The following is a 56,978-nucleotide window of genomic DNA, read 5'->3' as shown; positions in this document are numbered from 1 at the left end:
CCTCAATATTGCTGTCAGACAAGTCAAGGACGGTGTCAAGATCGCGAAGAATCTCGGCATCTTCAGGCACGGATCCCCGCTCATAGAGTTTGTGCACGATGGTGCTCGCTGCGTAGTCGCGCGCTAAGGTTCCCTCGCCCAGAGAGATCGAGTTATCCGGTTTGAATGAACGATCGGTCAGCTCGCTGCTGGCCAATGCTCTCACCCGTGAGGCGGTCGCCTCAAGCTGCTTAAGCATGTGTTCTTTCCCGGATCTTCTTAACTCTTGGGTACCCTGCGCCACAGTCACGTAGACGCCGGACATGTCCTCTCGAAAGAGGAGTACTGGATATACGCCGCTCTGTGTCGACGAGGTGATCCGCGTATCCAGTAGTGCAATCCAAGGCGCGGCAGCCCAGTTGCCCTGTCCAGCCGAATATTTCGCCTTCACGTTAGGACGGGCCAATAGTGGACCGCTTTGTGCAATGTGCTGTTCGAGTGATCGAAGCGTGGCGATGACGGGGTGCGAACCGCCGAACTTTTCGAGCCGCGCGTCGCTGTACTCAGTCATGAAATGTTCGAGAAGGCCCTGGAGGACCGAATCGCCTGGATTTGTTCGCAGGACGACATCAAACCCGGCTGGCTGGTACGCACCGCGCAGCTGAACGCCACCGTTGAAGTCGGTGTTCTTCAGCGTGCCCTCGTTGGGATGGTCGAAGCCGTACGCGACCCCGGCAATGGCTTTCGGGTCGTACTCGCGCCCATCCACTACCAGTGCATATGCCGTTGCGCGACCAAACCCATGCTTGCTGAGAAACGCGTCTCGACCGAGTTCGTCGTACTCAGCAATCGCACGTTCGATTGCATCTCGCGACAGAACGCCAAGAGCCATTATATTGATTCCATGCGACGCATGGGCACAATCTTATGCACACCCCATGGATTTTTCGTCGGCCCGCGCCATCGGGTCGTCGCCTATCGGTCGCGTGGCCATCTCGTTCCTGTCTACGAGAAGAGTGGTTCGCCATCGAGATTGGGGACGAAGGACCTGTTCGCGATACGGCGTTGGGTCACCTTGGGTTCGTGGCCTAGCTCGAGTTCGTTCCCGCCGAGGCGATCTGGTGGTCGAGCAGTGCTCGGGCGCCGGTGCAACTCGTTAACGAGTCTGCCGGGTCCAAGCCGACGATGATTAGGTGTCTATGTCGACGTGTCCGGGCTGCCGTGACGAATAGAACCGGCGGTTCGTTCAAGACTTAGGCCATTGCACCGAACGGCGCCGATATCGTGACGGGGATGTCGGTATCGTCCGGTCGAGGTTAAGTATTGACAGCCCATCCGGTCGGTGATGCTGGCTGGCCACTGCAGCCAAGTAATCCCAGTCGAGATGTGCGCGTCGACTCTGGTGTAAACCTCGACTACCCGCCGTTAATCCCGCGATGCGGGAACCTATCAGCTAGATGGCATTTCGGCGCCGTTGCGTCCGTGAAAGTGTGATGATTGAGTGCGGAAAACAATAGTCATACTTTCGCCATTCGATCGAACGTCGAGGACAACTCATCTGGAAGGATGACGTGGACGCCCTGATCCCTCGCATAGCTTAGATGCCGATCGTCAAGTACGTGTCGACCCACCACAAGAAGCGACCGATCGACTTCATTATTATTCACTGCCTCCGTCAGACGCTGAATGCGCTGCTTGAAGGCGTCAAATGTGGGGCGATTCAGCCATGAAGCAGTTATGATGCCGAGGCGAACGTTATTGCTGAGATTTAAAATGATGTCGATATGAGGATTCGTTGTTGAAACAGTAATCGTCCCGTGGCGTTGGGCTTCAGTGAGTGCAAGATTCTCGAGGGCAGCCGACTCGATCGTGCGAAGGGCTCGCACGAGCTCACTGAAGAGCCAGGTCACGGCGGTAGCGCCCTCTGCGGTGAGTTCGGAGCCGAACCGCGAAGCCGAGCCTTGACTCGTGTAGATTAAAATCGGATAGTCCCTGTCCGGGAAACGTTGACGGACTTCTCGTAACAGGTGCTGGCCGGCAGGGACGGGCCCCGCGTTTTCGTGTTCGCGCTTGAGGTCGGTAATGATTGCGTCCACCCCCGAATCATTGTTGTCCAACAGTTCCAACGCCTCTTTGTTTGAATTCGCCAATACCACCTCGAATAACTCGCTCAGGCTAGCTATTTCAAACTCGTTGTTTTCGTGATGGTCATCTATCCAGAGAATCTTCTGAACTTGGTGGACGGCGGTGTGGTGTTGAATCAAGCTGGACTGCAATGCGTTAGTTTCGAACGCGCCATCGCCACGATTTGATGAGTCGGCGATTTCGTCAAATAATTGGCGAATGGCCGCCTGCTGCAGCTTCAGGACATCGATTGTTTCCTGAAGGCTAGTGACCGCGGTTTCCTTCCATTCGGCTTTCGCGCCGCCCAGCTCGAGGGCCTTCAGTTGGGGCACGAACGGAGCAATTAGAATGATGGCTATCAGGGCGACGCTCGTGGTATCGACCTGCGGGCGTGCAGGTTCGAAAAAAGTGTGGACCACGAGTGCTGTTGTTGCGACGGCAATCACCACGCATATCGTGACCCACACCCGGGCTCCATCCTTGCGAGCAGTGGCCTGAGCGCGGTCTAATCCGGCCAGTGCTTGCTCTGCCCGAGCTAGTGCATCGCGTGGGGAGTTCGTAGTTCGCGTGTCGATGGATTCGTTCTGGTCCATGCCGAGGCGTCTCTCTTGGGTTTAGTGTTCCGGAGTTCGCTGGGCGTTTGCCTTGCGGTCGTGTTAGGGCATTCGTTGTTCAGTGTAGATTTGACCTCGCAGTCGCGCTCTCGAATTGGTCTGGCGCCTTGACTCTTCGAAGTACACCAACGTGTGGGGCATGAATATGACCAGCACGAACCTGCACGGTTGGCCGTTCCTGCTCGAAGCCCGCAAAAACAACGGCGCCTAGATCGTTGTCTAGATCCGATGCGTACCCGCGCTGTGCGACAAGCGGATTGGCATATCGCCATCAAACCCGGCACCGACGGTGCCCTCGCGATGGGTTTGATCAATGAAATTATCACTCAGGGACTCCCCCGACGCGGACTACGTCGAGAAGCACATACCGTCGGCCAGTACGGCAATGCTGCGGACAAGCGGGTCGCCCAAGGTGAGCAGTTCGTGTTCATCGGCCCGGCCGATGCTGTGGAGCGGGGTATGAGGCCGGGGACATCGTCCGGGTCTTCAACGACCGGGGTGTGTTCCAGGGGCCGGCCGCGATGGAACCGAATCTGATGCCGGGATTGGTGTTGGCCAACGTCGGGCATTGTCAGAACAAGTGCTCCGGATCGACGGGGAATTCAGTTACCGCAGATCGGCATTCAACTCTGGGCAATGCCGGGGTGAACTCCGACAACCTCGTCGACGTGGAGAAGGCCGACTTGCCGGCGGTGGCGGGTCTGAGACACGCAACCACGGACTACGGCGAGGGCACTCCGACCTCGTCGCAGATCGGTCCGGTGATGTACCCCTGCTCGCAGCCGTGCTGGGTTTGGATCTCCCCACTGGCCGGTTCCTCGCCACACGCAGTGCCACACCGCTCGAAACCACTGATCACACCATCGCCATTTTGGTCCTGATCTGCCAGTCGGCAGTACGTAGGTGTCACACGATGGTTCGTACCCGGTGGTTCCGTCTGAGTAGATGGCAGTGCCGGACTGATACAGAGGTCGCCGCACACGAAAGTGACGACTTCTGGCGGAGTTTCAACCGGCGGCGGGATCGGCGTCGCGGCGCTCGCCGACGACGGGCCGGGCGAGACCGCTGTGGAGGAGATAGGTGCACTGGTCGCCTCACTCGATACGACCGACGAGCTGTCCGTCTCCCGAGTCTTGTGCGGTCGAACTGCAACCAATGGCCAGCAGGGCGCAGCCGGTTAGGACGCCGGCCAGGCGTAGGGGAGAGCGCATCATCGTCAGCATTCGCGAGGCCCACGGATCTTCATGGCCGAGAGGGGCGTTGTGGTCCTCGGTAATGAGGCCCTGCACATGGGGCCGATCATGCACCCTGGCGGCCAGCAGTGCGCAGCCCGAGGACGTAGGGAGCGGGTGCGACGGCGGGATTGGATGATTCCACGTTGTCACCGTGTCCCTGGGCTCTGTGACGACAGCCGTGCCGGGCTTCAATCCCACTAACTGTGGTGCGGTAGGAAGTGTATTCATTGCCATTCACTTCTTCTAGCGTGCGATATCCAGGCTCCGTGGCCGCCGAGGCCAGACGGCACGTGGGGCGAGGTCCCGTCCTATCCGAGCGGGCCTGCTGCTGCAGCTGGGACTCGCCACAAGTCCCACCGAACACGCGATGCTCGCTAACCGCAACCTTTGGGGGTGCGTAATTACCCGGACACCGCGTCCGTGAAAATGGTCCCCCTGCAATTCGCACCTGGTAATTTCCGCAGAATGGCCCCCACCGTCGCACGCCTGCCCCACCTGCTCCTGAGCGTCCTAGCGATGGTGACTCTCGCCGCGGTGAGCATGTTCGCCGGTGCGGGAGGTGCCGGCGCGGCCCCGGTGCCGGCGTTCTACCAGCCGCCCACCGATGTCTCGGCTACCCCGGGAAGCATTCTTCGGTCTGAACCCTCATCACTGGCGTTCAGTATTCCCACCGGCGGCGGCGCCTTTCCCGCCACTGGCACCCGCATCATGTACGCCAGCACCGACGTCAATGGTGCACCGATCGCCGTCACCGGCACCTACTTTGAGCCGGCCATTGCGTGGGCCAAGCCTGGTCCGCGTCCGATCATCAGCATGGCCGTCGGTACCCACGGTCAAGGCGATCAGTGTGCACCGTCGCGCCTGTTCAACTCCGTCATTCACTACGGCGGTGGACTCGACGTGATGGTGCAGTACGAGATTGCTGCGATCTATGCGGCGGTCGCTCAGGGCATCCCGGTGGTCGTCACCGACTATCAAGGTCTGGGCACCCCTGCCGTGCACGGATACCTCAACCGCGTGGGCCAGGCCCACGCGGTGCTCGACGCGGCCCGCGCGGCTATCGACCTGAAATCCCTCCCGGGTAACACTCCAGTCGGGATGTGGGGCTACTCGCAGGGCGGGGGAGCGGTCGCCGGAGCCGCCGAACTGCAAGGCCAGTACGCGCCCGAGCTCAACGTCAGCGGAACCTACGCCGGCGCACCGCCCGTGGACCCGCTGAAGACCCTGGCGCTCGCCGAAGGTGGAATCCTCACCGGCGCTGTCGGATACGCGCTCAACGGCATCTACGCCGACTATCCCGAGGCCCGTCCTGAACTCGACCGGGTGCTCAACAAAGCGGGCAAGTCGCTGCTGCGTGAGACTGCGAACCAGTGTGTACCGGAAACGCTTGCGCGGTACGCCTTCCAACGGACGAGTGCGTGGACGAGCAGTGGCCGTCCCCTGGGTGAGGTGGCCACTGCCAGCCCGGTCCTCAAGCCGATCTTCGACCAGCAGCGCATCGGTACCCTGACTCCCGAAGCGCCGATTCTCATCGTGGCATCCAACAGTGACGACGTGGTGCCGTGGAGTAGCTCGCGCGAGGTCGCCCGCGAATGGTGCGGTCGGGGGGCGACGGTGCAGTTCACCACCTTCCCGCTGCCACAAATACTTCCGGGAACCGCAGCAGCACACGGTATCCCGGAATTCTTCGGTATCCCGACCGCGCTTGGTTGGATGATCGACCGGTTCACGGGGGTGCCCCAGTCGCGGTGTGTCATCGCATGACCACGGTCACCTCACGGCCAATCACTGAGAGCTACGAATGATCACTTAGTCTTTTGCGGAGGGATTCTTCTCCCTGGAGTTGCCGTCGTTGCCCTGCTCGGCGGTGAAAGCGCCCTTTGGGTCAATCGCGATGTGCAGGTTCTGGGACTTAGCATTTCCAAACTTCACATTCGTGAAAGCTGATTCGACATTCTTGCTCCAAGCTCCATGAATTTGACGACATCTTCGAGTTCGATGCTGCCGTTCTTCAGCTGATCTTCGTATCGGACCAATACGTAGTGCATGAAGTTTGCTGCCATCAAACGTTTTTGATAACGCGTTGCCTGGTCGAGGGCGGCCCTGCCGAGGCTCAGGACGCCAAAGATCAGGGAAGCCACGACAACTGCAAAGGCGGTGCCGCGAAAGAGTTCGAAGACGGCGACCAGTGGGTTGTCGGGATTTTCGATGATTTTTTGTACGCCGGTGTCTGTCAATCCAGGAAGGATCCACAGTGCCCAGCCGATGAAGACACCACCGATCGCGAAGATTGCTACGGCCGCGTAGCGGAGCCACCTGATCGCACTGCCCAGGGTTGTGAGTACCTTTTCGTAACTCCCTATGCCATCGGTCCTGTCACGCGCTAGGGCTATCTGGGCGGCGCTGGTTACATCATCGTCAAGAACGGTCATTGCAGAAGTTTTGCATATAACTCTCCGAGATGGACATCCAAAGGTGTTGGCTAACTTAGTGTTTCTAGGTAATTCGCTCCGGGAAGATTGGTGAATCTACTCGGTCGTCAACGCGGGTTGCTGTGTTCGCAGCGTGTCGACGTATCGCGATGCGTGGGCGTTGGCACCGCAAGGATGGACGGTAGGGAAGAACGCCTTCGTGTCACACATCGTGCCCGACCAGCTCGGAACTGGCGCAGTCGGGTGTCAGGATCGTAATGGTCCATGACTCTGGCCGTGATGCCTACGCTTCGGGCCATGTTCGTTGCCGCCCAAGATGTTCGGCGAAGTGCGGGTGATCCTTCTGCTGTAGTCAGCCCTTCAAGCGCGGGCGACAGCGAATTCCCTGTCGCCCGCGCCGAGCCAAGCGTGCGCTCGCATCGTATTCAGCAGTCGCCGGTTTCACCGATCTTGACGACCGACAGAACCGCCTCACCTTCGGTGATGGGGGTTCCGGCCTCGGGTGTCTGGCCTACCACGACCCAGTTGCTGTCGATGACCTGTCGGCGTCCTTCGCCTGTGGCATCGCTGCTGCGAGAGTAGAAGACGCCGTTCTCCTGAATGAGGTCCTGTGCATCTTGAAGGTTCATGCACATCACGGCAGGCATAATGCCGCCGGTGGCGGCCGCAGACGTGGTCTCTGGAGCGACCGGGGCGACTGCGCGCGTTGATGTCGGTGCAGGGGCGACTGTGGTCGTGGTGGGTTCAACGGTGACGGTGCTCGGTGGGACCGTCACCGTTGCAGCGGACGAGCTTGCTGCAGTCGTGGAGGCGTCTTTCTCCTCTTCGCCACCGCCGGCAACAGCGGCGATGACGAAAAGTACGACGACTGCGGCGATGCCGCCAAAGATCCACGGCTTCTTGGACTTCTTCGGCGTTTGGCCGGATGGATTGCCGTCACCCGGGGTGGCCCATGAGGGCTGTTCGGAGTTCGAACCGTTGAATGGAGGTGGGGGAGGTGGTGTCACGAGATCCGTTCTTTCTGTTGTTGATACCGAGTGCATCGGACAGTGATCCGCTTCGAGGAAGCGGTGGATACGACTCGGAAGGACAGTCAACGTCTCCGGACGCCGAGGCATGACGGCCATGGTGAGACGATGTGGTGAGAGCCCTTCGGGCACATCGGGGGTGGAACTAGCCCGGCACGTTTCGCGGAACGTTCAAAGGCGTCAGCTGGTTATAGTAGCGGCAACCGAAAGCGTTACAGATATTCGGGAATCATATTGGGCTGTAACGGATCACCCGAAAATTCATCTGAACATATGATTGCGGTGCGCGGCATGCAGGCGGCCTGAATCCGATTGGCCGGCAGTGCTGTCTGATGAGCTGGGGGATTACAGCGCGGGCTTCATCGCATTCAATACGCTCAGCGAGCTGCTGCACCACGGATCGCGTCAGCAAGGCCGGCGTACCTGACTTCGACAGGCTTGACACGGGCCCGAAGACTGTTGATGGTGACTGATTTCTGTTCGCCCAACGCGCTGTTGATCGCTGAGGTCGGGGAGACGAGAAACGTCCACTGGTCTAGGTCGAGTGGATCGGCGCGGTCCCGGTCAGTCGTCCCGAAAACGCAGAAGACGTAGACATCTGCTTCGCGACGGCGTGCCTCGGAGTACGAGTTCGTTTCGGCGAACCATGCCGTTGCGGGGCTGACGCTGAACGAGATCGCGGACGGCGACATTTGTTTCCAAGATTGAAGATAGGCAGCGGACTTCACCTCGACACGCAAACCGTCCGCGGTCACGAGATCGTAGGCATCCCATTCGCGTCGGACATCGCCGTCGACACACCCCAGTGCCATCCCCACGATGTACTCCGCGAGTACTCCGCGTGTGGTGTTGCTGAGCAGATCCGACGTGGACCACTCCCAGAAGTCATGGATCGCTCCAGGTGACGGGCTTCCTCGATGAATGAACAGGGCATCGGGCCGCCGGCGACGTGCACGCTGGTACTCGCCGGTGAATGCTTGGGCTCGTTCGTTCACCGCCCGAGCATAGGGCGTCTGGACCACACACCGCGTGACAATATCGGGCCACAGGGCGTCAATCGCCCGATCGTGAGGGCATACAGTTCTCGTGCATTGGTGACTGGTCGACAGCTGGGGGGACTGATGAGGCGCTGGGCAAGTTACGCGTGCGCGACGGTGGTGGCGTGTGTGTTGTCGAGTTGTGCTGCAGCGCAGGTTGAGGTGTTTGAAGAATCTGACGCCTCTGCGGACCGAATCGCCGAGATCAGGCAGCGGCTCGGGGGGCTGCCACCGCTAGAACAGGTGGCCCTGGAGTTCGAGGCACTCTCATGGCGGATCGCCGAAGCGGTGAACAACGTAGTGCCTGAGCTGTATTGGGACGAGCGGCAGAGCGTCGGGAAGTTGGCGTGTCCTGGTGAGCTGAGCGAAACCGGCGGATTCACGGTGACGACGACAATGCTGGTCTCGTCGACGCCGATTCCGCCTGAGAAGTGGACGCCGGCTCTGGCTGTGGTGCAAGCGGCGGCGGCCGAGTTGGGTCTGACAAGATCAACGATCCGACAGGATCAGCTGAAGTCACACGATGTGGTCTTCTACGGTTCCGACGGTGCGTCGCTCACATTCGGTAGTCGGAAAGCTGCACTCATCTCGCTGACCACGCCGTGCCGACTCGAGGATGCTCGCAATGGCTGAACGCGGAGGTTTCTCAATGCGGTTGTTCCGAGTGCGCTAGCACCTCGAAGTGGTGCCATAACCGGGTCAAGCCAGGCGCTACGGGGAATGCGTCGTACTACTCAGAACCGCGATGACCACCCCGGCGATGGTCAGCACCCCGACGACGGTCGCCATGATCCATGCCAGCCGACGACGATGTCGCCTGGCGGCGTTGATGCTGACGCCGATGCTGATCAAAATCGCCATGGAGTACAACGAGATCCCGAGGGTCAGTGCTTCGGGGGAGATGTCCAGGGCGATGGCGCGTTCGGTCACGTGAACCAGTAGAGCATTCGCGCTGTGCCGGTCTCCGGGCTAGTGGTCAATGCGCGGCGTCGGCCTTCTTGCGCTTGGGGATCACGTGCATGATCGCCACGATGATCGCGCCGACGATCAGACCGAACACTGCTGACACCGTGGTGCCAGCGATCCAGGAGAGCACTCCACCGAACCCTCCGTGGACGAGGTGTCCGAACCAGTGCTCGAGGTCGTGAAGTTGATCGGCGGGCCAGTGGAACCCGGCTTCGCCGATGTTGATCAGCAGGATGTGTCCGCCGACCCACAACATCGCTGCGATGCCGACGACCGTCAGAACGCTCATCAGTTTCGGCATGGCCGTCACCAGGCCGCGGCCGACACGTTGGCTCAGCGTCGACTTGCGCCCTGCCAGCGCCAGACCGACGTCGTCCATCTTCACGATCAGCGCCACGACGCCGTAGACGAGCGCGGTGATGAGGAACGCGACGGCGATGAGGACCAGCAGACGGGTCACGAACGGTTCGTCTTCCACCGACGACAGCGAGAGCACCATGATCTCGGCCGACAGGATCAGGTCGGTGCGGATCGCGCCGTTGACCATCGTCTTCTCGAACTCGGGGCCACGCTCGGTGGGCTCGTCGGCGTCACCGGAGTGGCCGGTGATCGCCTCGTAGACCTTTTCGGCGCCCTCGTAGGACAGGAACAGGCCGCCGGCGATCAGCAGATACGGCAGAGCTCCGGGGAGGAACTGGCTCAGCAGCATGGCCACCGGCAGGATGATCAGGAGCTTGTTGCGGATCGATCCGAGCGCGATCTTGCCGACGATGGGCAGTTCGCGGGCAGGGGAGAATCCGTGCACGTAGCGGGGCGTGACAGCAGTGTCGTCGACAACCACGCCTGCTGCCTTGACACTGGCCTTGCCTGCTGCCGCTGCGACATCGTCGAGGGACGCCGCGGCAACCTTCGTGATCGCTGCGATGTCATCCAGCAGTGCGACGAGTCCGCCGGCCACGGGAACCTCCTAGTTCGACGGTGTGCATCCACCCGAAGGATACGTCGTCGGCGGCCTGCAGCCGATTCGTGCCAGACCAACGTGGCCGATGCCGGTTTCTGGACCAGTCCTGGCTCTGGATCACAACGTTGTCCAACATGGCGAGGCGACCCGCTGGTCCTCGTGAACTGCTTCGGGCGGCGACATCATCGATGGGTGTCCGGCCCGACGGTGATTTCCACGCGTTCGCATTACAGGACCGGTCCACTATTCGTGGGACTGTTTTCTGTATGCCGTTGTGCCAGCGGTAATTCGGTAGCAGAAATACTTGCACTAACTAATTGAAAAAGGACAATCCTGGCGCGCAGATTTCGAATCTGTGCGTCAGAATGTCGGGATGCGTTCTTATGGCCGGGGGAACCGGTGACGGCCCGCCGAGTGTTACAGGTGGCGGTGATTGACGACCATGAGTCCGTGGTGGAGGGATTGCGGACGATCATCGAGGAGGGCGAGGACATGGCCTTCGTTGCCGGTGCAGAGACGGTGGATCAGTTGTTGCAGTCCACCTCGGACATCGGACTGGTGATCCTCGACCTCCGCTTGTCCGACGGTTCGTCGCCCCATTCGAATGTGACCCGGCTACGCGAAGCCGACATCGAAGCGCTTGTCTACACCTCCGGCGATGAACCGTTTCTGGTGCGGGAAGCTGCCTCCGCGGGTGTCCTCGGGGTGATCCGCAAGTCTGCTCGTAAGGCCGAGATCCAGGACGCGATCCGAACTGCTGGAGCGGGAAGACAAGTGGCGTCGGTGGATTGGGCGGCCGCACTCGACTCGGATCCCGGCTTTGTTGACCTCTCACCGCGGTTGCGGCAGGTGCTGGAGTTGTATGCGTCGGGAGAACCGACGGCGCGGGTGGCGAAAGAAACCGGTTTGTCGCCGGAAACCGTCAGCGACTACGTCGACCGCATCCGCCGCAAGTACCGCGACGCGGGACGGCCCGCACCCACCAAAACCGACCTGTACAAACGAGCGATTGAGGACGGATGGCTACCGATTCCGCGACGTTTCCGGCGATAGCCGCGGCGATCGGGGACGAAGCCAAAACCGCCGGACACCGTATCCTGCAACAATTCTCACTGTTCGTCGGTGGAGGCTACCTCTTCTACCTCGTCCTGGTGATCCCCAACATCGGGCAGTCCACGGAAGTGATGGCCGGGTGGTGGACGGTCTCGGCACTCGTGTTGATCTTCGGGACCGGGCTCGTCATGGGAGCCGTTGCGATGCGAAGCAGTATCCCGGCGCTGCGCAGGACCGCATCGGTCGCAGCGATCGGTTACGTGGCGGCCCTGGCACTCTGGCCGCTGGGTTGGGACGGGATGCTCCTGGCCAGCGAAAGAGGCATGTGGTTCTCGCAATTCAGTGGGCTTCCGGCCATCGTCGCTGCTGCGGCGTGGCGGGCGCGGTGGGCGTTTGCCTATCTGGCCGGGGTCACCGTGGTGGTCCAGCTGATCAATCACGAGGTCCGAGCGCCTGAGTTCAATGGGCCGGTGATCCCCGAGATCGCCTGGGCGTTCGCGTTTTGCTTGATCCCGTTCTCGGCCGCGGTGATGGGCATCCGGACCGCGGGGATCCTTGATGCAACGCGTGAGTCGGCGTACGCGGCGGCAGCGGAAGCCGCTGCGACACAAGCGAGAACACTGGAACGAACGCGTTTTGACGCACTGACCCACGACGGTGTGATGTCGACGTTGCTCGCCGCCGCGCGCCAGGGCGCCTCGCAGCGCCTCGCCGTTCAGGCCAAACGCACCCTGGCCGACATGGACGGATTTCACACACAACCGACCGACGACGACGTTCTCTTGGTCAATGCGGCAGTTGCTCAATTGCGCGGCGCGGTCGTCGATGCGGATCCGACCGTCGCAGCTGACGTCACGAGAAGCGATGACGCACAGTCTTATCCGGTGAATGTGGTGCTGACCATCGCCGCAGCCACCACCGAGGCCGTGCGCAACAGCGTCACCCACGCCGGACCGGCGGCGACGCGAAGTGTGGTCGCCCGCTTCGAGCCCGACTCGATCCGGGTGGACGTGTGCGACGACGGCGTCGGATTCGATTTGCGTGCGGTCGCGCCACAACGATTGGGTCTTGCGGTGAGTATTCGTGGGCGGCTGTCCGTTCTGGACGGTGGAAGCGCCACAGTCGACTCGAAACCTGGCCACGGAACCCGGATCGGCATCAGCTGGACGCGGTCACAGTGATCACCCGGGCACGATCAGCGGCTCCGCGGGATATCACCGCGATCCTGGGGATGCACACGCCGGCAGCCAAAGGTGTTGTGGCGGTGTACATCGTGGCCATCACCATCGTGGCCGCCGCGACCCGGCAGGGGATCAGTTCTTTGTGGCCGGTGGCCGTGGGACTGGTGATCCTGGCGGCAGGCACCATCGCGCTGATCACCGTGCCGGGCGACCCACTGCCCGTGCCCGCGACCTGGGCGCTGGCCGCGGCCGGACCGATCGCGTCCGCGCTGATGCTGTGGGTGATGCCGGTTCCGCTCGAGGTGCCGCTACAGGGGTGGACGCACGGGGCGGGCACAACGATTCTGTGTTTCATGTCGGTACGCGGACGCTGGATCAGCGCATGGTGGGGATTGCTCGCCATGGCAGTGGTCTACGGACTGTGGGGTGCGTTCACCGACCAGGGATTCCTGTTCGGAGTCGGGATGGTGGTCATCGACGGTGGGCCCCTGGCGATGGCGACCCTGCTCTCGTTTACGTTGCGGCCCAATGGAAAGGCCGTCTTTGCGTTGCGTGATGCCGCCACTGCGCGGATCGCCGCGCTGTCGGCCGCACGTGCGGCGACCGAAGAACGAGACGCCCGTCTGCGGCAGCTCGATGAGATGGCCAGGCCCCTTTTGGAGCGCATCGCGACCGCCGAAGAGTTCAGTCCGCACGAGGCGGCAACCTATGAGCTGGTCGAGGCGAACCTGCGTGACCGCCTCCGAGCGCCCGCGCTGACAACCCCCGAAATCGATGCGGCCGCGCGGCTGGCCCGGGCCCGCGGCGTGGAGGTGATCCTCATCGACGATCACGGGATGGACGCGACACCGGCCGCCATCAGTGAACTACTTCGCGGACGGATCATCGACACACTCCGGGACGCACACGACGGCGACATCTGCGTGCGGATCCTGCCCCCAGACCGGCCCGCGCTGGCGTCGATCTATGTTCATGACCGCGCCGGAACCCGCCGCATCACCTTCGACCATGCCGGGACCGAAGTTCAGACGTAGCGAGAAGCGATGTCATCAACGGGTTTTCGATGCCCCGATTTGTAGGGCCCCCTAGTCGGGGGACCCCGCAAGATCCGTCTGGTGCTCCCACGTCGGCAGCACTAATTTCGAGTACACATCGCCGGTCAATCCGCGGCCGGCGACCAGAAGATCGGAAACACCGTGCACACGATGGAAGCTGTCGTACCTGTGACCAGACCGTCCCTGAGCGCCCGCGAGATCGAGGTTCTGCGGACGTGGCTCGTCTGCAACACCAAAGATGCAGCCGCGCGCAGCCTGTTCATCTCCGGCTCCACGGTCAACACCCACATCACGCGGATCCGCGACAAGTACGACGCAGCAGGCCGCCCAGCGGTCACCAAGGCGGTCCTGCTCGCACGTGCCCTGCAAGACGGTTACATCACCGTCGACGAGTTGTGAGCCGGGTCAGCCCTTGGTGACGTTCACTTCTTTGACCGGGTTCGCGATCTGCTGGGTCTTCTTGTACAGCCAGGCGATGACAGCGACGAAGACGACAACGCCCAGGATCTCGGCCCAGCTGGTGAAGCTGTCCCCGACAACCGCCAGCGGACTCTCGTCACCGGTGGCCGCGACGATGCCGGCGAACACGACGCCGAACAGGCTTTCGCCGACGATCAAGCCGGTGGCCAGGAGCACGCCCATCCGCTTCTTGCGTTCGACGTTGCCGCCGCTCCGAACGGCCCACCGGTTGTAGAAGGTGCCGATGATGGCGCCGACCGGGATGATCAGGGTCAACGCGATCGGCAGGTACATGCCCATTCCGACGGCCAGCGGCGGCAGGCTCAACTTGGAGGTCGACCGCGAGAGGATCTCGTCGACGATGATGACGCCGACGCCGATCAGGGCGCCGAGACCGATGAGGTTCCAGTCGAGGTCGCCGCCGAACACGCCTTCGGCCAGCGATGAGATCAACGCGGCCTGCGGGGCGGCGAGTGCGTCGTCACCGGCGCCGGGGGCACCGGCGAAACCGAACGCGGTGTTCATGAGCCCGAGGATCGGCGGAATGACCGCCGATCCGAACAGGACGCCGATGATCAGCGCGACCTGCTGCTTCCACGGCGTCGCGCCGACGAGTTGACCCGTTTTGAGGTCCTGCAGGTTGTCGTTGGAGATGGTTGCGACACCGAACACCACTGCGGTCACGAACAGGGTGAAGGCGATCAGCGCGGTGTTCTGCGCGTCGTCGGCGTCGCCGTAAACCATCTTGATGAGCAGTGCGGCAAGGATGGCGACCAGGATTCCGACACCCGAGATCGGGCTGTTCGACGAGCCGATGAGTCCGGCCATGTATCCACAGACCGCCGCGACCACCAGGCCGATGACGAAGACGAAGATGATGCTGACGGAGATGATGCCGGTGGCGGTCCCATGCAGTGCGGTGTTGTGGACAAAGTCCCAGAGCAGCAAGCCGATCGGGATCAGGGCCACCAGGATCACGATCGCAACCATGGTGATCGGGATGTCCTGCTCGGTCAGATCGACCTTGTCGCCCTTACGCCGCGCCCGGGCCGAGACCAACGAGTTCTGGATGCCTCGCAGGATCGGGCCAATGATCTTGAGCAGCGTCCAGATCGCTGCGATGGCGATGGCGCCTGCACCGACAAACCGAACGTCGGAGGAGAAGATGCTGCTGACCCCGTCGAGCAGCGACTCACCGGCAGGGAGTTCGCCGTTGGTCTGAATGGGGAGCAGGATGCCGAACGAGATGACCAGACCGACGAGCATGGCGATACCGACGGTGAGTCCCACCAGGTGACCTACGCCGATCAGGGCCAACGACAGGCTCGCGCCCCACATGGTGCCACCGGCGCCGACCTTGATCGCACCGGCCAGAGAGTTGCTGAGCACCTTCAGTGCCGCCAGCAGCGAGAATCCCGCGGCCGCGACCGAGCCCATGATGATGATCCGCATACCGCCGCGGTTTTCCTCGGCGCCCGCGTTGGTGTCTCCGACCTTCAACACCTCGGCGGCGGCCACACCCTCGGGGTAGGGCAGATCAGATCCCGTCACCAGTGCTCGTCGCAGTGGGATGGAATACATGACGCCGAGAATGCCGCCGATCGCACACAACGCCACGGTGATCCAGTAGGGAAATCCGGTCCACCAGCCGACCATGATGAGGCCGGGCAACACGAAGATGATGGCCGAGAGCGTGCCCGCTGCCGACGCAATCGTCTGGACGATGTTGTTCTCGACCACGGTGTGGTTGGCGAAGTTGCGCAGGATGCTCATCGAGATGACTGCGGCCGGGATGGCGGTGGCGAACGTGAGGCCGACCTTCAAGCCGAGGTAGACATTCGCGGCTGTGAATACGAGAGTGATCAGACCACCGAGGATGATCCCTCGCAGCGTCAGCTCGCGCAGACCGGACGACTTCGTACGCGTTGCCGTCACATCATCTGTGGACATTTGCGGCTACCCCTCACACCAAATGGGTTCATTGATCGATCACCGTCGCGATCCGACGGTCCTCGTTGACTTTGACACTCTATGTGTCAAACGTTATGTCTGATCAGTGCACCCCGCGTTCACGGTCGCGGATGTATTTCAGCTCACATCGTGAGCGGGTGTCTCACTTATTGACCGCCGTCGCGGCCCCGATCGTGGGTGGAGCTGCATCGGAGATGCCCTAGGAGTTCGTGGACCACGTCGCTCGCGGATTGGACCACTGGAAATCTGGCTGCAGCAGTTCGATCGATTCGCGACCGAGCCACATCGGGGTATTCGGTGGCTGCGTCGAATACAGGCCTCGCGCGGCGGCGGCGGTCCGCTCGTATTGGCTCGGCCAGTCAATCGAAGCCGCCAACGCGTCGATCCTTTGTTGTCCGCGTGCGAGCGCACTGTGGACATGGACCGGCGCCGGGAGAAGGTTCGACTTGGCTCCGTTGCATCTCGGGCAGGCAAGAACGAGGTTGGCGAGGCCGTCGATGCCCACACGCGACCAGGGGAGTACATGGTCGACATGTGCTCCGGTGCCCATACCGCCGCGGCAGTAGAAGCACTGCGCACCATATTCCCGATACAGCACGCCTCGAGCGCGGTCCAGTGAGATCCGGTCGATGCCGAAGAGGTGTCCGGCAAGATCCGGGGTGTCGTCCTGGAGGAATGGGTTCAGCCGTCGAACATCGTCCACCCAGGCGATCTGCAGGGCAGGTTTCAACAGTGCAGACAGTCGAGCCAACGCGTGCCCGACACCGGGGAAGAGCCGAATGATGTTGCCCTGCTGTGCAATGGCTGCGGCGGACACCTTGTCGTGCATCCAACTGTCGTCATAGAGAAAACAGGTGTGCTCCGGATCCTTCGTGACCCGCTGCAGTCGATGCAGCGGCTGTTGCACCAGGGTGAGTTTCACTACTTCGCGTGTCGACGAATAGAGCTCTGGCGCACGGCGGCTGGCGACCTCCACCGCTATCTCGAAACGCGGTGGCGAGGTGGCGAGCTTGAGCGCGCGCACTGCGTTGGGGATTCGCGCGGTCGGGTTGGTCGACTGCCTCAGATAGTGACCGTCGAGTTCTCGGACTTGCCGCCAATAGAGCGCGATGACCCGGTCGGCGAGGTCGTCGAGATCAACATCCAATGCTGCGTTCGGGTCGACGGGGGTGTTCTCGACGGCATGGTCGAGCAACGCCAGCAGGGTCGCGAGCTTGTAGGTCGCGACGCGGCGACCTTCCTCGAGCACGTTCATGAGTTGCTGGCCAAGTGCGAGTGGATCACGGGCATCGAGGTTGTGCACGGTGCAACGGTATCCGGCTTGTCGGTGCCCGGCGATACGGTGCGCGCACGAGTCGCCCATGGGGATGGGCGATGGCAACAAGGGGGAAATTATGACTGTAGGGGTGGAATTTCGTGTCGGTGCGCTCGCGAGCGCGTGTGAACGAGACTTGGGAGACCCAGCGCAGTGGATCGCGCCGCGCGTCTATCCGAAAGCGTTGGCGCTGTGCATCATTGATGCGATCTATTCGACGGGGGCGCGGCATGTGACCGTTGAGAACATCGTCGAGCGGTACGGCATCTACCGCGCCGCACAGGGTGGTGACATCACGCAGGACGGAGCGCCCGAGTTACTCAAGACTTTTCGCGAGTTGGGTGACGCGTCGGAGTGGGCATCAACGATCGGTAATCGGAGGCCGACGTCGTCGACGCCCGGTGCGCCGCTGAAAGCGCAGGCGGTCAACGATGTTGCGAGCCGGCTTGTCGATCTCGGAATCGATACTGCGGCCGACTTGCGCGACGTGGCCGATTCCGATGCCCTCGACGCGGTCAAGAAATCGTGGCTCGCGGTGCCGGGACAACGATCGGGTGTCACGTGGGCGAATGTGTTGACGCTCGCCGGTGTCTCCGCCGTCAAGGTCGATCGCGCAATCGTCGGTTATGTTGCGCGCGTCTTGGATCTTCCCGTTGATGAAGTGACTCCCGCCATGGCGGGCGAGATCATCAGTAATGTTGCAGCACAGAAGCATTGGAAAGTTGGCCACACGGAGCATGCGATCTGGCGGCTGGGGTCCAAGCGCCCGGTACGCGAACCCGTCCTGCCGGTGGCCACTGAGTAGCGGGTGCATCTCACGCGCCGGGCGGTTCTTCGGGACCGTCCGGTGTGTGGCGGGGAGGCTGGCATCCCAAACTCGATGAGCGGCTGAGTTGGTGTTCGGGCCAGAAGGGAGGGCTGAATCCCGATGCGGGAACCTTAAAGTGACACTTTCCAATTCAAATAGTTAGGTTGGCGAGGGATCGGGCGCGGGTGCTGACCGATCTGCAAATGCAAGGCGGACAGCACCTTTCATCCATATTTTTTGCGTTGCTAACGATGACACCAGTTCTGGGGCCAACGGAACGGCTGGCTGGAAGTTGTCGGACCGTGCCATTAGTTTCATGGGAGACAGGCAGTCAATCCGTCGGCTGCCGACCGAATGATCGGATCGAAGATGTTCACGATGAATCAGGCCACAGTCGAGATAGTAGCCAGGCCGAGCTTGAGTGCGCGGGAGATTGAAGTCCTTCGTGCGTGGCTTTTGTGCGACTCCAAGGACGTTGCTGCCCGCACGCTGTTCATCTCCTCGGCGACCGTGAACACCCACATCGCTCGCATCCGTGACAAATACGATGCTGTCGGTCGGTCGGCGGCATCGAAGACGTCGCTGTTGGCCCGCGCACTTCAGGACGGTCTCATCACGGTTGAGGAGCTCTGACCGAGACTCGTACGACTCCCTGGCGGGTCGGGCAAAACGCGACCACATCGGCCTCCGCAGGCTGGCGAAGGACTACACGCCTCGCCGGACCCCACGGGGCCGATGTTGGCAGCTCGATTGATGGCTACTCATCCTCGGACGAGGTGCCGCTCTCCAGGATGCTCACGATGGAGTAGAGCGAGAAACAGATCGCGCCCAATCCGGTGAGCACACGAGGGGCGATGAACAGGTTCGAGTTGTCCACCGCTCCTTGGAAGACGAAGGCGGCGAGGAACAAGCAGCACAGGGCGGTGAGGACGGGAATGAGGGGTACGCGGTTGGCGAGGCTGAACGTCCGTCGCCACACCAGGGCCAACAGGGCGACCTTGCTGAGGATGCTGAAGCAGACGAGTCCCAGCCCGATCAGCAAGAAACCTGGCGTCAGGTAGTACTCCTTGCTGTTCATGCCGAGGACAACAATTCCCCAGACGACACCCAGTGACCCCATGGCGATCACCAGCCAAGGCCAGACGGTCCGTTCCTTCGGCTGATAGGTGTTCTGTACCTGCCGAACGATGCTGAGTACCAAGCCGATCAGGCTCGTGCAGATCATCGCCAGGCCGGCGACGACGTGACCGACCGTGAACCGTCCCGGGGTCGTGGTCTGCACCAAATTGATGATCGCGAACACCCACGCGGTGATGGCCAACGCCATCGGGATCAGCGACAACACCAGCACCGATGCCCCTCCAAACGCCGCGGCGGGCGGGTGCTTGTCATTCTCCGGTTGACTCGAATTCTGCGGGATGAGCGAGAACTTGGTGGATGCGGTCGCGACCGTCGCAACACATCCACTGATCAGCCCGAGGCCGAAGACGACGTGTCCGGCGATATACTCCTTGCCCTGTCCTTCCGCCTCGGCAAAGATGATGATGCCGTAGACGGACGTTCCGATCGCCACGAGGAATCCGAGCGTCGGATAGAAGATCTTGTCGATGATGGTGAAGCGGCCGATCAACTGCCGGATAATCGTGGCGGCGGTACAAAAAAGGCAGATGCAGATCGCAGCGAGGAAAGTGACCACCCGGCCGGCGACGAAGTTGCCCGGCGCGTCCCCATCCGTCCAGATGAAGATGCCGTAGCCGATACACACCCCCGCCATGGCCAACGGGATCGCACGAAAGACGACACTCATCCAGTAATTCATGCCACTCACGACCTCGTAGCGTTGCCGGTAATCACACCGTTAGGAGTGATGCTCGATACTTCTGAGGTGGGCATCTGGGGTGGAGCGGTGGTCCATGAGCCCGTATTTGCAGTAAACCACGGCAGGAAAGAGCGTCGAGCCGTTTCGCGTCAACGGGCGAGGAGCGGGCGGATTCCCGGATACGCAGATGCTTTCGTGTCAGGAATTCCGGTTCAGAGATTGTCCCTGTTTTGGTATATGTCCGGAATGCCGTCGTGGTCGTCGTCGCGCTCTTCTTCTTCCTGAATCCTGCGGTAGTGCCGGTTTCGGGCTCGCAGCAGAACCGATGCGATCAGCGCTGCGCACAGAGATCCGGTCAGCACGCCGATCTTGACGACTTGGTCGCGCTCGGAGCCCAGGCCGAAGGCAAGGTCACCGATGAGTAGGGACACGGTGAATCCGATGCCGGCCAGTATCGAGATGCCGAGGACGTCGATCCAGCGAACGCTGGCGTCGAGGGAGGCCCGCGTGAACGCCGACAGCAGTCGGGTGGTGCCGAAGATACCGATTGCTTTGCCGAAGACGAGACCGAAGATGATGCCGAGGGCGATGGGGTCACTCAACGCATCGGTCAGGCCGTCGAGACCTCCGATCGCGACGCCGGCGGCAAAGAACGCGAAGATCGGGATGGCGATGCCCGCCGAGATGGGCCGGATTCGGTGTTCGAAGTGCTCGGCCAGACCGATTCCGGCTTCCGGGCCGCCGGCCGCCTTGCTCCGGAGAACCGGAACGGTGAACCCGAGCAGAACACCGGCGACCGTGGCGTGGATCCCGGACTCATGGATGAACACCCAGGTCAGGGCGGCCAGCGGAATGAGCAGCCACCAGGATCGGATTCGGCGCTGGACGCAGATGGCGAACAGCACCAGCGGTATCGCGGCGAGCGCGAGGGCGCCGAGGTCGATGTCCTCGCTGTAGAAGACGGCGATCACGGTGATGGCAAGGAGGTCGTCGACCACAGCGAGGGTGAGTAGGAACGTCCGCAGGGCCACCGGTAGATGCGTAGAGATCACTGCCAGGACGGCGACCGCAAACGCGATGTCGGTCGCGGTGGGAATGGCCCAGCCTGCGGTGGCGCCGTCGCCGACGTGGGCGGTGAACGCCACAAAGATGACGGCAGGCACGACCATGCCGCCGACTGCCGCGGCGATCGGAAGGACCGCACGCTTCGGATCGCGGAGGTCCCCGGCAACGAATTCACGTTTGAGTTCAAGGCCGACGACAAAGAAGAAGATCGCGAGCAGTCCATCGGCAGCCCAGGTGGCCAGGGACAAGTCGAGGTGGACGCCCAGTGCGTCCGTGCCGACCTGGAACTCGCTGAGATCGGTGTAGGAATCGGACCACGGCGAATTGGCCCAGATCAGCGCAACCACGGTAGCCACCAGCAGGATTGCGCCACCGATGGTTTCTTTGCGGAGGATGTCGGCGATGCGCGATGACTCAGCCCAAGAGCCGCGGGCAAAGAGTGGCGATGGGGTTTTTCGGTCCTGTGCTGACACGTTGTGTCCTATCCATGGGTCGGCGAAGGGCGACACGTACGAACCATCGATCGACGGTATGAGCACGCGGCCGACCAGACTTCCCGGCACACCGCCGGTAACGTTACCGCCTGGCAAATGGGCATCAGCAGGTGGCGCAGGAATCAGAGGCGGTGGCATCGATCGGCTGCTCACGCGGCAGACTGTTGCCCATGTCTGAGGAAGATCTGAGGCCGGCTGAGTCCGGCAAAGCGGTGACTGATGCCCGGTCACCGCTGTTCGGCTGGTCGCTGGTCGGTAGCAACGAGGTGGTTGCACCGCAGGAACGGCTGTCGTGGCCGCGCACGGTGGGCATCGGATTGCAGCACGTGGTGGCCATGTTCGGTGCGACCTTCCTGGTGCCGGTCCTCACCGGATTCCCGCCGGCGACGACGCTGCTCTTCTCCGGCATCGGCACGATCCTGTTCTTGCTCATCACGCGCAACCAGTTGCCGAGCTACCTCGGTTCGAGTTTTGCGATCATCGCACCGGTACTCGCCGCGACGGCCTCGCATGGTCACGGGTCGGCGCTGGGCGGCATCGTGATGGTGGGCGCGGTACTGATCGTCATCGGCGTGGTGGTGCAATTCGCGGGCACCGGCTGGATCCACGCTTTGATGCCGCCGATCGTGACCGGAACCATCGTCGCGCTGATCGGCCTGAATCTCGCGCCGACCGCCAAGTCGAACTACGAGCAGGATGCGGTTACGGCCACGCTGGTCCTGGTGCTGCTGATCGCCTCGCTGGTGTTGTTCAAGGGCTTGCTCGGACGGCTCGCGATTTTCACCAGTGTCGTCATCGGCTATTTGTTTGCACTGGTTCGCGACAAGGTCGACACCGATCCCATCGGAGCCGCCGATTGGGTTGGCCTGCCCGACTTTCAGCCGCCGACGTTCCATCTGTCCGTGCTGCCGATGTTCTTGCCGGTTGTGTTGGTGCTGGTGGTCGAGAACATCGGGCACGTCAAGTCGATCAACACCATGACCGGCATCAACTACGACCACAAGATCGGTCGGGCGTTGGCCGCCGATGGTATCGCCACGGTCTTGGCGGGTAGCGGTGGCGGTTCTGCCACAACGACTTACGCCGAGAACATCGGTGTCATGGCGGCCACCAAGGTGTACTCGACAGCTGCCTATTGGGTGGCAGGCATCGCCGCCGTGTTGCTGGGTATGTCGCCGAAGGTGGGTGCGGTCATCGCATCGGTTCCGCCGGGTGTCCTCGGTGGTGTGACCACCGCGCTGTACGGCCTCGTCGGAATCCTGGGAGTGCATATCTGGGTGACCAACAAGGTGGACTTCTCCAAGCCCGTCAACCAGTTCACCGCAGCCATCGCACTCGTGATAGCCATCGCTGATTTCTCTTGGACCATCGGCGATTTGAGCTTCGGTGGAATCGCGCTCGGAGCCATTGCGGCATTGCTGATCTACCACGTCATGCGCGTGGTCGGCGGCTGGCGCGGAACAGTTGTGGTGGACAAGGCCGACGTGGAGTAGGGCGGGCGCGCAGTGGCCGACCGTCGGCGGTGCCTTTATCGTCCGGTCAGCCCTGTAGCCCAGCGGATCAGGATGCTTGCCAGGGTTGTTGACCAGCCACCCTGGTCAAGTGGGCGCGGAGGGCGTCAGCAACTATTTCGGGGTTCTCGAGCATCGGAATGTGGCCGACGCCGGAGAGGGTGACCTCTTCGACGTGGTCGGGCAGTTCATCGATCAGTCGCTGCATGCACTTGTTCCGGGTGAGGAAGGTGTCGAACTCGGACAGCATCAACGATGCCGGCGCGGTGACACGACGGATGGCTCGGTCCGTGAGCGGTCCATCGCGGAGATAGGCCAGTTGCATCGGCAGGTAGATGGGACAGCGAGAAACTGCGCGGATCGTGTTCACCGCGTCGTCGGGGACGACCGCAGTCATGTCACGGACGCAGTTTCGGATGATCGGGCGTTGAAAGACCTCGCGAGTTGTCACTCGATCCCCGAACATGCGGGCAGCAGCGGCGAGCGGAAACTGTGCGATGAATACCAAGCCAAGTCGAAACTCGGTGTAGGAAAAGCGTTTCCACCCGCCGCTGGGGTTTATCGCAGCGAGGGATCTCGCGCGGCCGCGGCGTTCGAGTTCGAATCCGATCTCTCCGCCCAGCGAGCTTCCGGCTATATGGCAGGTTTCCCAACCGAGCTTGTCGAGTTCACGTTCCACGCCATCGGCGATCCCGCGGACCCCTACATCGCGCAGTCGCAGCCGAGGTCCGGCCCAGTGTCCTGGCATCGTCATCGCGAGGACGTCGTAGTCACGTGAGAGGTTGTCGACAACGCTGTGCCATGAATGATGGGACAGCGTGTATCCGTGTAGCAGCAGCACGGGCTCACCCGATCCAGCTCGGTTCATAGGTGTCACCAAGCCCCCCTCGCGCCCCTTGACCACTCAGTAGTAGCAAAGTGCTCTGGACGTGTCCAGCGATGAGACCGTGTTGCTCGGGACGGGCTGCTTGCCGATGCTGTTGCACTGGGACAAGGCATCTCGAGTGGTTGGACGAATATCGGTAGCACGATCTCCGCTGCGGAGGTTCGCCCACAGTGAAGAAGTCATGCCGGGCCTGCCGACTCGTCGAGGAGTTCAGGGTCGCCGCCGAGGAAGTCCGCGTTGGCCTGTACCCATCCGGCCAGCGTGAGGCAGAACTCTTCTCGCCGGGGCGAAACTGCCCGTAATGTCCGACGCACGAATGATCTATGGCGGAGGTGCTTCATGGTTCGGGTCAATGTCCGAAGGTGGGGGAGTGGAGATCGCGACGCGGTTCTCATCCATGGCCTCGGCAACTCGTCGGAGTCGTGGTGGGAGGTCGGACCGGAGCTTGCCCGTCGTGGCTTCAACGTGCATGCCGTCGATCTGCCAGGGCACGGACACAGTGAGCATCTCGACGAGTATTCGGTCGAGGCGCTGGTGGATGCAGTTCTGGACGCGGTGCCGGCGGAACCGGCGCTGGCGCTGGGACATTCGCTCGGTGGGTTGGTTCTGGCGCATGCCGTCGAAGTGTTGCGTCCCGGCGTGGCCGTTTATGAGGACCCGGCCTGGAGTGTGGCGGTCGACCCGGCCGTCGTGGACTCGTTCCGCGCGCAGAAAGGTTGGACTGCCGAGGATGTCGACGTGGTGTACCCGAAATGGAGTGAGGGGAGCAAGGCTCGCAAACTGGCCGCGCTCGGGCAGTGGGACGAGCGGATCCTGGACGGTCTGAGTTCGTTCACTTCAGCGCGAGTGACTGCGCCGGCTGTTCGATCCATTGTGGTGCTCGCCGATCCGAGCCACCTGGTGCCCGCGGCACGTGCCGCGGAATTGCGCGCCGCCGGATTCGACGTGCGCTCCGTCCGTGACGCCGGGCACGTTGTTCATTTCGACGACTTCGCAGGCTTTCTGGAAGCGCTGGATCTGGCCCGATTCGACGCACAGACGACGGGATGAATGCACGCGGACGACCGCTGAAGACCGTCGCAAGCGAGGCCGCTCGGCCGACGAGGTCAGTCTGGCCGGAGTGCCTCTACGTCGGGGGATGTCGGCAGACTCTTGCGCCGCCGTGTTGGGTTGTCGGGCAACACCACCGCACGTAGACCGGCCCGCAAGGTTTCCTTGGTCTGGGTCCACCCGTCGGCCTCGTGGAGGCAGGCGCGGGCCTCGTCCCGGTCGCCACGTTCTGCGGCGTCGTCGGCGGCGCGACGCCAGGAGATTGCCTCGTCGGTGCTGATCCGGAGATACCTCAGGATCGCGTCGCGGTCGTAGTCGCAGATCTCGGCAACCTCGTGTGGGGCCAGGGTGCCGGTGCCCTCCGGATCGAGGTGCAGCAGGACCATCAGGGCGGGCGGTAGGCCGTCATAGAGGTCGGCTGGATCAGTTGATGCCGCCGCGACTTCGCCTGTCACGCCTGCGCAGGCGATCTCGCGCGCGATCAGGCCGGCACCGATACGCATGAACTTGAACCAGGTATGCAGGGCGTCCTCGACGGCTGAGGGTGTGAACACCTTCGCGTCGATGCTGATCTGGGCCACGGCATGGTTGCGGGAGACGACGAAGTCGATCTCGGGCCAGTGCGGCCCATGGAGATCGAACACTGCACGCACGTGTGGGTTCGTGTCGATGTCCGGCGCGAGCATCGTGAACAGATCGATGTATGACCCGGTGGCCCGCACACGCAGCCACGAGGTGAGGCCACCGAGCGTGAAGGTGATGTCCCCATCGTGGTCTTTTGTGATGGGGTCGCAGGTCACCTGGGCGAGGACTCCCTCGACCAGGGCCTGTAGATGGGCCGGACCGCTCGGTCGGACCGAAACGTCTGCTGGTGGCGCCCCGTCGTCGTCGCTGCCCAGGGCGGGCCGGTCGAAGAACGCGGGATGGACCACCTGCCAGTGCTCCCGGATCAACGAGGTGGCCTCTACGGCCAGTTTGTCGACGTGGCGACGACCGACTGTCAGCATGAACTCACCTGAGGTGAGTTCGCGCCAGCCGCGCTCGAGCAGGGCCGCAGAGGCCTCGCTGTTGGCAGGCCAGAGATACCGCGGGAATTCCGACGACAGCCCGCAGCGAATGCGGCCTGCGCGCGTGACGGTGAAGGTGAGCGCCTGCGCATGCTCTTCAAATGCCGGGTCGGGCCGGTCGAGGACATGGCGCTCGCCGTGCTTCAGATCGGCGAGGGTGTCGGCCAGGGACAGCCGGAATCGAGCCCACGAATCGTCCATCGAACTGTCGAAGTCGATCGGATCGGTCATGGTTGCTCCTGACTGTTGCTGGACCGTATGCCTGAGACCCTATAGCGCATCTGATCGTTACGGTCATTGAGCTCGTTTTAGGTTATCGGCAAGGTCCGACAACCAGGTATCGGAGCTGGTCAGACGGAGACTCTGAACTTTGATCGAGGTGTGAGCTGGGCCTCTCCGTCGTAAGTGGATCGCAACGCCAGTTCGGTGAATCGGCTGTAGGGAGCATCCGCATGGCCAAGGTGATCGCGACCATCAGCCTCAAAGGGGGCGTGGGTAAAACGACGGTGACTGCCGGGGTCGCGGAAATCCTGGCGGGTGAGTTCAAGCAGCGGGTACTGCTCGTCGACCTCGATTCGCAGATCAACCTGACCACGATGATGATCGGTGAGCAGCGCTGGTCAGAGCTGAATGGGGCCGGCCGGACGCTGGCGACACTGTTCAACGACGCACTGGACGGCACCAGTGACTTTGTTGTCGGGACCGCGGTACAGCGGTCGGTGTCCTCGGTGGGGACGGTGCAGGGCCTCGACCTGTTGCCGTCGTCGCTGGACCTCATCGAAGTCCAGGAAGAGGTCAGCGCACTGCGGGTCCGGGCCGACGACACCTTGGCCGCGGTCACCATTGTCCGGGACGCGATTGCGCCGATCCGCGACTCGTACGACTACATCCTGGTCGATTGCCCACCCAACGTCGGTCCGATCACACTCAACGGATTGGCGATGGCCGACGGCTACATCATCCCGGCCATCCCGGATGTGTTGTCCACCCATGGAATCCCGCAGATCCAGCGGCGGGTCAAAGAGTTCAGCGACGAGATAGGCCGCCAGATCGTGGAACTCGGTGTGGTGATCACCAAGATGCGTGCGAACTCGACGGTCCACCAGTCGACGATCATGAAGCTGCGACGTGATCCGAACATCCAGAATGTGCTGCCGAACTACCTGCCGGAGTCCAATTCGATTGCGGGTGCGGCGGAGTTTCAGGTGTACTCGACGTTGAAGATCAAATACGGCACGCACGGCCAGTTCGATCAGTTCCGGGGACTGACAAGGAATCTGATGGTGGAGGCAGAACGGAAACTATGACACCGCAACCGGCACCAGTAGCCGACCAGCTCGCCCTCGATGACCCGATTGGTGCTTCGCTCAACGGGTTTCATGCAAATGTGTCGCAGGTCCGGGGTCGGGTGAGGCGATTCGAGCCGGACGTCTCGATGTTCATGTCGATCCCGGCCGACCCCACCCCTGACGACTGGGCGTCGGCGGCAGCACTGGCGGTGGCATCCGGGGCGATCCTGTTCAGCGTCGACCCGTACGAGGTACCCGAGTATTGGCCGGCCACCACAGTCGATCTCGTGCAGATGGTGGCCGACAATGTCAGTGGTGCAGGCGATCCGGACGCCGTGGTCCTGGGTGCGGCCGACGTGCCGGAGATGTTGGAACTGACCGCCGCGACCAAGCCCGGACCGTTTGCGGTCCGGACCATCGAACTCGGTACCTATGTGGGTATCCGCGACAGGGGACAACTGGTGGCGATGGCGGGGGAGCGGATGCGTGTGCCCGGGTGGACCGAGATCAGCGCGATCTGTACGGCCCACAGCCATCGGGGGCAAGGGTTGGCAGCGCGACTCGTCCACACTCTGGTCGGGCAGATCGAAGCCCGCGATGAACAGGCCTTCCTGCATGCGGCGACCACGAACACATCAGCGATCGAGCTGTACAGACGTCTCGGTTTTCGTGAGCGACGGCGACTGGTGGCCACCGGCTTGAGTGCGATCTGATCGCCATAGACCTGGTGCGCCCTCAGGCGTGAGGCCTGGACTGGAGCATTCGTTCGCGGAGGCTGTCGTAAATCGGTTGTGACCCCGCGAACTGCGCGACCACCACGGCCATCGCGGTCGCGGCGATCATCGGGACCGTGACCGATGTGATCGCGGTCATCTCGATGACGATCACCATCCCGGTGAGCGGGGCCCGGACCACGGCGCCGAAAAATGCCGCCATACCGACGATGGCCATGGCGATTTTGAGTGACGAGTCCACGCCCGGCACGAAAATGTCTGCGACACCGACGAATAGGACACCCCAGAGGGCGCCGACTGCGAGTAGCGGAGCGAACAGGCCGCCGGGCGTGGCTGCTGCGTACGACAACGGGCCGGCGAACAATCGGACCGCGAGGTAGCCGGCGACCGCGGTCAGCGCCATGCTGCCGCCACCGATCAACCTCTGTGCCAGGTCATCACCGCCACCTGCCGCGAGCGGTTCGACCGCCAGGAGTCCGCCGATGACCGCGCCGATGGCGGCTGCTTTCACTGGTTTCGGGATGGCGGGGAAGCGTGCAAGAAGATCGAGTGAGCCGAGCACCAGCCTGATGTAGAAGACCCCGAGCAAACCTGTGAGAAGGCCGAAGACCACGAACACCGGCAGCAGCGTGATCGAAGGGGAGTCGACGGCCCTGACCGCGAAATCGGGGTGGTCGCCGAGGATGATCCGTGAACAGCCCACGCCGACCGCAACGGCCAACAATGTCGGAATGGCCGTGCGGAGGCGGAAGGACTTGGTCACCTCCTCGAACACGAACAACGCGCCCCCGATCGGGGCGTTGAACGCAACGCCGAGTCCGGCGCCGGCCAGCGAAGTCTGCATCAGGCGGGAGTCACCGTCGTCGAGCCGAGCGCGGCGGCCGGCTTCGGCGCCGATCACCGCCCCCATGTGCACGGTCGGGCCCTCCCTGCCCAAGATGAGTCCGGATCCGATCGACAGCAGACCGCCGATGAACTTCGCGGGCAGCACCCGCAATGGTGGGGGCTCGGCTTCGCCACGGGAGACAGCCTCGACGTGCTGGATACCGCTGCCCGCTGCCAGTGGGACCCATCGGACGATCAGCGCGGCCAGTCCGGCGCCGGTGGCGGTGACGGCAACCGGGACGAGCCAGCCCGGCCCGGGCAGTTCATGCGCCCACTCGAGCATGTCGCCGCGCCACCGGTCGGCTTCGCGCAGGCACCAGCGGAATGCGCCGCCGATGAATCCGATCAAGATCCCGCAGACAACAGCCAGGACGCAGAGGATCCCGATCCCGCGAACCGACTCGAGACCATCGTCGGAAACCGCTCGAGATTCCGCCAACTTGCCTGCCCTCTCCCGCTGTGACGTGGTGATTGTCACTGGATCGCCGACTTTGCGGTAACTCTAGTTGCCCACCACGCCCGGACCGTCGTCCCGACACGTGGGTGCCTGAGGTGTACCTGCGGCGAACACCGGTCGTGGTCCGGTTCTAGAGTCGAAGGATGACGACGCGAAGGTCCTGGGCCGAAGACACTCGGCTCCCCGGGTCCACGGTGCGCCCAGCGCTGCGCCGAATCGCTGATGGTTCGGCACCGCTCGACGATGCCGAATGGATTTTGCTGCTGCAAGCGCAGGGCGACGAGCTGAACGAACTGTGCGAATTGGCAGATTCCGCCCGTCAGAAGGCAGTCGGCGACGAACTCACATTTGTTGCCAACCGGAACTTCGACACCGGTGCCGTGCTCGACCTCGTCGCGTCGCCGCGACTCGAGGACCTCGTGACCGAAGCCTGGACGCTCGGCGCCACCGAGATCTGCATGCAGGGTCCGGTGCCCCAGACGCGGCCGGCGAGCGACTATCTGACAGTGGTCGAACGCATCCGGGCTGTCGCACCCGAGATGCATCTGCACGCCTACCGGGTACCCGAGGTCATCGATGCCGCCGACCGCCTCGGTATCACCGTCCGGGACTTCCTTCTGGCTGCGCGCGCCGCCGGGGTGAGCACTGTTCCGGGGACCGCCGCCCAGGTGCTCGATGACTCGGTCCGTGAAGCGCTTTCGCCGAATGGTCAGGCACTGCCGGTCCGGACGTGGGTCGAGACGATCACCACCGCACATGAGGTGGGCCTCAAGTCCACCGCGACGCTGCTCTACGGCCATCTCGAACGGCCGGAACAGCAGGTTGCGCATCTGCGACTGCTGGGCGAGATCCAGGCGCGGACCGGTGGTTTCACCGAACTCATCCTGATGCCGATGTTGCCGGAGCTCGCTCCGCCGCATCTGCGCGAGGTGGCGACCCGTGGTCCGTCCTTCCGCGAGACGCGGGCGGTGCATGCGGTGGCGCGCCTGATGCTGCAGGAATCGTTCGATCACATCCAGGCGGCATGGACAAAACTCGATGCGGAGGCGCTCACCGCGGTGCTGCGCGGCGGTACCGATGATGTGGGAGGCGTCCTGATCGACGGGACGCTGATGCCGAGTGCAGGCCCGGAAAGCGGCAGACAGCTGCTGCCCTCGGATGTGGAGAGCCTGGCCGCGGACCTCGGGCGAACCGTCCGGCAACGCACCACGCCCTACGGCTCGCCTCCGGCCGAACGCCGCGACGTCCTGCGTCGGGTTTTTGCATGACCGGCCCGCAACTGTTGCCCGATTACGTCGACGTCGCGATCGTGGGGGCCGGGTTTGCCGGGCTCGGGATGGCGATCCGCACCGCTCGACGCGGTGACGAGAGTTTTGTGATCCTCGAACGGGAGAACGCGGTCGGCGGCACCTGGCGGGACAACCGGTATCCGGGTGTGGCCTGCGACGTGCCCTCGCACGTGTACTCGTTCTCGTTCCGCCCCCCGGGTGACTGGGAATCGCTGTTTGCCGCAGGCGATCAGATCCACAGCTACCTCGAGCAGGCCGCCGCCGAGGAAGGGCTGTTGCCGCATCTGCACCTCGGTGTCGACGTGACCCAGACACGGTGGCTGCCCGATGAATTGTGCTGGGCGGTCTCGTCAACGGCCGGTGAGCTCCGGGCTCGGGTGCTGGTGGTCGCGGTGGGGCGTCTGGCAGACCCCCTCGTTCCGCCGATCCCGGGCATGGATGCCTACCCGGGCAGTGTTTTTCACACCGCGCGCTGGGACAACACGGCACCGATCGACGGTGCCCGGGTCGGTGTGGTCGGTACCGGTGCCTCGGCGATCCAGCTGGTCCCGGAACTGGCGCAGCGGGCGCAGGAGCTGGTGGTCTTCTCCCGCAGCGCGCCGTACGTGGTCCCGCGCGGCAACCGGCAGTACAGCGCGGCCGAGCGCGAAGAACTACGGGTGAAGGCCAATGCCGATCGCCTTCGTGAAGAGCTGTTCACCGAGGCGGACAAGGCATTTGGCCAGCGTCGCGGCCTGCACCCCGACATCGACCAGATTCGCGACCGGGCGCTGGGTCATCTCCACGCGCAGGTCGCCGATCCGGAACTGCGCGCCGATCTCACACCGCACTACGAAATCGGCTGCAAGCGAATCCTGTTGAGCGACGACTTCTTTCCCACCATGACCCGGCCGAACGTCGCGCTCGAGCCGTCGGCGCTTGCGCAGTTCGACGGCGCCCGGGCCGTGGCGGCCAGTGGGAAGGCCTATGAGCTCGACACCGTGGTGATGGCGACCGGCTTCTCGGCGGCCCGCCCGGAGTTCGCGACCCGGATCGTCGGGGTCGACGGGGAACGGCTCTCGGAGCACTGGCAGGCCGGGATGGTGTCGTATGCGTCCACGGCCATCAGCGGATACCCCAACATGTTCGTACTCGACGGGCCGAACGCGGCGCTGGGCCACAACTCGGCGATCTACATGATCGAAACCCAGATCGACTATGTGCTCGGCGCACTGGATCACCTCAACGACAGCGGAACCCGGGCGGTGGAGGTGACGGCCGCCGCCGAACAGGCCTACACCCGGGAGATCGACGAACGCAGTGCGTCGACGGTGTGGCTCAGCGGATGCAGCAGCTGGTACCTCGATCCGACCAGTCGCCGGCTCACGCTGCTCTGGCCCGGAACCGGCCGCTCGTTCCGGGAACGGAACGGAACCTTCGACCCGTATCACTACGAACGGTTGTGGGCGCCGGACTCGGTCGACCTCCCGGTCTGAGTACTTTTTCGCGGATCTGTCACGTTTTCGCCTGCTATCTCGTCTACCCCATAGAGGCGCACATCGCGCCGACGGATGGGAGGAACAGACATGGCACGGATACCGGCATTGGCGCCACAAGACGCTGGGCTGATCGTCAAGGGTGTGTATCGATACGCCTCGCGCCGGTTCGGGTCGGTGCCCGAACCCTTTGCGATCCTGGCACACCACCGGGGCTTGTTCATGGCGTCGGGGGTACACGAAAGTGCGGTGGAGCGAGCGTCAAAGGTGTTGCCACCCAACATTCGCGAGATCGCCGTCTACCGCACCGCGTGGGTTGTCGGCTGCTCCTGGTGCATCGACTTCGGCACCATGCTGCAGAAGCACGACGACCTCGACATCGACCGCTTGCAGCAGATCGCCGACTACGAGACGTCACCGTCCTACAGCGACGACGAACGGGCCGCGATCGCCTACGCCGATGCCGTGACAGCGACGCCGCCCACGGTCACCGACGAGCAGGTCGATGACCTACGGGAGCGATTCGGAACCGACGGACTGATCGAGCTGACCTACCAGATCTCGCTGGAGAACCAGCGCTCCCGGATGTATGCGGCGCTGGGTGTGACCGATCAGGGATTCTCGACCGATTCGTGTCGGGTGCCCTGGGCCGTGGGTGAGGCCGCCCCGGAGTCCGGCACGAGCTGAGCGCCATCGATCGCTACCAGTTTGGCCGGATCGGCGATGTCGTAGATGGACACGACCAGGCCGTCGCGGACCACAAAGCAGACAACCCGGGCCGGTGAGGCGCGACGATCGCCCTCGACCTCCCAGCCGGCGGAATAGGTTCCGAGTTCACCGTTGACCCGGACCGGGATCTGCAGGGCAAGGACGTCAGGTCCGTAGCGGCGCAGAAGCCAGAACAGGAATCGGGCGACTCCGGCGGCGCCGCGAATCGCCTTGACCGCGGTGGGTGTTGTGCGGTTGGCGTCGCCGACGATCATCGCGTCCGGATCCAGTGCGGCCAACACCGCGTCCATGTCGCCGGCTGCCATCGCCGCGACGAGGCGACCGACGGCTTCGGCCTGTTCGGTGTCGCTGACCGGGGCCGGGATGTCGGAGACGGTTCGGCGGGCCCGCGAGGCGAGTTGACGTGCCGACGCGGTCGAGGAGCCGAGGATCTCGGCGATGTCGGCAAAGGGAACGCCGAATCCGTCGTGCAGGACGAAGGCGACGCGCATTGCCGGGGTGAGGGTTTCGAACAGCACCATCGCGGCGTAACGACTGTCTTCGGCTGCGATGACAGCGTGCAGGGGGTCGTCGTATTCGGGGGTTATGCGGGTCACTACCGGCTCTGGAAGCCATTGGCCCACATGACTTTCGCGTGTTGCGGCGGCGGACTTGAGGCGGTCCAAACAGATCCGGCCGACCACGGTGGTCAGCCAGGCGCCGAGATCGTCGATCGCATTGTGCTCGGCGGCATCGAGACGTAACCAGGACTCCTGAACCGCGTCTTCGGCATCGCTGATGCTGCCGGTGATCCGATATGCCACCGACAGCAGCCGACTGCGTTGCTCTTCGAAACGTTCCCCGAGATTCTCCATCACTGCAGGGTCGATCCGGTCCGTGTGGACTCGGTGGATGGTCGGCGTCCGACGGTGGCATCGCGCAGGAGTTCAGCGATGCCGGCCACGGTGACCGGCCTCGGGTTCGGATACGGCTTGGCGGTGGCCAAACGGCTTGCCCGGTCGATGGATTCGGGGTCGAATCCGAGTTCGCGAAGTGAGCGCGGCCCGCCGAGCCCCGCCACCAGGTCGTAGACGCCTGCCGCCGCATCGGGCACCCCCATGGCATTGGCGATGCGTTCCATCGTCTCCGGTGCGGCGGGGGTGTTGTAGGCCATGACATGCGACAGCACGACGGTATGCGTCGGCCCGTGGGGCAGGCCGAAACTGCCGCCCAGGGTGTGACAGAGCTTGTGGTGCAGGCCCATTCCGACAGATCCGAGGCAACTGCCGGCCAGCCAGGCGGCGCGGAGCAGGTCGGATCGGGCCTGTGCGTCATGGAGATCGGCCATCACACGGGGGAGCGCGTGGTTGATGGCCGTGACGGCGTCGAGTGCCATGAGGTCGGTGACCGGATTGGCGTCGGCCGAGTACAGGGCCTCGACCGCATGCGCCAGGGCATTGATCGAGCTGGTGAGTGTGATCGCGGCAGGCAGATCCATGGTCAGGTCGACGTCGTAGATGACGGTCTCGGGCAGGATGGCAGGCGAACTGCGTGTGGTCTTGACCCCGTCGATGGTTTCGCCGAGTACCGGCGTCACCTCGGAGCCGGCATAGGTGGTCGGAACGATGATCTGGTCGTATCCGCCGCGCACTGCCAGCGCCTTCGATAGTCCTGTTGCCGAACCGCCGCCGATCGCCACCACACAGTCGACGTCTGCCGCTTCGGCCAGCCCCATCGCGCGCTCGGTGACCTCCAGCGGCGTGTGCATGACCGCGCCGTCGAAGCGCGCCACGAGCGCAGTGCCCAGCTGGTGCGTCAGCTCGGTGGCCAGGGACTCGAGCCGCGGCCCGGCGAGCAGCAGAACCCGACTGCCGCCGAGCCTGCCGACCTCGTCACCGACGGTGGCCAGGGTGCCGCTGCCGAACACGATCCGCGACGGCGGGCCGGGATCGGTGAAGGTTCGGATCGGGTCTGCCACGTGCCCGGTGCCTTCAGGCCGCTATCGCGGCATGCATTTCCCACACGATGACCTCGGCATCGGAGGTGGCGGTCAATTGTTGCCCGCCACCGCCGTGGACGCGGACCGCGTCGCCATCGCCGAGGTCCCCGACACTCTCCATCGCGACGTCGCCGCGTGGGACGAAGACGTGCAGCAGGGGGGCGTCGGGCAGTGTCAGCGGATGTTGTCCGGGGGACATCCTCGCCACGTGCATGGTGGCGTAACGGTTCTTGATGCGGATCGCCGAATGGTCGACGTACTGCGGCATGCCCGAGGCCACCGGAACGAATCCGCCGGACAACAATTCGTGGTCGATCTCCAGTTGTTCGTAGCCCGGTGTGATGCCGGCTTCATCAGGGACGACCCACATCTGGACGAAATGGACGGGATCGTGGGTCTGGTCGGCACTGTCTTGGCGCCAGACATCGTTCTTCTCCGAATGCATGATCCCGGTGCCTGCGCTCATCCGCTGTGCCAGGCCGGGGTAGATCACGCCGTTGTGTCCCATGGAGTCCTGGTGGACCAGGGAACCCTGCAGAACCCAGGTGACGATCTCCATGTCCTGATGGGGATGGGTGTCGAAACCTTGCCGGGGCAGGACGATGTCGTCGTTGTTGACCATCAGCACACCGTGGTGGGTGTTGGCCGGGTCGTAGTGGGGGCCGAATGAGAAGGAATGTTTGGAGTCGAGCCAACCGGCGTTGGTCGTGAAGCGGCTGTCGGCACGACGGACGTCGAAGCGGGTGGGAGGTGTTGCTGTGGTCATCGGTGGGGGCCTTTCGAATGGAGCGCTATCGCAAGAAAGCCGGTCTAGAGAACGTGAGAGCCGTACATCTCGCCGAGGGGATCGGCGATGAGTTCGAGGCGGGCCCCGTCGGGGTCGCGGAAGTACAGCGACACCTCGCTGTGTTCGATGAGTTCGACGCCTGCGTCGATCAGTTTGTCGCGCAGGTGTTTCCAGCGCTGCGGCTCGACGCTGATCGCGACATGATGCAGCCCGCCGAGGACTTCCTGGTACGGGCCGACGTCGAGGCCGGGAAAGTCGAAGAACGCCAACAGGTTTTCGTTGCCGATGTCGAAGAAGAAGTGCGACGATCCGGGGTAGTCGCGGTTCTCGATGAGTTCGGTCAGTGGGAACTCGAGCAGATCCTGGTAGAAGCGCACGGTCCGTTCGACGTCGCTGCTGACCAGTGCGGTGTGGTGCAGGCCGCGCGCCGAGGAGGCGGGCCGGGATTCGGCAGGTACCAGGTGTTTGGCGCGAATCGCCTCACGCTTGCCCGCATATTCCTGCAGGCGCTTCTCGTCGGTGTCGGCGGTGCTCATGGCCGGTCCTTTCGGTGCGGGGTCTTCATCCAGTGTGCGCTTCGAGTTGCCATAGGTAAATGGTTGCGTCGTCAACTACTTCGGTAGCGTACCGCAACTGGTTGCTTTGTCAACTACTTTGGTTATGCTCTAGCCGTGGAACCAACACAGTGGCTCAGTGAGGACGAGCAGCAGGCATGGCGCGCATACCTGGATGCCACCCGGTTGCTGCTGCGGACACTCGATCAGCAGCTGGCCCGGGATGCGGGTTTGTCGTTCACCGACTTCGAATTGCTGGTGATCCTGTCCGAGGCGCCGCAACGCCGACTGCGCATGCGGGATCTGGCTGATGCGATCACGACCACAAGAAGCGGCGCCACCAGGGCGATCGGTCGTCTGGTTGACGCCGGATGGGTGCGTCGCGTCGAATGCGAAGACGACAAACGCGGCATGATGGCGGAATTGACCGACGCCGGGATGCAGAAGCTGACGTCGGCGAGCCCCGGACATGTCGCCGAGGTGAGGCGAAACATGTTCGACCTCCTCAGTCCGAGCGACGTTGCCGTGTTGGGGCGAGCATTCGCCGAGACCCGCGAGCACCTACTGCAGGCGCCCGAGTAGGCGGCCCGTTCAGTCGACACCGTCAGCCCCGCGATCGTTGATGACGGGGGGTTTGAACCCGGCTGAATCTAATCGTGTACGCGGCGGGTGATCGTGACGCGTCGTGCTGCACGCCTGCGATCGCCGCGGGCAGGCCGGATCGCTCTGAAGGCTGTTGTGCTGCGGCAATGCTTCGGAAAGGTCCATCGGTCCGTTCGTCGGGGGAGCCGAGCATCCCTGGCCACGGCACCGAGGTGACTCACACCGTCTGTCGGGCAAGTTGATTCATCGTTTGACGCGTTATGGGCACCGGCCTACTGTGCACAAGGATCATCAAGAGCGACTGAGAGACCCGGCTCGCTGACGTCGCAGCAACCCCCCGCCTCGGCGGGTGCGGGTGCTACTGCCGGGACCGATGAAGGTTGTGTGTCATGCCATCAGTTCAGGAGTCCGGGTGAAGTTTCTGTTGATCAGTCTGATCACCCACACGCCTCACCCGTTGTCCGGCGAGACCGTGTCACCGGCGCAGCGGTTTCGAGAAGTGATCGACAACGCGGTTCTCGCAGAGGAATTGGGCTTCGACGGCTTCGGGGTCGGCGAGCGGCACGAGAGGCCGTTCATCTCCTCGTCGCCACCGGTGGTTCTCAGTAACATCGCCGCACGGACTTCGACGATCGCACTGTTCACCGCGGTGACAACGCTCAGTTTGCTCGATCCGGTGCGGGCCTTCGAGGACTACTCGACCCTCGACAACCTCTCCGGTGGCCGACTGCAACTGATGATCGGCAAGGGCAACGGTGCCGCGCAGGCCAAGCTGTTCCACGTCACCGAGGCCGACCAGTGGGAGCGCAACCGGGAAGGGTACGAACTCTTCCGACGGTTGTGGCAGGACGACACCATCACCTGGACGGGCAAGTACCGACCATCGTTGACCGACGCGGAGGCGCTACCCCGTCCGCTGCAGAAAAAGATCCGCGTCTGGCACGGCAGCGCCACCAGCCGTGAATCAGTGGATCTGGCAGCGTTTTACGGGGATCCGTTGTTCTCGGCCAATGTCACCAACCCGATCGAACCCTATGCGGAATTGATCGATTACTACCGAGCGCGGTGGGCGGCTTACGGGCACGATCCGGCCGATGCCCTCGTAGGTGCGGGATCGGCCGGGTACTACGCCACCAAGAACTCGCAGGATGCGATCAACACATACCGCCCGATCTTCGATGCCACCATGGCCAGACTCGGGTCATTCGGTCTGCCGCTGGTGTTTCCGACCCTCGAAGACGCCATCGAACGCAGCTCGCTGCTGCTCGGGAGCCCGCAGCAGGTGATCGACAAAGTGTTGCGGTATCACGAGAAATTCGGCCATGAGGTCATGCATCTGCACGCTGATGCCAGCGGCCTCACCGACTCCCAGCATCGCGATTCCCTCGAACTCTTCCAGTCCGAGATCGCCCCGGTGCTCAGGCGTGAGATCCCGAGTCGCCCCATCTCCACACCCGCCGCGTTGGAAGTGCTGTCATGACCGCTTCGACCCGGGTCCCGCCGTCGATGCATGTCGGCAGGCGCACCTTCGCCCGCTTCATCTAATTCGTCGAAAAGGACAAACATGCCAGTAGAGTTCCTGGGGATCGCTGCCACGAATGACGGCACCGAGATCCATCCTCGTACCACCGCCGGTTCGTTCGACCGGGAGTACACGCTCAAACTCGCTCGTGCACACGAGGATTTCGGGTGGGACCGGATCCTGTTCGCCTATGGTGCCGGTACTCCTGAACCCGCGGCGGCCGCTTCGTACATCGCGAGCAACCTCGAACGCATCGAGATCCTGCTGGCGCACCGTCCCAATGTCTCGTATCCGACATTCGCCGCCAAGACCTTCGCGACACTCGACCAGATCTCCGGGGGCCGGGTGACGGTGCACTTCATCACCGGTGGCAACGACACCGAACAGCAGCGGGAGGGTGACTTCCTGTCGAAAGACCAACGGTACGAACGCACCCGGGAGTACATCCAGGTCGTCAAGAAGGCCTGGACCAGTCGCGAACCGTTCGACCACGACGGCACCTACTACCGATTCAACGACTTCGTCTCCGATGTCTTCCCGGTTGCGCAGCCTCGGCCCGACATCTCCTTCGGTGGGTCGTCGGCGGCGGCCTATGCGGTCGGCGGCGCCGAGGCCGACATCTATGCGCTGTGGGGTGAACCCGTCGAGAACACGGCCGAGCAGATCGCGTCGATCACCGCGTCCGCGAAGGCTGCAGGTCGTGCGGATCGCCCGCGGCTACAGGTCGCGTTCCGGCCGATCATCGCGCCGACCGACGAATTGGCCTGGCGGAAGGCGGAATCGATACTCGGTCAGCTCAATGCCCGTGCGGCCGGTGCCACCCAGTTCCCACGCGGATTCTCCCTGACATCGCCTCAGAACGCCGGTTCCCAGCGTCTGCTCGAGATCGCTGATTCAGTCGACCGTTTCGGAGCCGCGGGATGGACGGCGACGTCCAAGGCAACCGGGGGCGGCGGAAATTCCAATGCGCTGGTCGGTTCTCCGGAGACGGTGGCGGCCGCGCTGCTCGAATACCACGACCTCGGGATCGAGATCCTCTCGGCCCGTGGCTACCACCTGCTCGACGACGCGATCGACTTCGGCCGGTATGTGATTCCGATCGTTCGTGAGGAAGTCGCAAAGCGCGACAGAAACATCCAGGGTGCGGCGTGATCGAGTTGGTTCAAAACCAAGCTGATTTTATTGAAGATATTGGGACGCAACGGTTTAACCTCATCAGTGAGCTGACAGCGGGTGAAGCAGCCGCCGCTTCGCCGCAGCAGCGTGCTACCGCCAGGATCGACGGAGGAAATCGATGAATGCACGTGTGTCCCGACCGCTACTCGCCGTGTTCGGCGCTGCACTGATGACGGGAACCCTGCTCAGTGCCTGCGGGTCCGACGCCTCCGGTGGCGAGGGCGACGCCGGCCCCGCCACGCCGGGTGGAACCCTGCGTTACGGACTGTCCGGGGCGCCGATCTGTTCGGATCCGGCACAGGGGGCCAGCAATCAGACGATCTACGTCACCCGCCAGGTGGTGGACTCCCTGACCGACCAGGATCCCCAGACCGGCGACATCACGCCGTGGCTGGCGGAGAGCTGGGAGATCAGCCCGGATGCAAAATCCTTCACCTTCAAGCTCCGCGACGGCGTGACGTTCAGTGACGGCACGCCGCTCACCGCGGAGTCGGTGAAGAAGAACTTCGACTCCATTCTCGCGCTCGGTGCCGCGAAAACCCCGTTGGCCTCGAGTTATCTGTCCGGATATACCGGAACAACGGTGCTCGACCCGCTGACGGCCAAGGTGGATTTCAGCACACCGAACGCGCAGTTCCTGCAGGCCACATCGACATCGCAGCTCGGCCTGCAGGCCGATGCCACCGTCGCTCAGACCGTCGAAGAGCGTTGCCTGGGAACCAATATCGGCAGCGGCCCGTTCACCTACTCGGACTGGCAGCAGGATCGGTCGGTGTCGTTGGCCAAGCGCGCCGGTTACAACTGGAGCTCACCGGTATTCGCGCACACCGGCGAGGCATATCTCGACCGCATCGACTTCACGGTGATCCCCGAGTCGGGTGTGCGCACGGGATCGCTGTCGTCCGATCAGCTCGACGCGGTCAGTGACGCGCTGCCCCAGGACGCGCCACAGATCGAGGCGGTCGGCGGCCAGGTTCTCACCACGCCGAATCCGGGCATCACGTTCGGATTCCAGCCCAATGTGACTCGTGGAGTACTCACCGATCCGGCTGTGCGGCAGGCGATCATCCCGGCCATCAACCGTCAAGAACTTGTCGACACCGTCCTTGGTGACGACTTCAATGTCGCGACCAGTGCCCTGGCCGCGAATACCCCCGGGTACACGGACCTGTCGTCGGAGGTGACCTTCGACCAGGACAAGGCACGCTCGATTCTGGACCAGGCCGGGTGGGTCGAAGGTAGCGATGGAATCCGGGAGAAGGATGGCCAGAAGCTCTCCTTCACGCTCTCGTTCAGTGCTGTGTTCACCGGCAATCAGGCAATTCTCGAGTTGGTCCAGCAACAGCTGAAGGCCGTTGGGATCGACCTGCAGCTCGGGCTCCTCTCGAATGCGGAGTTCACCGCGCTGCAGGGCAGTGGAGACTACGACGCGTTGTACTACAACAGCACTCGCGCCGATGGCGACATCCTGCGAACGACCTTTGGACTCGAGAGCCGCAACCTGAATCGGCGTGGCCCGATCCCGGTGCTCGATGAGGCGCTCACCGAGCAGCTTGCGACGACGGACAAAGCGCAGCGCGACGTCCTGCTCGCCACCGCGCAGGAGCAGGTCATCTCGGACGGGCTCTGGATCCCCACGACCGAACTGTCACAGGTCATCGGTACCGCGTCGAACACGGAAGGCGTCAAGTTCGACGCGTCGGCAAGACTTGTGTTCTTCGATACCTGGATCTCCGGGAACTGATCGTGATCCGCTATATCGGACTGCGGGCCCTGCAGGCGGTCGGTGTCCTCTGGGCATCGTTCACCGTGGCCTTCCTGATTCTCTTCGCGCTACCATCCGATCCGGTCAGTATTGCGGTACAGGGGAATTCGGCGACACCGGTGGATCAGCAGGCCGTTGCGGATCTGCAGGCCCGATACGGACTCGACCAGTCGTTGTTGTCGCAGTACTGGACCTCGCTCACCCACGCGATCCGTGGCGACTTCGGTACCTCCATCTCGACCGGGCAGCCGGTCACCACCGCGATCGGTGACGCGCTGCCGAACACGCTGGCATTGGCGGTGAGCGCGCTGAGCCTGGCACTGCTCTTCGGTGGGCTGATCGCCTTCGCGACCACCTATACGCGGGCCCGGTGGTTGCGTACCGCGCTGCAGGCGTTGCCGCCGTTGGGCGTTGCGGTCCCGACGTTCTGGGTCGGGCTGATGTTGTTGCAGGTCTTCTCCTTCAACCTGCACATCTTCCCGGCGTTCGGGGACAGTGGGTTTTCAACGCTGGTGCTGCCGGCGATCACGCTGGCTCTGCCGACCGGTGCGGTGATCGCTCAGGTCCTTGCCTCGAGTATGGGTACCACGTGGCGGCAGCCGTTCGTGGAGACAGCACAGGCCAAGGGAGCGGGACGGTTTCGGGTCGTGACGCATCACGTCGTGCGGCTGGCCAGCATCCCGGCGCTGACCATCGCAGGCGTTTTGTTCGGCAATTTGGTCGCCAGCGCGGTGGTCGTGGAGACCGTCTTCTCCCGTGCCGGTGTCGGACGCCTGATGCAGACGTCGGTGATGGCCCAGGACATCCCGGTCGTGCTCGGCATCGTGGTCATGTCGACGGTGGCGTTCGTGTTGATCAATCTGATCGTCGACCTGCTGTATCCACTCATCGATCCGAGGATCGTCGAGACGTTCCGGAAGAAGACGCCGACCACCGATGTGGCGGCGTCCGACACAACCGAGAAGGAGGCCGCGCATGTCTGACCTCATACTCGCCGACAACGAGATCCGGGACCACGAGGCCGAGGTGGCGCGCCCGCCGGATCAGCCGCCCCCGCCCCGACGGTTCGGAGCCCGGACCATCCTGCAGCATTCGGTGCTGGCGTTGTCGGCCATCGTCTTGCTGTTGGTCATCGGGTTCGCACTGTTCCCCTCGGTCTTCGCCAGTGGCGATCCGTTGACCGGTGTTCCGGCAGACAAGTTCGAGGCACCGAGCGCCCAGCACTGGTTCGGCACCGACAACATCGGTCGTGACGTCTACACCCGGGTTGTCCACGGATCTGGACTGTCCTTGACCGCAACGCTCTTGGCGGTCGGGATCGCGCTGATCGTGGGCACGCTCATCGGTCTGCTCTCCGGTTCGATCGGCGGCATCATCGATGCGGTCCTGATGCGGGTGGTCGATGTGCTGCTGTCGATCCCGGCGCTGCTGCTCTCCTTGGCGCTGGTCACCGCGCTCGGCTTCGGGACGGTCAATGTCGCGATCGCGGTCGGGGTGGCGATGGTCGCCAGTTTTGCGCGCGTCACTCGGTCGGAGGTGTTGCGGGTTCGCCGCGCCACGTATGTCGAGGCGGCCTTTGCCTCCGGCGTCCGCTGGCCGACGGTGCTGCTGCGCCACATCCTGCGCAATTCATACGGGCCTGTGATCGCGCTGGCCGCAGTCGAATTCGGAATGGCGATCCTCGCGGTGTCCGCCCTGAGCTTCCTGGGATTCGGGGCGGCGCCACCGACTCCCGAGTGGGGGTCGCTCATCGCCGAAGGTCGCAACTATCTGGCCGTGGCGTGGTGGATGACCACCCTTCCCGGGTTTGTGATCATCGCGGTCGTGCTATCGGCCCACCGCGTCGGCCATCAACTTGATCGAGGCGGGTCCCGATGACCAATCCACCACCTGTACTGAGCATTTCAGGTTTACACGTTCAGTACGGATCCGACGCCGGCTACGCAGTCGACGGTGTCGATCTGGACGTCGCTGCCGGTGAGGTCGTCGCGATCGTCGGTGAATCCGGATCGGGCAAATCGACCACCGCACATGCCGTCATCGGGCTGCTGTCGGGAAGTGGGCGGATCACGGCCGGGTCGGTGTCCTTCAGGGGGAACCGGATCGACAACGCACCGGAAAGGGCACTGGAGAAGATCCGCGGCGCACACATCGGACTTGTGCCGCAGGACCCGACGACCTCGTTGAACCCGGTGACCCGGATCGGCGATCAGGTGGCCGAGGTATTACGCATCCATGGGCGCGCCGACCGGCGTCGGGCCAAGATCGAGGCGCTGCGCATTCTCACCGAGGCCGGCCTGGACAATCCCGAACTCCGGATGCGGCAGTATCCACAGGATCTCTCCGGTGGACAGCGCCAGCGGGTGCTGATCGGTATCGCCCTGGCCTGCGAGCCGGATCTGATCATCGCGGACGAACCGACCAGTGCGCTCGACGTCACGGTGCAGCGCCGCATCCTCGATCATCTCGATGAGCGCATCGCCGCGACTGGTGCGGCCGTGCTCCTGATCACCCATGACCTCGGTGTCGCCGCCGATCGAGCGGACCGCATCGTCGTCATGAGCGAGGGACGTATCGTCGAAACCGGTTCAGCGGAGCAGGTACTCACCGATCCTCAGCACGACTACACACGCAAACTTCTCGCCGCGGCGCCGAGCATGACCGCGGTGGCGCGGGTGGTGCCACGCAAACCTCGGGCAACAGATGCGGGCCCGGCGCTGCTGTCGGTCCGGAATCTGTCGAAGACCTTCCGCGTCGGACGCGGCAGCTCCCTGCTCGCCATCGATGACGTTTCGTTCGAAGTGCGCAGGGGCCAGACGTTTTCACTCGTGGGGGAGTCCGGGTCGGGTAAATCGACCACCGCCCGGATCGTGGCCCGCCTCGAGGCCGCGTCGGCTGGCACGGTCGGGTTCGAGGGTCATGAGATCTCGTCGGTGCGAGGCAAGGAGTTGCGGGCCCTGCGTCGCAGCGTGCAACTCGTCCACCAGAATCCGTACGCATCGTTGAATCCCAAGCTCACCATCGACAAGATAGTCGCCGAACCACTGCAGGCCTTCGGAATCGGGACGGCGAAGGATCGGCGCGAGAAGGTGCGCGAACTGCTCCACCAGGTTGCGTTGGGGGACACGTATTTGTCCCGGCATCCGGCGCAGCTGTCCGGCGGGCAGCGCCAACGGGTGGCGATCGCTCGCGCCCTGGCGCTCAATCCACAGTTGGTCGTCCTCGACGAGCCGGTGTCTGCACTCGACGTCTCGGTACAGGCGCAGATCTTGGACCTGCTGGCAGCGTTACAGAAGGAGCATTCGTTGAGCTACCTGTTCATCTCCCACGACCTTGCCGTGGTCCGGCAGATCAGCGACGGGGTCGCGGTGATGCGAAAGGGTCGGATCGTCGAAACCGGCCGCATCGCAGATGTTTTCGACCATCCGCAGCACGAGTACACCCAAGAACTCATCAATGCGATTCCGGGAAAGAAGGCCATCCGGGGAGAGAAGATCGCGCTGCGTTGACGTGGCAGCGAAACCCTGACCTAGCTGATGTTGACGCCGTATTCGCGGGCAATGCCGGCCAGACCCGATGCGTAGCCCTGCCCGATGGCGCGGAACTTCCACTCGCTGCCACGGCGGTAGATCTCGCCGAAGACCATCGCGGTTTCGGTGGAGGCGTCCTCACTGAGGTCGTAGCGGGCGAGTTCGCGGCCGTCGGCACGATCGACCACGCGGATGAAGGCGCCGTGCACCTGGCCGAAGCTCTGACCGTGCGTATCGGCATCGTGGATGGTCACCGGAAAGATGATCGAATCGACTTGCGGGTTGAGCGCCTTGAGGTCGACGTTGATCGCTTCGTCGTCACCCTCGCCCTCACCGGTGCGGTTGTCGCCGGTGTGCTCGATGGCGCCGTCGGGGGATCTGAGGTTGTTGTAGAAGACAAATTACGAATCGTCGAGAATCTTTTTGTTGCTGTCGATTCCGAGTGCGCTGGCGTCGAGGTCATAGTCGGCTCCGGTGGTGACACGGACGTCCCAACCGAGCCCAACGGTCACCGCCGTCAGGTTGGGGGCCTCTTTGCTCAGCGATACATTTCCACCCTTGGCCAGGCTCACCGACATGTTGATCCTCCGTATTTCGCAGTTGCGTCTTTCTCGTGATCAGTCGTGTCCAGCCTACCGATGGTCAGGGAACGAGATAGTTGCTGTCACGGGCGTCGGTGACGACCATGTGTCCGGGAGCGTGGCCGATCGCCAGATCCGGGCGCGATTCCATCACCGCTGCCTGGGGGGTGACACCGCACGCCCAGAACACCGGGATCTCGCCGGGGTGGATCTCGACGGCGTCGCCGAAGTCCGGTGCGGCGATGTCGGTGATCCCGAGCGCGCCGGGGTCGCCCACGTGGACCGGTGCGCCGTGGACCGAGGGATATCGCGAGGTCACCCGAACGGCAGTGGCGACATGCTCGGCCGGCATCGGTCGCATCGAGACCACCAGGGGGCCGGAGATGCTCCCGGCCGGCCGGCATCGTCGCGACGTCTTGTACATGGGCACGTTCTTGCCCTGCTCGATGTGACGCACCGGTACACCGGCCTCGATGAGGGCGGCCTCGAAGGTGAAGCTGCAGCCGATGAGGAACGACACCAGATCATCGCGCCACCACGGGGTGACATCGTTTGTCTCGTCGACCATTTCACCGCCACGGTAGACGCGGTACAGCGGCGCGTCGGTGCGGATGTCGCTGCGTTCGCCGAGGAGCGGGCCGGTCACTGCTCCGGCATCGATGACGTCGAGGACCGGGCACGACTTCGGGTTGCGCTGTGCGAACAGCAAGAAGTCGTAGGCGTCGGCGCGGGGCAGTGAGATGAGGTTGGCCTGCGTCCAGCCGGGAGCCCATCCGGCGGTCGGGGTGATCAGACCGTCTCGAAACATCGCGCGGGCCTGCTCCGGATTCAGCTTTGCTGGGTCGATCATCGTTGTCCCTCCTCGGGGCGTGCAGGTCGTGGCAGGGGGCGGGGTTTATCTGCTCCATCGCAATTTGATGTGCTGGCCGGGCCGTATCTGTGCGGCACGATCGACATCGTCGTCGACAACAACCGCGACCACGGGATACCCGCCGGTGACGGGATGATCGGCCAGGAAGATCACCGGTTCGCCGCTCGGTGGCACCTGGATGGCGCCGCGCACGATACCTTCGCTCGGTAGTTGCCTCCCGGGATCGCGATGTGTGAGCCCGGATGCCTTGCCGCTCAAACGCATCCCGACCCGATCGCTGCGGTCGGAGGCCTGCCAGCGGGTGTGGATCAGATCGTCGGCGTCGTCGACCCAGTTGTCTCGTGGACCGCGATGCAATCGGAGTTCGACCTCACCGGTTGTCGGCGTCGCCACCGCTGCGACATCGATCTCGGCCAGATCGCCGGGTCGGGGCCCGAGTTCGAGCACATCACCGACGGCCAGTGGGGCGGGACCGAGTCCGGACAGGGTGTCGGTGCTGCACGACCCCAGCGTTTCGGGAACGTCGAATCCGCCACGTGCGGCGAGGTAGGCGCGTAGTCCGGCGCGGGCCATGCCGAGGGTCACCACGTCGCCGGGAAGGACTCGAAACGGCGCGTTCATTCCGGCCGGATGTGCGCCCGATCCCTTGTCCACCAGGACATCCAGGTCGGCACCGGTGACCGCCAACCAGACATCCTGTTGTGCCCGTAGCGACAAACCGCCGAGGGTCACCTCCAGTGCGGCGGCGCCCTCCTGATTGCCAAGGAGACGGTTGCCCAACGCGTGGGCGTGCCGGTCGGCCGCACCCGATCTGCCGACGCCCAGTGCGGCGAAACCCGGTCGTCCCCGGTCCTGCACGGTGCTCAGTGGGCCGGTGGCCAGAACATCGAATGCCTTCATCGCCCGGCCTCCCGGAACTGCACCGAACACCCCGGGCGCAGGAGCGCGGGGGGTTCACGGGTGGCGTCCCACATGGTCAGGTCGGTGTGACCGAGCAGCTGCCAGCCGCCGGGTGATGTACGCGGATAGATGCCGCTGAACTCTCCGGCAAGCCCGACCGCGCCCGCCGGAACCCTGGTGCGCGGTTCGTCCCGGCGGGGGACCTCGAGCCGGGCATCTCCGCCGATCAGATAGGCGAAACCGGGAGCGAATCCGCCGAAGGCGACCTTCCACGGTTGGCCGGTGTGCGCTGCGACGACCTCGGTGGTCGACAACCCGGTGAGCCGACCGATCTCCTCGAGATCGGCGCCGTCGTAGATGACCGGTACTTCCACGACGAGTTCGCCGGCTGCGGCGTCGGACGTCGGGGTGCCTGCCGGCGCGGGGAACAGTGAGCCCACGGCGGTACGGATTGCGGGTAGCCGGGTGGGTGAGTCGGTGACAAGCAGAACCGTGCGCGCGCCGGGGATGATGTCGACGATGCCGGGCAGCGCTGCGTTGCCGAGGGCGGAGGTCCAGGTGATCGCCTCATCGGTGGTGTCCACCTCGACCATCAACGACCGATCGCCGTAGGCGAGTAGGTTCATGTGAACGCTTTCACCTCGACACCTTCGGCTGCCAGCAGCTCACGGACCGCCACTGCCATCTGTGCTGCAGCAGGTGAATCTCCGTGTACGCAGATCGAGTCCACGTCGATGGCGACATCTGTCCCGTCGACGGATTCGACCACCGAGTCGGTCACCATGCGCAACACCCGGGCGGCCACGGCAGCCGGATCGTCGAGCATCGCTCCTGGCTCGCTGCGCGGCACCAACGTTCCGGCCGCGGTGTATCCGCGATCGGCGAACGCCTCCCGCACGACGCGCAGGCCGCGTTCCTCACCGAGGGTCAGGAGCCGGGAACCGGGAAGGCCGAGCAAGGCGAGATCAGGGTCGAGTGCCGCGATCGCATCGACCAGTGCCAGCGCGTGTTCTTCATGGTGAACGGCTGTGTTGTACAGCGCTCCATGGGGTTTGACGTAGGTGACGCGTCCGCCGACGGCAGCGGCCAGCGCTTGCAGGCCGCCGATCTGGTAGACGATGTCGTCGGTCAGTTCGGTGCGGGTGGCGTCGACGAATCGACGGCCGAAACCGGCGAGGTCGCGGTAGGCGACCTGCGCCCCGATCCGGACCCCCCGGTCGACGGACCATCCCGCGGTACGCGAGATGGTGCTCGGATCGCCGGCGTGGAAGCCGCAGGCGATGTTGGCGCTGGTGACCACATCGAGCATGGCCTCGTCGTCACCGAGGTCCCAACGACCGAACGATTCACCGATGTCGCTGTTGAGGTCGATGGTCATCGCAGGTCTCCCAAGGTCGTCGTCATCACAGGTCTCCCAAGGTCGTCAGCGACTCGTAGCCGAGGTAGAGCGTGATCAACCAGGCGATCACTCCGATGGACAGAAGCCATGTCGGGTAGCGGTATCCACCGAGCAGGTCACGTCGGCGCCAGGCGACCCACAAGATGATTGTGAACCCGAGCGGCAGGATGATGCCGTTGAACGCACCGGCAAAGATCAGGAGTTTGACCGGTGTGGTCTCGATCAGCAGGTAGATGACGGTGGAGATCGCGATGAATCCGACCGTCAGCTGGTTCCGGGTGCGCGCGGTGGTGTCGCTCTTCGTCAGGAAGGAGACAGAGGTGTACGCGGCCCCGATGACCGAGGTGATGCTGGCCGCCCACAGGATCACACCGAAGACGTGTAACCCGATGTCGCCGAGTGCGGATTCGAAGGCCGATGCGGTCGGATTGCCCTCTGCGAGTTGGACTCCGCCTGCGGTCACGCCCAGGATGGCGAGGAAGAGCAAGACGCGCATGATGCCGGTGACGATGACGCCCATGATCGACGTGCGACTGATCTCGCGGATGTGCCCCGGTCCGGTCAAACCCGAATCGAGTAGTCGGTGCGCGCCTGCATAGGTGATGTAACCGCCGACTGTTCCGCCGATGATGGTGGTGATGACCAGGAAGTCGATCTCCTCGGGAATCACCATGTTGCGCAGGGCGTCTCCGGCCGGTGGTCCGGACACGACCGCGACGTAGCCGGTCATCAGGATCATTGCCGCACCGAGCACGACGACGATCCGATCCAGGGCCACGCCTGCCCGCTTGCTGAGGAAGATGGCGATGGCGATCACCGCCGAGACGGCGCCGCCGATCTTGGGTTCGAGTCCGAACATCGAGTCGGTACCCAGACCGGTACCGCCGATGTTGCCGATGTTGAACACCAGGCCGCCGAGGACGACCAGGCCGGCCAGGACCCAGCCGGCACCGGGAACGACATCGTTGGCCAGTTCATGGGCACGTTTCCCGGCGACCCCGATGACCCGCCAGACGTTCAGCTGAACTGCGATGTCGATGAGAATCGAGACCAGGATGGCGAACGCGAACGCGGCACCGAGTTGCACGGTGAACTTGGTGGTCTGGGTGATGAAGCCCGGCCCGATGGCGCTGGTGGCCATCAGGAACATTGCGCCGAGCAGCGCGGCGCGCCCGCCCTTGGCGTCGACCGCCTTCTCAGTGCTGTTCTGGGTGGTGGCAGGCGTGTCTGCCATGGAACTCTCCTCGGTTTGGCGGACCCCGACGGGCTTGGGGGTGTCCTCAGCGTCGTATTCAAATGTTTCGAGAATGTTTCCTCAGCGCTAAGGATTGTTCAACAATCCCGCAATCCTACGTTCTCGTAGACTCCTGATGTGGAAAACGAGTCTGGATTGGACGACGTGCTCGGTGTGCTGGTTGCTGCCCGCGGGGAGGTGGTCCGCACTTCGTCCGCCGAGCGGGCCGCAGCGGTCTTGCGTACCCAGGTCGACGAAGGTCGCCTGAGGTCAGGGAACCGACTACCGGAAGAGTCGATCGCCCGGGCGCTCGGGATCTCGCGCAATACCCTCCGCGAGGCGCTCAGCCAGCTGGTTTCCGAACGGATACTCGAGCGGGTCCCCAATCGTGGCGTTCTCATCCGGACGCCGGGCGCTGACGACGTGCGGGATGTCTACCGTGCGCGCCGGGTCATCGAGTCGGGTGCGATCCGAGTGGGTCGCGGAGCGCCGCCCTACCTGGCCGCGATGGCTGCGGCAGTGGACGAGGGGCGGGTCGCGATCGCCGCGGGTGACGGCGATGCGGTGGCGACGGCGAACCAGCACTTCCATCGCGCTGTGGTGGCTCAAGCGCAGAGCAACCGCCTCGACGTGGAGATGAACCTGCTGCTGGCGGAAATGCGGTTGGTGTTCTTCCGAAGCGCGTCGGCGCGTGATTTCCACACCCGTTACGTCGAACGGAACGCCGAAATCGTGGATCTGATGGCGGTCGGCGCCGTCGAGGAGTCGGCTGCGGCGATGGACCGCTATCTGTTCGATGCCGAAGCGCATCTGCTGACGCAGTTCGACTGAACTGTCGGGTCAGTCGCTCGTCGTGGTGTCCCAGCGGGCGACGACGCGATAGCCGCGGCCCAGGGCGCCGACTCCCACATCGAGTGTGCCCCGACTGGATTCGACCCGTTCGGTCATCCCGATGATGCCGAGTCCGGTACCCGGCTGCGGTGCAACAGTTTTCGTGCTGCCGGGTCTGCCTCCGTCGTCGAACACGCTCACCTCGAGCCGATGGGGCGGATGCGCCGTCACCGAGACCTCGACCACCGGCGATGCACCCGCGTGGCGGCGCACGTTGCTCAGTGATTCCTGGACAACGCGATACGCCGCGACTCCCATCGCCGATGGCACCGCAGCGGTGTCGCCTTCGGTTTCGTAGTTCACCGCCAAGCCGTCTGCACGGGCGCGGTCGATCAGGCCGTCGACCTGTCCGAGTGTCGGTGCCGGCGCCAGTGGCGCGGATTGGTCGCGGTCCCGCAAGGCTTCGAGCATGGTGCCGAGCTCATCGAGTACTTCACTGCTGGCCGCCCGGATCGCCTCGAGGGCCGGTTTCGCCTGTTGCGGTTGCTTGTCGAGTAGATGCGCCGCGACACCGGCCTGCACATTGATGGTGGCCAGCGCGTGGGCGACCGAATCGTGCAGGTCTCGCGCGATGTTCAGGCGCTCATCGGTCATCGCCTGCCTGCGGCGCAACTCATCGCGTTCCCGCTGTGCCGCAGCCCGTTCGGTACGCGCGCAGAGCACGATGCCCGCCAGTGCCAGCGTGAAAGCCCACGCCGGACCGGCGATTCCGATGGTCCCGAGCGTTCCGGCACCGATCCATCGTCCGGCGATCACCGCAACCGACATGACGGCGGCACCCACGAGTGCGGTCGTGCGCGGCGCCCGGTACCCGGCCAGGGCCATGGACAGCGGGCCGACCAAAAGTGCTGGGCCACCCGGGTATCCCCGAGCGAGGTAGACAAAGACCACACCGGCGGCGAGAGCGATCATCACCTGTGGATATCGGCGGGACAGGGCCAGCGACAGAGCGCCGATGATCCCGAGTGTGATCGCAAGACCGTCGATCGGCCGTCCGTCCGTACCGGTGTGTCCGACGGAGCTGCCGACGATGACCAGGATGATCACCACCAGCGCAAGTGCCAGATCGGACCCCCGCACCCCGAACTCGCGCACCCCGAACTCGCGCATTCCGAGTTCGCGCACACGATTCGACCATCTGACGTCCACCTGGCCGATCGTAGAGTCGTTCGGTACGGCTCACGTCGGTTCACCGTTGAGATCGCATAGGGCGGTGCGATGCGTCGAGTGGATTCTGTACGTCAGGTGTGGAGATCTGCTTCGAATGCGGTCACCGCGATCGGTGGATGGTTACGCTCGGGGCAGGCAACGAGCACCCACCGAGCAGGCGGCAGGCGGAACCGGGGTTACATGATTCGGGTGGCACTGGCTGATGATCAGCTCCTGGTACGGACCGGCTTTCGCGCGTTGCTCGACGCCGAGGACGACATCGAGGTGGTCGGGGAGGCCGCCGACGGAGATGAAGCGGTCGCGGTGTGCATCGACGTGCGACCCGACGTCATCATCATGGACATCCGGATGCCGGGTTGCGACGGACTCGAGGCGACCCGCCAGATCACCGCCCGCGACGACCTCGCCGACGTGAAGGTTCTGATCCTGACCACCTTCGAAATCGACGAGTACGTGTTCGAGGCGCTGCGTGCCGGTGCCAGCGGTTTTTTGGTCAAACACACCCACCCGGCCGAATTGATTCAGGCGGTGCACGTCATTGCCGCAGGCCAGGCGCTGTTGTCGCCGGGGGTGACACGACGGCTGATCACCGTGTTCGCCCAGGAACCCGCCGTGGCGTCTGCCGCTGTTGCGCCCGATGCCGTCGTCGATCTGCTCACCACGCGCGAACTCGAGGTGGTCCGACTGGTGGCGGCCGGGTTGTCCAACGATGAGATCGCCGCCCAATGGTTCGTCAGCAATGCGACGGTCCGCACCCACGTGAGCCGGGCCATGACCAAACTCCAGGCCCGTGACCGGGCGCAGATGGTGGTGTTCGCCTACCGGCACGGGTTGGTCCGTATCTGAGCATGGCGGGCACTGCACACCTGACGTAGTGCCGATGTCCACATCAGGCCGACGACTTCGGGTGCAGGCAACGGCATCGTTGTCCGTATGGAATCAACAACAGTCATCCAGGATGGACCGTCAGTACTGGAGTCGCCGAATCCAACTGCGCACGTAGCAGTTTCGGTACAGGGGCTCACGAAAAGATATCGAACGCGAACCGCTGTCGACAATGTGTCCTTCACGGTGCCTGCCGGGTCGGTCACGGGTCTGATCGGGCCGAACGGCGCCGGAAAGACCACTGTGATGGCGATGTTGCTCGGCCTCGTCAAACCCAGCGATGGTGACGGAACCGTTCTTGACGCGCCGATTCATCGACGCGCGCAGTATCTTCCGCGCGTCGGCGCGCTCATCGAGTCGCCGGCATTTCACCCCGCTGTATCTGCTCGGGACAATCTGAGGTCGCTGGCGGTGTTGTCCGGACAGGCCACCGATGGGGTCGATGGGCTACTCGACCTGGTGGGCCTGGGGGATCGGGGCAAGGACCGCTTCGGTAGCTATTCACTCGGGATGAAGCAGCGCCTCGGAATTGCAGCTGCTCTGCTCGGCGATCCCGAGCTGGTGATACTCGACGAGCCGACCAACGGCCTGGATCCCCAAGGCATGCAAGAGGTCCGTCACCTCATCGGACGCATCTCCGCGCAAGGGCGCACAGTTGTCGTTTCATCGCATCTGCTCGCCGAACTAGAACAGGTCTGTGACTGGTTGGTGGTCCTGGACCACGGTGGAGTCGTCCACGCCGGAACGCCGCAGTCGCTGGGTGCCACGGCCGACGCACTGGTTCTGGCACCCGACGACGAGTCCCGGTTCGACGACCTCGAGGCCATCGCACAGGCGACGGGTCTGGAGATCAGCCGTGACGGGACAGGCCTGATCATCGCCCTCGCCGACGACGTCGATGCCCGACAGTTGGCCGCGGAGATCAACGTCCGGGCCCACGCCGCGGGAATTGTCCTGGCCGAATTACACCACCGGCGTGCCGATCTCGAGGCCCGCTATCTCAATTTGATTGACACGTCCTCGATCTGACATCTGAAGAGAATCTCCTGAAAGGCATTGCGATGAATCTTCTGAATTCTTTTCGGTCCGAATGGATCTTGCTGAACCGGCCCCGTCTGTGGGCGGGCCTGGGCATCACCACCGTGGTGTTCAGCGTGCTGGCCACCTGGTTGCTGATCGAGGCTGCCAAACCCTTCGGACGCAGCGGCGACGGGCCAAGCGTGTCCCTCGAAGCGCTGGTCGGCTCGGGCGGTGCCACCGCTGCGGTGATCGCATCGATGAGCGTCGCCACCGTGCTGGTGGTCGCGGCATTCGCGGCCGCGATGGGTAATGAGATCAGCCGGGGCACATTGCGGGCCGCGCTGACCCGCCAGCCGAGCCGGTTGTCACTGGTCACCGGAAAGTTGGTGGCACGAATCAGTCTGGCCGCGGTGTTGATGGCGGTGGCATTGATCGTCGGAGCGCTGACCGCGGCGGTGGTGGCACCGTCGGTGGACGTCGACACCGCGGGCTGGTTCGGGGCGGATGCGCTCGGCAGTGCGTTGGCAGATTACGGCCGGCTGCTGGTGTTCGTGGCGATGTACGCCCTGATCGGCACAACGGTTGCGGTACTGGTGAAGTCGACACCCATCGCACTCGGGGTCTGCCTGCTGTGGTTCGGACCCGTCGAAAACGTCCTCGCGGAGAATCGCGAGTGGGCCGAGCGCTGGTTCCCCGGGTTGGTCATGCGGTCGTTGGTGCAGCCGGAGCGGCCAGGTGCGTTGTCCCAGGCGCAGACTCTGACAACGCTGGCGATCTATGCTGCGGCGTGTGTGGGCGTGATCGGCTTGACGATGTCGCGCCGGGACATCACGGCGGGGTAAGAAACGTTGTGGCGGTGGCTATTTCCGGGCGAGTTCGATCAACTTCTCGACGGTGCGCAGATTGCGTCCGGTTCCTTGGACACCCAAGCCCTTTGCGATGACCGGGGCGGTGAGTTTGGACGTCCCAGCTCCCGCGTCGTAGCGGATGTGGAGGTTGTCGCCGATGACCTCGAACACGTCGTCGCCGAAATCGCGATTGTGGAATGTTGCGACCGCGGCTGGTTCCGGAACCGCGGTGAGGCAGTAGACGTACGAGTACTTCGGCTCGACGACATCGAACGGATGCCCGGCCAACGCGGCGGCGAGATCGTCGGCCGACCTGCTGATGACTTCGCGGAAGTAGCCGTAGCGGTTGGTGATTGCCACTTCGAGCGCGCGGTCGAAGGCGGCGGGATCGTCGGGCGGTGTGCACAGCAGATTTCCGGAGGCGATGTAGGTCGAGATGTCGGTGGCGCCCAGGTCGGCTGCCATCTCTCGGAGTTCGGCCATCGGCAGCTTGGCGCCACCGACGTTTACCGCGCGAATGAGAACCACCCGTTGTGCCATGCCGTCGATTGAACACCACTGACGCCGGTCGGGGCCCGACCTCTACGATCGCGTGTATGGCTGATACAGACGAAGTGGTCGAGCAAATCCTTTCCACATACAAGACCATTACCGTTGTTGGTGCCAGTGCGTCCCCGGAGAAGCCCGCGCACAAGGTACCGGTGAACATGCAGAAGCACGGATGGCGCATCATCCCGGTGAACCCCAAGGCAGACGAGCTGTTCGGTGAGAAGGTCTACCGAACCTTGGCCGATATTCCCGAGCAGGTGGGTCTGGTCGACGTGTTCCGCCCATCGGAGGACACCCCGGAGATCGCCCGCCAGGCGGTGGCCGCCGGCGCCACGGCACTGTGGCTGCAACTGGGGATCGTGTCGGCGGAGGCTCGAGAGATCGCCGAGGAAGCCGGCCTGCTCTACGTCGAGAACCGCTGCCTGATCATCGAGCGGCGTCGAGTGGGGCTGGACGCACCGAAGTAGGCCGCGTGGTGTTCCGGAGGCCTGAGAGGACGGTCGCCACGAGGTTTCGTGCGTAGTCGTCGCTCGGGGGTTCCCCACGGAGCAACCACTGTTGGGCCAGCGGGGCGAACAGCAGATCGACGGCCACGTCGAGGTCGAGGGTCATCGGCAGCTGACCGGCGCGCTGCGCCGAACGTAGGCGCTCCCTCTTCAGTTCACCCATGGGTTGATCAAGCCTGCTCTCGTATTCCTTCGCGAGTTCCGGATCTTCGAGTACTGCCACGGTCAGCGCTCGTAAGGGTGCGGCGAATGTTGGACTTCGCAACTCTGCGGCGGTTGCCTGCAGCACCATCACGAGGTCCGCTTCGAGATCCCCGGTGTCGGGGAGGGCAGCCGGGTTTTCGGTATCGCCCTGGGTGCGCGCCAGATATGCGTCGAGGAGTACTGCTCCCTTTGACGGCCACCATCGATAGATCGTCTGCTTCCCGACCCCGGCTCGCGTGGCGATCGCTTCGATGGTGAGCTTCGCGTAACCCAACTCGGTGACGAGGTCGAACGCAGCTTCGAGGATCGCCTTGCGGGATGCCGGGTTGCGCCGGGTCGCATGGGATCGGAGGCGCTCGGACGAGGTCATGCCGCGACGATATCTGGTTAAGACGAGACGGTCCGTCTTGACACGGCAGGTGGATCAAGGCATTGTCATCGGAACGAGACGAGACGCACCGTCTTGCCTACGGAGAGGATTCTGCCATGACATCCACGCCGACCACCGGGGGACACTCGGCCGATCCACCCCGCGCCGCGCGCACCTGGCTCATCACCGGTGCCGGTCGCGGACTGGGCAGGGAGTTCGCCGCGGCGGCGCTTGCCGGGGGCGACAACGTCGTGGCTCTGTCGCGCTCGATCGAGACCGCGGATCTCCCACACGCCCCCGAGCGCATCCTGCGCATCGCAGCCGACGTGACGGATCGGGCGTCAGTGTTCACGGCTTTCGAGCGGGCGGTCGAACAGTTCGGGCGGCTCGACATCGTCGTGAACAACGCAGGCACGATGGCCTACGGATTCGTCGAGGAGTTCGTCGAGGACGAGGTTCGGGCACAGTTCGACACGAACTTTTTTGGTGCCCTGTGGGTGAGTCAGGCTGCGATGTCAGTCTTCCGCACGCAACGAGCAGGGCATCTGGTGCAGATCTCGAGCATCGGTGGCGTGATGAGCGGTCCGGGCAGCGGGGTCTACAGTGCGAGCAAGTTTGCCCTTGAAGGACTCAGTGAGGCGCTGGCCGCCGAGGCTGCGCACTTCGG

Annotated in this window: 58 protein-coding genes, 1 pseudogene and 1 riboswitch (2 of these 60 only partly in view); of the genes and pseudogenes, 31 read left to right on the top strand and 28 right to left on the bottom strand. The window is 63.6% G+C overall.

What is annotated here, in order from left to right; genetic code table 11:
* Positions 1–871, bottom strand: the 5' end (the start) of a protein-coding gene (locus AC1D75_RS26925; RefSeq protein WP_495518367.1) for an McrB family protein. 1,160 nt of this gene lie to the left of the window's left edge; 871 of the gene's 2,031 nt are visible here — the first part of the coding sequence; its start codon is at positions 869–871; the stop codon falls past the left edge of the window.
* Positions 872–1,496: 625 nt separating this feature from the next.
* A complete protein-coding gene (locus AC1D75_RS26920; RefSeq protein WP_495518366.1) occupies positions 1,497–2,696 on the bottom strand; it encodes a hypothetical protein in 1,200 nt (399 codons plus the stop codon).
* A gap of 521 nt (positions 2,697–3,217) precedes the next feature.
* On the opposite strand from AC1D75_RS26920, the gene AC1D75_RS26915 reads away from it, so the two are divergent.
* The 3 genes from AC1D75_RS26915 (at position 3,218) to AC1D75_RS26905 (ending at position 5,716) form a co-directional block, all read left to right on the top strand.
* Positions 3,218–3,598, top strand: a complete 381-nt coding sequence (locus AC1D75_RS26915) for a hypothetical protein (RefSeq protein ID WP_495518365.1) — start codon at positions 3,218–3,220, stop codon at positions 3,596–3,598.
* A gap of 105 nt (positions 3,599–3,703) precedes the next feature.
* On the top strand, positions 3,704–3,898 hold the full coding sequence (locus AC1D75_RS26910; RefSeq protein ID WP_495518364.1) for a hypothetical protein: 195 nt from the start codon (positions 3,704–3,706) through the stop codon (positions 3,896–3,898).
* Between the two features lie 519 nt (positions 3,899–4,417).
* A complete protein-coding gene (locus AC1D75_RS26905; protein WP_495518363.1) occupies positions 4,418–5,716 on the top strand; it encodes a lipase family protein in 1,299 nt (432 codons plus the stop codon).
* 164 nt (positions 5,717–5,880) lie between these two features.
* Here AC1D75_RS26905 and AC1D75_RS26900 read toward each other — a convergent pair whose 3' ends face one another.
* The 3 genes from AC1D75_RS26900 to AC1D75_RS26890 form a co-directional block, all read right to left on the bottom strand.
* Complete coding sequence (locus AC1D75_RS26900) at positions 5,881–6,384, bottom strand: hypothetical protein (RefSeq protein WP_495518362.1); 504 nt, start codon at positions 6,382–6,384, stop codon at positions 5,881–5,883.
* 425 nt (positions 6,385–6,809) lie between these two features.
* Positions 6,810–7,391, bottom strand: coding sequence for a PASTA domain-containing protein (locus AC1D75_RS26895; RefSeq protein ID WP_495518361.1), 582 nt, complete (start codon positions 7,389–7,391; stop codon positions 6,810–6,812).
* 398 nt (positions 7,392–7,789) lie between these two features.
* On the bottom strand, positions 7,790–8,407 hold the full coding sequence (locus tag AC1D75_RS26890; protein WP_495518360.1) for a hypothetical protein: 618 nt from the start codon (positions 8,405–8,407) through the stop codon (positions 7,790–7,792).
* A 204-nt stretch (positions 8,408–8,611) separates the two neighbouring features.
* Between AC1D75_RS26890 and AC1D75_RS26885 the strand changes: the two genes are divergently transcribed.
* Positions 8,612–9,082 carry an LppA family lipoprotein gene (locus AC1D75_RS26885; RefSeq protein ID WP_495518359.1) on the top strand — a complete coding sequence of 157 codons (471 nt, stop codon included), beginning with the start codon at positions 8,612–8,614 and terminating at the stop codon, positions 9,080–9,082.
* Positions 9,083–9,160: 78 nt separating this feature from the next.
* Here the strand turns inward: AC1D75_RS26885 and AC1D75_RS26880 are convergent, their stop codons facing one another.
* Together AC1D75_RS26880 and AC1D75_RS26875 are read right to left on the bottom strand one after the other, a co-directional pair.
* Complete coding sequence (locus AC1D75_RS26880) at positions 9,161–9,379, bottom strand: hypothetical protein (protein WP_495518358.1); 219 nt, start codon at positions 9,377–9,379, stop codon at positions 9,161–9,163.
* Between the two features lie 46 nt (positions 9,380–9,425).
* Positions 9,426–10,373, bottom strand: a complete 948-nt coding sequence (locus AC1D75_RS26875; protein ID WP_495518357.1) for a DUF808 domain-containing protein — start codon at positions 10,371–10,373, stop codon at positions 9,426–9,428.
* 432 nt (positions 10,374–10,805) lie between these two features.
* On the opposite strand from AC1D75_RS26875, the gene AC1D75_RS26870 reads away from it, so the two are divergent.
* From AC1D75_RS26870 to AC1D75_RS26855, 4 genes are all read left to right on the top strand, one after another.
* A complete protein-coding gene (locus tag AC1D75_RS26870) occupies positions 10,806–11,429 on the top strand; it encodes a response regulator (protein ID WP_495518356.1) in 624 nt (207 codons plus the stop codon).
* Positions 11,396–12,610, top strand: coding sequence for a sensor histidine kinase (locus AC1D75_RS26865; protein ID WP_495518355.1), 1,215 nt, complete (start codon positions 11,396–11,398; stop codon positions 12,608–12,610). The genes AC1D75_RS26870 and AC1D75_RS26865 overlap by 34 nt, the downstream gene beginning before the upstream one ends.
* A 50-nt stretch (positions 12,611–12,660) precedes the next feature.
* Positions 12,661–13,644, top strand: a complete 984-nt coding sequence (locus AC1D75_RS26860) for a DUF8320 family protein (protein ID WP_495518354.1) — start codon at positions 12,661–12,663, stop codon at positions 13,642–13,644.
* Between the two features lie 189 nt (positions 13,645–13,833).
* Entirely contained in the window at positions 13,834–14,064 is a 231-nt protein-coding gene (locus AC1D75_RS26855) for a LuxR C-terminal-related transcriptional regulator (RefSeq protein WP_495518353.1), read from the top strand.
* 6 nt (positions 14,065–14,070) lie between these two features.
* Here AC1D75_RS26855 and AC1D75_RS26850 read toward each other — a convergent pair whose 3' ends face one another.
* A complete protein-coding gene (locus AC1D75_RS26850; RefSeq protein WP_495518352.1) occupies positions 14,071–16,074 on the bottom strand; it encodes an OPT family oligopeptide transporter in 2,004 nt (667 codons plus the stop codon).
* A gap of 220 nt (positions 16,075–16,294) precedes the next feature.
* Positions 16,295–17,398 (bottom strand): HNH endonuclease, encoded by a 1,104-nt coding sequence (locus AC1D75_RS26845; RefSeq protein WP_495518351.1) that lies wholly within the window; start codon positions 17,396–17,398, stop codon positions 16,295–16,297.
* A gap of 58 nt (positions 17,399–17,456) precedes the next feature.
* Between AC1D75_RS26845 and AC1D75_RS26840 the strand changes: the two genes are divergently transcribed.
* The gene (locus AC1D75_RS26840) at positions 17,457–18,215 is read left to right on the top strand and encodes a DUF8548 family protein (RefSeq protein WP_495518350.1); all 759 of its coding nucleotides are present in this window, start codon (positions 17,457–17,459) and stop codon (positions 18,213–18,215) included.
* Between the two features lie 420 nt (positions 18,216–18,635).
* The gene (locus AC1D75_RS26835) at positions 18,636–18,851 is read left to right on the top strand and encodes a LuxR C-terminal-related transcriptional regulator (protein WP_495518349.1); all 216 of its coding nucleotides are present in this window, start codon (positions 18,636–18,638) and stop codon (positions 18,849–18,851) included.
* 124 nt (positions 18,852–18,975) lie between these two features.
* On the opposite strand, the gene AC1D75_RS26830 is transcribed toward AC1D75_RS26835, so the two are convergent.
* Both AC1D75_RS26830 and nhaA read right to left on the bottom strand, forming a co-directional pair.
* Complete coding sequence (locus AC1D75_RS26830) at positions 18,976–20,037, bottom strand: DUF2776 family protein (protein WP_495518432.1); 1,062 nt, start codon at positions 20,035–20,037, stop codon at positions 18,976–18,978.
* 212 nt (positions 20,038–20,249) lie between these two features.
* The gene (gene nhaA, locus AC1D75_RS26825) at positions 20,250–21,575 is read right to left on the bottom strand and encodes a Na+/H+ antiporter NhaA (RefSeq protein ID WP_495518348.1); all 1,326 of its coding nucleotides are present in this window, start codon (positions 21,573–21,575) and stop codon (positions 20,250–20,252) included.
* A 191-nt stretch (positions 21,576–21,766) separates the two neighbouring features.
* Here nhaA and AC1D75_RS26820 point away from each other — a divergent pair, with 191 nt between their 5' ends.
* Complete coding sequence (locus tag AC1D75_RS26820) at positions 21,767–23,089, top strand: uracil-xanthine permease family protein (RefSeq protein WP_495518347.1); 1,323 nt, start codon at positions 21,767–21,769, stop codon at positions 23,087–23,089.
* 67 nt (positions 23,090–23,156) lie between these two features.
* Here AC1D75_RS26820 and AC1D75_RS26815 read toward each other — a convergent pair whose 3' ends face one another.
* Positions 23,157–23,975 carry an alpha/beta fold hydrolase gene (locus AC1D75_RS26815; protein ID WP_495518346.1) on the bottom strand — a complete coding sequence of 273 codons (819 nt, stop codon included), beginning with the start codon at positions 23,973–23,975 and terminating at the stop codon, positions 23,157–23,159.
* A 197-nt stretch (positions 23,976–24,172) separates the two neighbouring features.
* Positions 24,173–24,307, bottom strand: coding sequence for a hypothetical protein (locus AC1D75_RS26810; RefSeq protein WP_495518345.1), 135 nt, complete (start codon positions 24,305–24,307; stop codon positions 24,173–24,175).
* 25 nt (positions 24,308–24,332) lie between these two features.
* On the opposite strand from AC1D75_RS26810, the gene AC1D75_RS26805 reads away from it, so the two are divergent.
* Positions 24,333–25,043 carry an alpha/beta fold hydrolase gene (locus AC1D75_RS26805; protein WP_495518344.1) on the top strand — a complete coding sequence of 237 codons (711 nt, stop codon included), beginning with the start codon at positions 24,333–24,335 and terminating at the stop codon, positions 25,041–25,043.
* Positions 25,044–25,099: 56 nt separating this feature from the next.
* On the opposite strand, the gene AC1D75_RS26800 is transcribed toward AC1D75_RS26805, so the two are convergent.
* A complete protein-coding gene (locus AC1D75_RS26800) occupies positions 25,100–26,341 on the bottom strand; it encodes a TY-Chap domain-containing protein (protein WP_495518343.1) in 1,242 nt (413 codons plus the stop codon).
* A gap of 221 nt (positions 26,342–26,562) precedes the next feature.
* Here AC1D75_RS26800 and AC1D75_RS26795 point away from each other — a divergent pair, with 221 nt between their 5' ends.
* Positions 26,563–27,417: a ParA family protein gene (locus tag AC1D75_RS26795; RefSeq protein WP_495518342.1), complete on the top strand. Its 855-nt coding sequence runs from the start codon at positions 26,563–26,565 to the stop codon at positions 27,415–27,417.
* A complete protein-coding gene (locus AC1D75_RS26790) occupies positions 27,414–28,112 on the top strand; it encodes a GNAT family N-acetyltransferase (protein ID WP_495518341.1) in 699 nt (232 codons plus the stop codon). The genes AC1D75_RS26795 and AC1D75_RS26790 overlap by 4 nt, the downstream gene beginning before the upstream one ends.
* Positions 28,113–28,134: 22 nt before the next feature.
* On the opposite strand, the gene AC1D75_RS26785 is transcribed toward AC1D75_RS26790, so the two are convergent.
* The gene (locus AC1D75_RS26785; RefSeq protein ID WP_495518431.1) at positions 28,135–29,490 is read right to left on the bottom strand and encodes a ClC family H(+)/Cl(-) exchange transporter; all 1,356 of its coding nucleotides are present in this window, start codon (positions 29,488–29,490) and stop codon (positions 28,135–28,137) included.
* Positions 29,491–29,618: 128 nt separating this feature from the next.
* Here AC1D75_RS26785 and AC1D75_RS26780 point away from each other — a divergent pair, with 128 nt between their 5' ends.
* From AC1D75_RS26780 to AC1D75_RS26770, 3 genes are all read left to right on the top strand, one after another.
* On the top strand, positions 29,619–30,743 hold the full coding sequence (locus AC1D75_RS26780; RefSeq protein WP_495518340.1) for an FO synthase: 1,125 nt from the start codon (positions 29,619–29,621) through the stop codon (positions 30,741–30,743).
* Positions 30,740–32,239, top strand: coding sequence for a flavin-containing monooxygenase (locus AC1D75_RS26775; protein ID WP_495518339.1), 1,500 nt, complete (start codon positions 30,740–30,742; stop codon positions 32,237–32,239). The genes AC1D75_RS26780 and AC1D75_RS26775 overlap by 4 nt, the downstream gene beginning before the upstream one ends.
* 90 nt (positions 32,240–32,329) lie before the next feature.
* Complete coding sequence (locus tag AC1D75_RS26770; RefSeq protein WP_495518338.1) at positions 32,330–32,926, top strand: carboxymuconolactone decarboxylase family protein; 597 nt, start codon at positions 32,330–32,332, stop codon at positions 32,924–32,926.
* On the opposite strand, the gene sigJ is transcribed toward AC1D75_RS26770, so the two are convergent.
* The 4 genes from sigJ to AC1D75_RS26750 are packed head-to-tail and all read right to left on the bottom strand — an operon-like array spanning position 32,851 to position 36,269.
* Complete coding sequence (gene sigJ, locus AC1D75_RS26765; protein WP_495518337.1) at positions 32,851–33,822, bottom strand: RNA polymerase sigma factor SigJ; 972 nt, start codon at positions 33,820–33,822, stop codon at positions 32,851–32,853. The genes AC1D75_RS26770 and sigJ overlap by 76 nt on opposite strands.
* Positions 33,822–34,913, bottom strand: coding sequence for a maleylacetate reductase (locus tag AC1D75_RS26760; protein ID WP_495518430.1), 1,092 nt, complete (start codon positions 34,911–34,913; stop codon positions 33,822–33,824). The genes sigJ and AC1D75_RS26760 overlap by 1 nt, the downstream gene beginning before the upstream one ends.
* Positions 34,914–34,938: 25 nt before the next feature.
* Positions 34,939–35,712 carry a pirin family protein gene (locus AC1D75_RS26755; protein WP_495518336.1) on the bottom strand — a complete coding sequence of 258 codons (774 nt, stop codon included), beginning with the start codon at positions 35,710–35,712 and terminating at the stop codon, positions 34,939–34,941.
* Positions 35,713–35,756: 44 nt separating this feature from the next.
* Positions 35,757–36,269 carry a VOC family protein gene (locus tag AC1D75_RS26750; protein WP_495518335.1) on the bottom strand — a complete coding sequence of 171 codons (513 nt, stop codon included), beginning with the start codon at positions 36,267–36,269 and terminating at the stop codon, positions 35,757–35,759.
* A 135-nt stretch (positions 36,270–36,404) separates the two neighbouring features.
* Between AC1D75_RS26750 and AC1D75_RS26745 the strand changes: the two genes are divergently transcribed.
* The 8 genes from AC1D75_RS26745 to AC1D75_RS26710 all read left to right on the top strand — a co-directional run bounded on the left by AC1D75_RS26745 (position 36,405) and on the right by AC1D75_RS26710 (position 44,862).
* A complete protein-coding gene (locus tag AC1D75_RS26745; protein ID WP_495518334.1) occupies positions 36,405–36,869 on the top strand; it encodes a MarR family winged helix-turn-helix transcriptional regulator in 465 nt (154 codons plus the stop codon).
* A gap of 306 nt (positions 36,870–37,175) precedes the next feature.
* Positions 37,176–37,270, top strand: a riboswitch (SAM riboswitch).
* Positions 37,271–37,302: 32 nt separating this feature from the next.
* A complete protein-coding gene (locus AC1D75_RS26740) occupies positions 37,303–38,370 on the top strand; it encodes an LLM class flavin-dependent oxidoreductase (protein WP_495518333.1) in 1,068 nt (355 codons plus the stop codon).
* 84 nt (positions 38,371–38,454) lie between these two features.
* Positions 38,455–39,564 carry an LLM class flavin-dependent oxidoreductase gene (locus AC1D75_RS26735; protein ID WP_495518332.1) on the top strand — a complete coding sequence of 370 codons (1,110 nt, stop codon included), beginning with the start codon at positions 38,455–38,457 and terminating at the stop codon, positions 39,562–39,564.
* The gene (locus AC1D75_RS26730; RefSeq protein WP_495518331.1) at positions 39,561–39,710 is read left to right on the top strand and encodes a hypothetical protein; all 150 of its coding nucleotides are present in this window, start codon (positions 39,561–39,563) and stop codon (positions 39,708–39,710) included. The genes AC1D75_RS26735 and AC1D75_RS26730 overlap by 4 nt, the downstream gene beginning before the upstream one ends.
* Entirely contained in the window at positions 39,707–41,332 is a 1,626-nt protein-coding gene (locus AC1D75_RS26725) for an ABC transporter substrate-binding protein (protein WP_495518330.1), read from the top strand. Before AC1D75_RS26730 ends, AC1D75_RS26725 begins: the two co-directional genes overlap by 4 nt.
* Positions 41,333–41,334: 2 nt before the next feature.
* The gene (locus tag AC1D75_RS26720; RefSeq protein WP_495518329.1) at positions 41,335–42,336 is read left to right on the top strand and encodes an ABC transporter permease; all 1,002 of its coding nucleotides are present in this window, start codon (positions 41,335–41,337) and stop codon (positions 42,334–42,336) included.
* The gene (locus tag AC1D75_RS26715) at positions 42,329–43,231 is read left to right on the top strand and encodes an ABC transporter permease (protein WP_495518328.1); all 903 of its coding nucleotides are present in this window, start codon (positions 42,329–42,331) and stop codon (positions 43,229–43,231) included. Before AC1D75_RS26720 ends, AC1D75_RS26715 begins: the two co-directional genes overlap by 8 nt.
* Complete coding sequence (locus AC1D75_RS26710; protein ID WP_495518327.1) at positions 43,228–44,862, top strand: dipeptide ABC transporter ATP-binding protein; 1,635 nt, start codon at positions 43,228–43,230, stop codon at positions 44,860–44,862. Before AC1D75_RS26715 ends, AC1D75_RS26710 begins: the two co-directional genes overlap by 4 nt.
* A gap of 20 nt (positions 44,863–44,882) precedes the next feature.
* Here the strand turns inward: AC1D75_RS26710 and AC1D75_RS26705 are convergent.
* From AC1D75_RS26705 to AC1D75_RS26680, 6 genes and pseudogenes are all read right to left on the bottom strand, one after another.
* Positions 44,883–45,461, bottom strand: a pseudogene (locus AC1D75_RS26705) (TerD family protein).
* A gap of 64 nt (positions 45,462–45,525) precedes the next feature.
* On the bottom strand, positions 45,526–46,314 hold the full coding sequence (locus tag AC1D75_RS26700) for a putative hydro-lyase (protein ID WP_495518326.1): 789 nt from the start codon (positions 46,312–46,314) through the stop codon (positions 45,526–45,528).
* A 45-nt stretch (positions 46,315–46,359) separates the two neighbouring features.
* Positions 46,360–47,235, bottom strand: coding sequence for a 5-oxoprolinase subunit C family protein (locus AC1D75_RS26695; RefSeq protein ID WP_495518325.1), 876 nt, complete (start codon positions 47,233–47,235; stop codon positions 46,360–46,362).
* Positions 47,232–47,861 carry a 5-oxoprolinase subunit B family protein gene (locus AC1D75_RS26690; protein ID WP_495518324.1) on the bottom strand — a complete coding sequence of 210 codons (630 nt, stop codon included), beginning with the start codon at positions 47,859–47,861 and terminating at the stop codon, positions 47,232–47,234. Before AC1D75_RS26690 ends, AC1D75_RS26695 begins: the two co-directional genes overlap by 4 nt.
* On the bottom strand, positions 47,858–48,613 hold the full coding sequence (locus AC1D75_RS26685) for a LamB/YcsF family protein (protein ID WP_495518323.1): 756 nt from the start codon (positions 48,611–48,613) through the stop codon (positions 47,858–47,860). Before AC1D75_RS26685 ends, AC1D75_RS26690 begins: the two co-directional genes overlap by 4 nt.
* A 25-nt stretch (positions 48,614–48,638) precedes the next feature.
* The gene (locus AC1D75_RS26680; protein WP_495518322.1) at positions 48,639–49,868 is read right to left on the bottom strand and encodes an NRAMP family divalent metal transporter; all 1,230 of its coding nucleotides are present in this window, start codon (positions 49,866–49,868) and stop codon (positions 48,639–48,641) included.
* A gap of 138 nt (positions 49,869–50,006) precedes the next feature.
* Here AC1D75_RS26680 and AC1D75_RS26675 point away from each other — a divergent pair, with 138 nt between their 5' ends.
* A complete protein-coding gene (locus AC1D75_RS26675) occupies positions 50,007–50,699 on the top strand; it encodes a GntR family transcriptional regulator (RefSeq protein WP_495518321.1) in 693 nt (230 codons plus the stop codon).
* Positions 50,700–50,708: 9 nt separating this feature from the next.
* Here the strand turns inward: AC1D75_RS26675 and AC1D75_RS26670 are convergent, their stop codons facing one another.
* Positions 50,709–51,908, bottom strand: a complete 1,200-nt coding sequence (locus tag AC1D75_RS26670; RefSeq protein WP_495518320.1) for a sensor histidine kinase — start codon at positions 51,906–51,908, stop codon at positions 50,709–50,711.
* A 201-nt stretch (positions 51,909–52,109) separates the two neighbouring features.
* Here AC1D75_RS26670 and AC1D75_RS26665 point away from each other — a divergent pair, with 201 nt between their 5' ends.
* From AC1D75_RS26665 to AC1D75_RS26655, 3 genes are all read left to right on the top strand, one after another.
* A complete protein-coding gene (locus tag AC1D75_RS26665) occupies positions 52,110–52,775 on the top strand; it encodes a response regulator transcription factor (protein ID WP_495518319.1) in 666 nt (221 codons plus the stop codon).
* 213 nt (positions 52,776–52,988) lie between these two features.
* Positions 52,989–53,843, top strand: coding sequence for an ABC transporter ATP-binding protein (locus AC1D75_RS26660; RefSeq protein ID WP_495518318.1), 855 nt, complete (start codon positions 52,989–52,991; stop codon positions 53,841–53,843).
* A 32-nt stretch (positions 53,844–53,875) separates the two neighbouring features.
* Positions 53,876–54,676 (top strand): ABC transporter permease, encoded by an 801-nt coding sequence (locus tag AC1D75_RS26655; protein ID WP_495518317.1) that lies wholly within the window; start codon positions 53,876–53,878, stop codon positions 54,674–54,676.
* An 18-nt stretch (positions 54,677–54,694) separates the two neighbouring features.
* Here the strand turns inward: AC1D75_RS26655 and AC1D75_RS26650 are convergent, their stop codons facing one another.
* Complete coding sequence (locus tag AC1D75_RS26650) at positions 54,695–55,222, bottom strand: DUF1697 domain-containing protein (RefSeq protein WP_495518316.1); 528 nt, start codon at positions 55,220–55,222, stop codon at positions 54,695–54,697.
* Between the two features lie 56 nt (positions 55,223–55,278).
* Here AC1D75_RS26650 and AC1D75_RS26645 point away from each other — a divergent pair, with 56 nt between their 5' ends.
* The gene (locus AC1D75_RS26645) at positions 55,279–55,698 is read left to right on the top strand and encodes a CoA-binding protein (RefSeq protein WP_495518315.1); all 420 of its coding nucleotides are present in this window, start codon (positions 55,279–55,281) and stop codon (positions 55,696–55,698) included.
* On the opposite strand, the gene AC1D75_RS26640 is transcribed toward AC1D75_RS26645, so the two are convergent.
* Positions 55,658–56,311 (bottom strand): TetR/AcrR family transcriptional regulator, encoded by a 654-nt coding sequence (locus tag AC1D75_RS26640; RefSeq protein WP_495518314.1) that lies wholly within the window; start codon positions 56,309–56,311, stop codon positions 55,658–55,660. The two genes, AC1D75_RS26645 and AC1D75_RS26640, sit on opposite strands and share 41 nt — an antisense overlap.
* Positions 56,312–56,427: 116 nt before the next feature.
* Here AC1D75_RS26640 and AC1D75_RS26635 point away from each other — a divergent pair, with 116 nt between their 5' ends.
* Positions 56,428–56,978, top strand: the 5' portion of a protein-coding gene (locus AC1D75_RS26635) for an SDR family NAD(P)-dependent oxidoreductase (protein WP_495518313.1). Its footprint extends 328 nt past the window's final position; 551 of the gene's 879 nt are visible here — the first part of the coding sequence; it begins with the start codon at positions 56,428–56,430; its stop codon lies beyond the right edge, outside the window.

This window comes from Williamsia sp. Y712, from assembly GCF_059445525.1.
This window is presented reverse-complemented; position numbering and strand designations above follow the sequence as displayed.

Bases quoted from the DNA above. Each gene is read 5' to 3' on its own strand.
- AC1D75_RS26865 (WP_495518355.1), top strand. From the start codon at position 11,396: ATGGCTACCGATTCCGCGACGTTTCCGGCGATAGCCGCGGCGATCGGG.
- AC1D75_RS26695 (WP_495518325.1), bottom strand. From the start codon at position 47,235: ATGAAGGCATTCGATGTTCTGGCCACCGGCCCACTGAGCACCGTGCAG.
- AC1D75_RS26790 (WP_495518341.1), top strand. From the start codon at position 27,414: ATGACACCGCAACCGGCACCAGTAGCCGACCAGCTCGCCCTCGATGAC.
- AC1D75_RS26735 (WP_495518332.1), top strand. From the start codon at position 38,455: ATGCCAGTAGAGTTCCTGGGGATCGCTGCCACGAATGACGGCACCGAG.
- AC1D75_RS26710 (WP_495518327.1), top strand. From the start codon at position 43,228: ATGACCAATCCACCACCTGTACTGAGCATTTCAGGTTTACACGTTCAG.
- AC1D75_RS26755 (WP_495518336.1), bottom strand. From the start codon at position 35,712: ATGACCACAGCAACACCTCCCACCCGCTTCGACGTCCGTCGTGCCGAC.
- AC1D75_RS26860 (WP_495518354.1), top strand. From the start codon at position 12,661: ATGCACACGCCGGCAGCCAAAGGTGTTGTGGCGGTGTACATCGTGGCC.
- AC1D75_RS26715 (WP_495518328.1), top strand. From the start codon at position 42,329: ATGTCTGACCTCATACTCGCCGACAACGAGATCCGGGACCACGAGGCC.
- AC1D75_RS26725 (WP_495518330.1), top strand. From the start codon at position 39,707: ATGAATGCACGTGTGTCCCGACCGCTACTCGCCGTGTTCGGCGCTGCA.
- AC1D75_RS26685 (WP_495518323.1), bottom strand. From the start codon at position 48,613: ATGACCATCGACCTCAACAGCGACATCGGTGAATCGTTCGGTCGTTGG.
- AC1D75_RS26775 (WP_495518339.1), top strand. From the start codon at position 30,740: ATGACCGGCCCGCAACTGTTGCCCGATTACGTCGACGTCGCGATCGTG.
- AC1D75_RS26645 (WP_495518315.1), top strand. From the start codon at position 55,279: ATGGCTGATACAGACGAAGTGGTCGAGCAAATCCTTTCCACATACAAG.
- AC1D75_RS26920 (WP_495518366.1), bottom strand. From the start codon at position 2,696: ATGGACCAGAACGAATCCATCGACACGCGAACTACGAACTCCCCACGC.
- AC1D75_RS26750 (WP_495518335.1), bottom strand. From the start codon at position 36,269: ATGAGCACCGCCGACACCGACGAGAAGCGCCTGCAGGAATATGCGGGC.
- AC1D75_RS26770 (WP_495518338.1), top strand. From the start codon at position 32,330: ATGGCACGGATACCGGCATTGGCGCCACAAGACGCTGGGCTGATCGTC.
- AC1D75_RS26640 (WP_495518314.1), bottom strand. From the start codon at position 56,311: ATGACCTCGTCCGAGCGCCTCCGATCCCATGCGACCCGGCGCAACCCG.
- sigJ (WP_495518337.1), bottom strand. From the start codon at position 33,822: ATGGAGAATCTCGGGGAACGTTTCGAAGAGCAACGCAGTCGGCTGCTG.
- AC1D75_RS26815 (WP_495518346.1), bottom strand. From the start codon at position 23,975: ATGAACCGAGCTGGATCGGGTGAGCCCGTGCTGCTGCTACACGGATAC.
- AC1D75_RS26820 (WP_495518347.1), top strand. From the start codon at position 21,767: ATGTCTGAGGAAGATCTGAGGCCGGCTGAGTCCGGCAAAGCGGTGACT.
- AC1D75_RS26700 (WP_495518326.1), bottom strand. From the start codon at position 46,314: ATGATCGACCCAGCAAAGCTGAATCCGGAGCAGGCCCGCGCGATGTTT.
- AC1D75_RS26900 (WP_495518362.1), bottom strand. From the start codon at position 6,384: ATGACCGTTCTTGACGATGATGTAACCAGCGCCGCCCAGATAGCCCTA.
- AC1D75_RS26690 (WP_495518324.1), bottom strand. From the start codon at position 47,861: ATGAACCTACTCGCCTACGGCGATCGGTCGTTGATGGTCGAGGTGGAC.
- AC1D75_RS26805 (WP_495518344.1), top strand. From the start codon at position 24,333: ATGGTTCGGGTCAATGTCCGAAGGTGGGGGAGTGGAGATCGCGACGCG.
- AC1D75_RS26650 (WP_495518316.1), bottom strand. From the start codon at position 55,222: ATGGCACAACGGGTGGTTCTCATTCGCGCGGTAAACGTCGGTGGCGCC.
- AC1D75_RS26800 (WP_495518343.1), bottom strand. From the start codon at position 26,341: ATGACCGATCCGATCGACTTCGACAGTTCGATGGACGATTCGTGGGCT.
- AC1D75_RS26840 (WP_495518350.1), top strand. From the start codon at position 17,457: ATGGGGATGGGCGATGGCAACAAGGGGGAAATTATGACTGTAGGGGTG.
- AC1D75_RS26905 (WP_495518363.1), top strand. From the start codon at position 4,418: ATGGCCCCCACCGTCGCACGCCTGCCCCACCTGCTCCTGAGCGTCCTA.
- AC1D75_RS26830 (WP_495518432.1), bottom strand. From the start codon at position 20,037: ATGAATTACTGGATGAGTGTCGTCTTTCGTGCGATCCCGTTGGCCATG.
- AC1D75_RS26665 (WP_495518319.1), top strand. From the start codon at position 52,110: ATGATTCGGGTGGCACTGGCTGATGATCAGCTCCTGGTACGGACCGGC.
- AC1D75_RS26780 (WP_495518340.1), top strand. From the start codon at position 29,619: ATGACGACGCGAAGGTCCTGGGCCGAAGACACTCGGCTCCCCGGGTCC.
- AC1D75_RS26655 (WP_495518317.1), top strand. From the start codon at position 53,876: ATGAATCTTCTGAATTCTTTTCGGTCCGAATGGATCTTGCTGAACCGG.
- AC1D75_RS26680 (WP_495518322.1), bottom strand. From the start codon at position 49,868: ATGGCAGACACGCCTGCCACCACCCAGAACAGCACTGAGAAGGCGGTC.
- AC1D75_RS26795 (WP_495518342.1), top strand. From the start codon at position 26,563: ATGGCCAAGGTGATCGCGACCATCAGCCTCAAAGGGGGCGTGGGTAAA.
- AC1D75_RS26850 (WP_495518352.1), bottom strand. From the start codon at position 16,074: ATGTCCACAGATGATGTGACGGCAACGCGTACGAAGTCGTCCGGTCTG.